The organism is Streptomyces sp. NBC_00080, from assembly GCF_045041255.1.
Classification (GTDB): domain Bacteria; phylum Actinomycetota; class Actinomycetes; order Streptomycetales; family Streptomycetaceae; genus Streptomyces; species Streptomyces coriariae.
In genome coordinates this window covers 4,173,084-4,229,558 of record NZ_CP108235.1, presented here as the reverse complement: position 1 = coordinate 4,229,558, position 56,475 = coordinate 4,173,084, and the positions used below count along the sequence as shown (strand labels likewise).

Sequence of the window (56,475 nt, the reverse complement as noted above, 5' to 3'; positions counted from 1 at the left end):
GAACGTGGCGGGCTTCCGCGAGATCCTCAAACCGCTCCTCGACAAGATGCAGGAGCGGCGCGGCAACAGCCCCGGCGGCGCGGTCCTCGGCGCCGTCGGCGGCAAGGTCACCGGCGTCGAACTGGGCATGCTCCTGTCCTTCCTGTCCTCCCGCGTCCTCGGCCAGTACGAGACCTTCGCCCCCGCCACCCGCGCGCTCCCCGCCGGGGCCAACGGCGGCGGCCGTCTGCTGCTCGTCGCGCCGAACATCGTCCACGTGGAACGCGAACTCGACGTGGAGCCGCACGACTTCCGGCTGTGGGTGTGCCTCCACGAGGAGACGCACCGCACCCAGTTCTCGGCCGTGCCCTGGCTGCGGGACCACCTCGAGGGCGAAATCCAGTCGTTCTTGGGCGAGACCGACGTCGACCCCATGACGTTCCTGGAGCGGATCAGGGAAGCGGCCCAGTCCCTCTCCGGCGGCCGGCCCGAGGGCGAGGAGGACGACGGCGGCCGTTCCCTGGTCGAGCTGGTGCAGACGCCCGCCCAGCGGGAGATCCTCGCCCGCCTCACCGCCGTGATGTCCCTCCTGGAGGGACACGCCGACTTCGTCATGGACGGAGTGGGCCCGGAAGTCGTGGCGTCCGTCGCCGAGATCCGCGAGAAATTCCAGCAGCGCCGCGCCAAGGGCGCCTCCCGACTGGACATCGCCCTGCGGAAGTTGCTGGGCCTGGACGCCAAGCTCAAGCAGTACCGGGACGGCGAGCGCTTCGTACGGGCCGTCGTCGACCAGGTCGGCATGGACGGCTTCAACCGCGTATGGACCTCCCCGAACACACTTCCGACCAAGGCCGAGATCGCCAAGCCGGCGGAATGGGTCACGCGAGTGCACCGCAAGGCCGAGTCATGAACCCGCCGGAACGGCCATGAACGAATCCGGCCGACGGCAGGCGAACGCCCCTTCAATCACCCGTCCGAGGGACCGTGAGCCCTGGGCAGGCGTGCAATGCTCGGGGAACGCCCCGGTTCTGTCACCATCTACACACTCTGCGTGACCGAACCTCGGGTTCACCCCCGACAACTTCATGAAGGGAACCGGACAGTGGGTCCCCATCCTGCGGTCGCGGCGATACGCCTGGCGGTCCGCCGCGTACTCCACGACATCCTCAACGACCACACCACCCCCGAGACGGGCTCCCACGAGCGACCGGCACCGCCGCTCGTGCTCGTGGCGTGCTCCGGCGGCGCCGACTCCATGGCGCTCGCCTCCGCCCTCGCCTTCGAGGCGCCCCGGCTCGGCATCCGGGCCGGCGGTGTCACCGTCGACCACGGGCTCCAGCCCGGTTCCGACCTGCGCGCCGAGGAAGTCGTCCTGCGGCTGCGCGAACTCGGCCTCGATCCCGTGGAGGCCACGGCCGTGACCGTCGGCCGCGAAGGCGGGCCCGAGGCCGCAGCCCGCGACGCGCGCTACGCCGCCCTCGACGCCGCCGCCGTCCGCCACGGCGCCGCCGCGATCCTGCTCGGCCACACCCGCGACGACCAGGCCGAAACCGTCCTGCTCGGCCTCGCCCGCGGCTCCGGCATCCGCTCGCTGTCCGGGATGGCGGCGGTCTCCGGGGCCGACGGCCGCTATCGCCGCCCCTTCCTGCAGCTCGACCGGCAGACCGCCCGCAAGGCCTGCATGGTCCAGTCCCTGCCCGTCTGGGACGACCCGCACAACGCCGACCCGGCCTACACCCGCTCCCGGCTGCGCCACGAGGGGCTGCCCGCCCTGGAGAAGGCCCTCGGCAAGGGTGTCGTCGAGGCGCTCGCCCGTACGGCCCAGCTCTCCCGTGACGACGCCGACGCCCTCGACGCCTGGGCGGGCCAGGCCGAGGCCTCCGTGCGGGACGCCGCCGGTCTTCTGGAGTGCGCCAAGCTCTACGCCCTGCCGCCCGCCGTACGCCGTCGGATCCTGCGCCGCGCCGCCATCGAGGCGGGTGCTCCGGCCGGTTCCCTCTTCGCCCGGCACATCGAGGAGGTCGACCGGCTGATCACCGGTTGGCGCGGCCAGGGGGTCATCAATCTCCCCGGCAAAGTCGTCGCCCAGCGCCAGGGTGGCAGACTGGTGATTCGGCAAGGCTGAATCCGGGCCCTCCGGCAGGACCGCTTACGTGGTCGTGGGCGGTCTCGGTGGCCGGTGGGACAACCGAAAGTGATGCGGGTGGACGCGAAAGACATGGGCACCGACCTCAAAGAGGTGCTCATCACCAAGGAAGAGATCGACGCGAAGCTGGTAGAGCTGGCCGCGAAGATCGACGCGGAGTACGCGGGCAAGGACCTGCTCATCGTCGGTGTCCTCAAGGGCGCCGTGATGGTCATGGCCGACCTCGCCCGAACCCTGTCCACCCCCGTCACCATGGACTGGATGGCTGTGTCGTCCTACGGCGCGGGCACCCAGTCCTCCGGTGTCGTGCGGATTCTCAAGGACCTGGACACCGACATCAAGGGCCGTCACGTCCTGATCGTCGAGGACATCATCGACTCCGGTCTGACGCTGTCCTGGCTGATCTCCAACCTCGGCTCGCGCGAGCCCGCCACCCTCAAGGTGTGCACGCTGCTGCGCAAGCCCGAGGCCGCCAAGGTCGCCATCGACGTCGAGTGGGTCGGCTTCGACATCCCCAACGAGTTCGTCGTCGGCTACGGCCTCGACTATGCCGAGAAGTACCGCAATCTCCCGTTCGTCGGTACGCTCGCGCCCCACGTCTACGGCGGCTGAAACCCGAAGGGCCCAAGCCCCGTACGAAGATCGGGAACCTCGGCGGGCCTTTCGCCGTTGGAGCATGCAGACGGGTGCGCCAGCCGTCCCGTGCGGCTCCGCGCGACAAAGCTGGGGTACCGTCAGAAGAACTGTCTTATCAAACTCACTATGGCAGGAGGGACGGGGCGACACCGCTCCGTATGGATGGACGTGAAGCGATACTTCCGTGGGCCGGTCATGTGGATCGTGCTGGCCGTCCTTGCCGTGGTCGTGTTGATGCAGGTCGTCGGCTCGTCCGGCGGCTACAAGACGGTGGACACCGGCCAGGTCATTGCAGCGATCAACGACAACAAGGTCGAGTCGGCCAAGCTCACCACCGGTGACGAGCAGACCATCAAGGTCACGCTCAAGGACGGCGAAAAGGTCAAGGACAGCTCGAAGATCCAGGCGAGCTACATCGGCGACCAAGGCGTGACCATTGCCAACACGCTGCAGACCAAGTACCAGGACAAGCAGATCCCGGACGGATACACAGTCTCGCCGACGAAGCAGAACGCCTTCGTCGGGATCCTGCTGTCCCTGCTCCCCTTCGTCCTCATCGTGGTCGTCTTCCTGTTCCTGATGAATCAGATGCAGGGCGGCGGCTCCCGAGTCATGAACTTCGGGAAGTCCAAGGCCAAGCTCATCACCAAGGACACCCCGAAGACGACTTTCGCCGACGTCGCGGGCTCGGACGAGGCCGTCGAGGAACTCCACGAGATCAAGGAGTTCCTCCAGGAACCGGCGAAGTTCCAGGCCGTCGGCGCCAAGATCCCCAAGGGCGTACTCCTGTACGGCCCGCCCGGTACCGGCAAGACGCTCCTCGCGCGCGCCGTCGCCGGCGAAGCGGGCGTCCCCTTCTACTCGATCTCCGGTTCCGACTTCGTCGAGATGTTCGTCGGTGTCGGTGCCTCCCGGGTCCGTGACCTCTTCGAACAGGCCAAGGCGAACGCCCCGGCGATCGTCTTCGTCGACGAGATCGACGCGGTCGGCCGCCATCGCGGCGCCGGCCTCGGCGGTGGTCACGACGAGCGCGAGCAGACGCTGAACCAGCTGCTCGTCGAGATGGACGGCTTCGACGTGAAGGGCGGCGTGATCCTCATCGCCGCCACGAACCGTCCCGACATCCTCGACCCCGCGCTGCTGCGCCCCGGCCGCTTCGACCGCCAGATCGCGGTCGACCGCCCGGACATGCAGGGCCGTCTGGAGATCCTCAAGGTTCACCAGAAGGGCAAGCCGGTCGCTCCGGACGTCGACCTGTCGGCCGTCGCCCGCCGTACTCCGGGCTTCACCGGCGCGGACCTGTCGAACGTGCTGAACGAAGCGGCGCTCCTCACGGCGCGCAGCGACAAGAAGCTCATCGACAACCACTCGCTGGACGAGGCCATCGACCGCGTCGTGGCGGGCCCGCAGAAGCGGACCCGGATCATGTCGGACAAGGAAAAGAAGATCACCGCGTACCACGAGGGCGGCCACGCCCTGGTCGCGGCGGCTTCCCCGAACTCCGACCCGGTCCACAAGATCACGATCCTGTCGCGCGGGCGGGCCCTCGGTTACACGATGGTCCTGCCGGACGAGGACAAGTACTCGACCACGCGCAACGAGATGCTCGACCAGCTGGCCTACATGCTGGGCGGTCGCGCTGCCGAGGAACTGGTCTTCCACGACCCGACCACCGGCGCCGCGAACGACATCGAGAAGGCCACCGCCACGGCCCGCGCGATGGTCACCCAGTACGGCATGACCGAGCGACTGGGCGCGATCAAGTTCGGCGGCGACAACACCGAGCCGTTCCTCGGCCGTGAGATGGCTCACCAGCGCGACTACTCGGAAGAGGTCGCCGCGCTGGTGGACGAGGAAGTCAAGAAGCTCATCGAGACGGCGCACAACGAGGCCTGGGAGATCCTGGTCGAGAACCGCGACGTCCTCGACAACCTGGTGCTTCAGCTGCTCGAGAAGGAGACGCTGAACAAGGAGCAGATCGCCGAGGTCTTCTCCGCCATCGTCAAGCGCCCGGCCCGGCCCGCCTGGACCGGTTCCTCGCGGCGCACGCCGTCCACCCGTCCGCCGGTGCTCTCCCCCCGGGAGCTCGCACTGACGAACGGCGCCAACGGCGCGACGCCGGCGATCTCCACGGCGAAGTCCACCGCGGTGGAGCCCACCCCGGTGACCGAGCCGGCCCCGGAGGACCGCCCCGAGAGCTGATCCGGCTCCCGGGCGCCCCACCAGGCCCGGAATGGATGCCGCGCCCCCCAGGTTCTAGCCTGGGGGGCGCGGCATTTTTCGTCCGATGTCTTCCATGCCGCGATGAGGCGCGTGACCCACACGCGTGACCCGCACAGGAACGAGGCACCACATGACCGACCCCGTGACGCTGGACGGCGAGGGCGCCATCGGCGAGTTCGACGAGAAGCGCGCCGAGAACGCCGTACGCGAGCTGCTGATCGCGGTCGGCGAGGACCCGGACCGCGAGGGCCTCCGGGAGACCCCGGCACGGGTGGCGCGGGCGTACAGGGAGATATTCGCGGGGCTGTGGCAGCAACCCGAGGACGTGCTGACGACCACCTTCGACCTCGGGCACGACGAGATGGTGCTCGTGAAGGACATCGAGGTGTTCAGCACCTGTGAACACCATCTGGTGCCGTTCAGGGGCGTCGCCCATGTCGGCTACATCCCGTCCACCAGCGGGAAGATCACCGGGCTGTCCAAGCTGGCCCGTCTCGTGGACGTCTACGCACGCCGTCCCCAGGTACAGGAACGTCTCACCACGCAGATCGCCGACTCTCTGATGGAGATCCTGGAGCCGCGTGGCGTGATCGTCGTCATCGAGTGCGAGCACATGTGCATGTCCATGCGGGGCATCCGCAAGCCCGGCGCCAAGACCATCACCTCGGCGGTGCGGGGACAGCTGCGGGACGCGGCGACGCGCAACGAGGCGATGAGCCTGATCATGGCGCGCTGACGGGGCCTGCGCTCACCGGGAAGGCGTCACGCCGGTGACGCCACCCCTTTGTCGTGATCGTCGTCCTCGGGGAGCTTGCAGACGCGCTCCAGGAAGATGGCCGCCGCTATGACAGCGATGCCCGCCAGGACCGAGAAACCGGCGTAGATGGCCTGGTCGCGGCGGGCGGGGATGTCCAGGGACTCCAGCAGGAAGACGCCCGTCCCGCCGTACATGCCGGAGACGAGGGCGGCCACCAGGGCGCTGGACTGGGCGAACACGACCGCGCGGGCCGCCATCAGCGGGTCGACGCCCTTCGCCTCGGGGCGGCGCTCACGCTGGGCCTTGAGCCGGGCGCGCAGCGACAGCGCGGTGGCCGTGAGCACCACGGCGATCAGGGCGAGGACGATGGGCGCGGCCAGCGGGACGCTGGGGAGGGTCCCGATCGAGTTCCACAGGCGGGCTCCGGCCCAGGACAGGATCGCGGCCACGCCGAACACGCCGGCCAGCACCCTGATGCGCAGTTCTCTCACGGTGTCCCTTCAACTCCCCCGAGCCCGCGGGCATGGACATCCCGCGGGCAGTGGTCCTGTCGACCTTAACGACTACTCGGGCAGGTGGAGTTCCAGGTCCTTGCGTGCCGCGACGCCCTCGCGGGTCACGGTGTCGAGCAGACCGGCGACCGTGCCGCGGCCGGGCAGCTGGGCCTCGGGTTCCACGTCGTGCCAGGGGGCGAGGACGAAGGCGCGTTCGTGGGCGCGGGGGTGGGGGAGGGTGAGGTGCGGATCGTCGTCCACGACGTCGGCGTACGCGACGATGTCGACGTCGAGCGTGCGCGCGCCCCAGCGCTCGTCGCGCACCCGGTGGAAGGCCTCCTCGACCGCGTGCGCCCGCTCCAGCAGCGAGGACGGCGGGAGGGTCGTCTTCAGCACCACCACCGCGTTGAAGTACGAGGGCTGGCTGCCGGGCTCGACGCCCCAGGGCTCCGTCTCGTACACCGGGGAGACGGCCTTGATGCGGACCCCGGGGGTGTCCTCGAGGGCGTCGATGGCGCCCTGGAGGGTCTCCAGGCGGTTGCCCAGGTTGGAGCCGAGGGCGATCACGGCCCGCTGGGGATTGTGCAGGGTGGTGTCGGCGGCGTCGACCTTCTCCACGACGGAGGCGGGTACCGGCTGTACGGTCGGGTCGCTGTGACCCTCGGTGAAGAACGCGGTCATGCTCGGCTCCGGATGATGGTGACGGTCACGTCGTCGAAGGGGACCGTGATCGGCGCGTCCGGTTTGTGGACGCAGACCTCGACCTTCTGGACCCCTTCGTGCTTCAGACAGGCCTGGGCGATGCGCTCGGCGAGCGTCTCGATGAGGTCGACGGGATCGCCCTGGACGACGGCGACGACCTCCTCCGCCACGATGCCGTAGTGGACGGTCTTCGCCAGGTCGTCGTCGGCCGCGGCCGGTCGGGTGTCCAGGCCCAGGACGAGGTCCACGATGAAGGTCTGGCCCTCCTCGCGTTCCTTGGGGAACACGCCGTGGTACCCGCGGGCCTTCAGGCCGCGCAGCGCGACACGATCCACGCGAATCACTCCTGCAGTCGTCGGTTTCGGCCGGTGCGTCCGGGTGCGGGCGGCACCCCGGCCTCGAACGAATCTACCCGCGAGCACTGACGGACCCGGGCTCCGGCCACGGTGGCCCGGGCCGGAGTCAGGACTTTTCACCGGGTGTTTCCCTGCGGGAACCCGGCTGCTCACGGGCTGGTAGCCGCCCCTACCCACGGTTCGTGATTCCAACCACTTCTTGGTCCCTGTGGGGCATCTCGGGGCCTCCTGCCCCCTTCCTGTGGTCCGCCTACCCGCTCAGGAGGGGGTCTCGTCACTCTCGGGCTCTTCGGGACCGTCGGCTTCGTCGTTCTCCGTCAGCACCGGGGAGGCGTGGTGCGACCACAGCTTCCATCCGTCGGAGGTGCGACGGAACACGTTCGTGGCGACCACCAGCTGGCCGACGAGCGGCCCGAGCTCCTCGCCGTCCTCCGGCGCCGGGCCGCCGCTGAGGATGTTCTCGGTGCAGTTCACCAGTGCCGTGTCGCCGGTGACGGAGACATGCACGTCGGTGAGGAAGAACTGGATGTAGTCGGTGTTCGCCATGATCAGCGCGTACGACCGCAGCACGTCGCCCCGGCCGGTGAGCACGGGCCAGCCCGGGTGCACGCAGGAGATCACGCCGACGTCCGCCGGGTCGTGGTAGGTCTCGTCCACGCCCAGGTCGGCCGGGGTGAGCCAGAGCGCGGACACCCCGTCGAAGTCGCCTTGCTCCAAGGCCTCGTAGAAGGCGGTGTTGGCGGCCTCGACCTGCTCGACGTCGGTGTGGGGGGCGCTCACCGGACTCCTTCTGCGCCGCTCGGGCCGTGTCCGCCGCGGCGTGCGTCCGGGGGCGCGGGTTCGCCCGTGGCGGTGTCCGCCGGGCGTGGTGCGCCCGCGCCGGGCGCGCTGCCTTCCTCGCGCGCCCCCTCCACGGCACGGGCGACCCGTACCGCGTCCGCCGTCGCGCGCACCTCGTGCACGCGGACCGCCCAGGCGCCTGCCTCCGCCGCGAGGGCCGAGACGGCGGCGGTGGCGGCGTCGCGCTCGCGTGCGGGCGGCGGCGCGCCCTCCGGGCCGGCCAGGACACGCCCGAGGAACCGCTTTCGGGAGGCCGCGACGAGCAGCGGGTGACCGAGGGCGTGCAGCCGGTCGAGGTGGGCCAGCAGGGCGAGGTCCTGATCGGCCTCCTTGGAGAAGCCGAGACCCGGGTCGACGACGATGCGGTCGGGGGAGACGCCGCCCGCCAGGACGGCCTCCACGCGCGCGTGGAGCTCGTCCACGACCTCGGCGACGACATCGGTGTAGACGCCTCTGACGTTGCCGCCCTCGAGGAAGCCGCGCCAGTGCATGACGACGAAGGGGGCGCCCGTGTCCGCGACGGCCGGGATCATCGCCGGGTCGGCGAGGCCGCCGCTGACGTCGTTGACGAGGGCGGCACCGGCCGCGAGGGCCCGGGCGGCGACGGAGGCGCGCATCGTGTCGACGGAGACGACCACACCCTCGGAGGCGAGACCGCGGACCACGGGGATGACCCGGCGAAGCTCCTCGGTCTCGTCGACCCGGCTGGCGCCGGGGCGGGTGGACTCGCCGCCGACGTCCACGAGGTCCGCGCCCTCGGCGACGAGGTGGAGGCCGTGCTTGACGGCGGCCGTCGTGTCGAACCAGCGGCCGCCGTCGGAGAAGGAGTCGGGGGTCACGTTGACGACTCCCATGACCGCGCAGCGGTCCCATTCCGGAAGACCGACGACGCGCCCGCGTCCGCTCTGCTTGCTCATGCGTTCAGCGTAGGCCCAGCAGGGGGCCGTGCCGCGGTGCGGCCCGGGTGGAAGCCCCGGAGCCGGGCAGGGGCGCCACCGGGGCCTGTCTCGTGGCGCGGGCCCGATGCCCGCCGGGCCGGCATCGCCGCGCCTACGCCGCGCGTACGTCTCTCTCCGCCACCGCGTGCGTGCACACGCGTGCCGCTGTGGAGCGGCGGCGCAGGAAGCGCGGCAGCGGGAGGGCGAGGCTGACGAAGCCTTCGGCCTGCATGGCGGCGAAGCCGATGCGGGGAAGGTCGCCGGAGGCCCGGTAGACGACGAAGCGGGGCTCCCAGCGCGGCTGGAACTTGGCGTTGAACTTGTACAGCGACTCGATCTGGAACCAGCGGGACAGGAACACCAGCAGCCCGCGCCAGGCCCGCAGGACCGGGCCCGCGCCGATCTTCTCGCCGCGCGCCAGTGCCGAGCGGAACATGGCGAAGTTCAGCGACACGCGCGCGATGCCGAACTTCGGGGCGGCCTGGAGAGCGGCGACGATCAGGAGTTCGTTCATGCCCGGGTCGGCCGAGCGGTCGCGGCGCATCAGGTCCAGGGAGGCGCCGTCCGGGCCCCAGGGCACGAAGTGCAGGATCGCCTTCAGGTCGCCGTACTCGCCGGGGATCTCGTCGGCCTTGTGCGCGGTGGCGATGAGGCAGTCCCCGTCGGCGGCGTCACCGACGCGGCCCAGGGCCATCGAGAAGCCGCGCTCGGTGTCGGTGCCGCGCCAGTCCTCGGAGGCCCGCCGGATGCGCTCCAGTTCGGCCTCTCCGAGGTCACGGACGCGCCGTACCCGGGTCTCGTAACCGGCGCGTTCGATGCGTTTGACCATTTGGCGCACGTTGCGCATCGCGCGTCCGGCCAGGGAGAAATCCGCGACGTCCACCACCGCCTCGTCACCCAGCTCGAGCGCGTCGAGACCGGTCTCACGGGTCCAGACCTCGCCGCCCGTCTCCGAGCAGCCCATGACGGCGGGCGTCCAGGAGTGGGCCTTGGCCTCGTCCATGAAGCGTTCGATGGCGCCCGGCCAGGCCTCGACGTCGCCGATGGGGTCGCCGCTGGCGAGCATCACGCCGGAGACGACGCGGTAGGTCACCGCCGCCTTGCCGCTGGGCGAGAAGACCACGGCCTTGTCGCGGCGCAGTGCGAAGTGGCCCAGGGAGTCGCGGCGGCCGTGTTTGTCCAGCAGGGCACGCAGGCGTACCTCGTCCTCCTCCGTGAGGCGGGCGGCCGGGTGCTCGGGGCGGAAGGCGAGGTAGATCGTGGTGACCGCGGTGATCCAGCCGAGGGCGCCCAGGGAGAAGGCGACGGTCCAGGAGGTGTTGCCCTGGTAGTCGACCGGACCCTCGAAGCCGAAGAGGCCGTAGAGGACGTGCGTAATGCGATCGGCCAGGCTCGGGTCGCCGATCAGGCGCCGCGGGTGGACGCTGACGATGATCAGACCCAGACCGAGGGAACCGGCGCCCATGAGGACGAAGTTGGCGAGCGCGCGCCAGCGGCTGCGCGGGTCGGGCAGTGCCGCGAACTGGTCGCGGTGCAGCAGCAGCGGGACCAGGAGCGCGACCGAGATGAGCGCGCCCACGATCGAGTGCCGGTACACGAACTGGGCCACCGCGCCCGCCGGGAGCAGCACCACCGCCGCGCGCCACGCGCGCCGCTTGCCGCGCCTGAGGCCATGGGCGAGCAGCAGCAGCAGGACGCCGGCGCTGAGCGACAGCGCCGCGGCGAACGGCCCGAACGAGCCGGGCAGCACCTCGGCGAAGGTGTGCATACGACTGTGCCGGAACCGCGGGAAGACGCCTCCGGCGACATCCAGCAGGCCCACGAGGGCACAGGCGCGGGCGACCAGGGCAGGGACGGACTCGGGGCGCGGACCTCGCACTATCTGCCGCACCCGGCTTGATCGGTGCGGAACCCCGCCCGACATTTCCCCATCTTGAGTGACAGACATCGCATCCCGTAGTTCCGCGAGAGACCTTGGACCCGGGCCCGATTCGGGCATCCGGCGACATTGCGCCCTCTAGGACGGTGTCTTGAGGAGAGAGGTTCACTCGTCTTCTCAAAGCCACTGAAAAGGCGAAGGAAAGTCCGGGACAAGCCCTCGCGAAGGAGTCGGGGGAGCGGGCGTGATCCCGGACGGAGAGCAGGCAGGAAACCACCGCATGGGGCTCACGAGCGACAAAACGCTGCTGCTGTCAGTGCTGTTCGCCTTACTGCTGTTCGTCGGCACGGTCTGGCAGTGGCCGCGCCTTGCCCGAACCGGCTGGCGGGCCGTCAGCGGGCGGGTCGGGCTGCTGCTCGCCACCCAGTTGGCGCTGTTCGTCTCCGTGGGGCTGACCGCCAACCAGGCGTTCGGCTTCTACGCCAGCTGGGCGGATCTGTTCGGCCGGGAGACGGACCAGGGCGTGGTCGTCGACCACGCGGCGGGCGGCGCCCCGGCGGGGCCGCTGCGGGTGGTCGACACCCGGCGCGTGGACGGTGGCGGCAGCCCGCGTCCGCAGTACGGCGGACAGATCCAGAAGGTCGCCGTCGACGGACGTACGACACACATAGCCACGCCGGCGTACGTGTACCTGCCGCCGGAGTACTTCGACCCGCAGTACCGCACGCGTACGTTCCCCGCGGCCGTCGTCCTCACGGGCTACCCCGGAACGGCGGAGGCGCTGGTGGACAAGCTGCACTACCCGCGTACCGCGCGGCAGCTCGCCAAGGACGGGCGCATGCAGCCGATGATCCTGGTGATGATGCGGCCGACGGTGGCGCCGCCGCGCGACACCGAGTGCGTGGACATCCCGGGCGGCCCGCAGACCGAGTCGTTCTTCGCCAAGGACTTGCCGGACGCCGTGACGGCCCACTACCGGGTGACCAGGAAGCCCGGCAGCTGGGGCATCATCGGCGACTCCACGGGCGGCTACTGCGCGCTGAAGCTGGCGATGCACCACCCGGAGGTCTACGGGGCGGGCGCGGGCCTGTCGGCGTACTACAAGGCGCCGACCGATCCGACCACGGGCGACCTCTTCCACGGGAACGCGACCCTGCGCAACGAGGCGGATCTGCACTGGTTTCTGAAGAATCGTTCCGCTCCCGACACCTCGTTGCTCGTCACCAGCAGCAAGGTCGGAGAATCCAACTTCAAGGCCACGCAGAAGTTCATAGGGCTGGCGAAGGCCACGGGCAAGACCAGGATCTCGTCGATCATCCTGGAAAGCGGCGGGCACAACTTCAACACCTGGCGGCGGGAGATCCCGCCGACGCTCGAGTGGATCAGCGGGCGGTTGAGCGACGGGTGAGGGGCGCCCGACGGCGGGGGCCGGGCGGCGGGCGCCGAATGCCGAATGCCTGAGGCGGGGCGGCGGGCGTCGAATGCCGGGGCGGGGCGGCGGGCGTCGAAGAGGAGGCTGACGGGCGCCGCGGAGGGGTCTGACGGGCGTCGAAGAGGGGTCTGACGGGCATCGAAGGCCGGGTGTGCCGGGTGGCTCGGCCGGGGTTCATGAGGGCTGTTCGGGGCACCCCGGCAGGAAATGATCTTGCTTCTCGTCGAATTCCGTGACCGCGTTGTTTCCTGATGCCCTGTGAAGACTTGGGTATGGCCGTGTTTTTGCGGGGCGGGGCGCCAACATTCGCCTACGCGCGGTAAGTTTCTGGCCATGCCACGTGGACGTCACCGCCATTCCCCGCCTTTGCACAGGCTGCTGCCTCCCTCGGCAATCGCAGGCGTCTCCCTTGTCTGCGCCCTCGGCCCCTGGGTGTTCACGGAGCCGATGGCGCTCCGTGGTCTGGCCGCGGCCGCCGCGGCGACGGCGATCCTCGGCGCGTACGTGATGCGCCGCTGGGACGTGCAGGCCGGCAAGCAGGTCGCCGACCTGGCACGCGCGCGTGCCGGCGACGAGTGGCGCTACGAGGAACGGGTCGCCGAACTGGAGAGCGACCTCGACGAATCACGTGAGCTGCGCGTCAAGCTGGAGCAGCGCCTGCGGTCCAAGCGCACCGAACTGGCGGGCCTGCGCAACGAGCACGCCGCGCTGCTGCGCCGCTATGCCACGGCGGAGACCGAGCGGGCCAGCGCCCTGGAGGGCCGCCGGCTGCTCGAGATAGAAGCGGCGCCCACGCCCGCGCTGCCCGCCGCGCGCGCGGCGCAGGACGCGGAGCCGGCCGGCGCGGTCGTCGCGCGGGAGGCCGAGGACGTCGACGACACCAAGGACTCCGGGGGCACCGAAGGCACGGATGCCGTCGAGGCGTCGGCCGGAGCCGAGGAGTCGGCCGGGGAGGCCGTGTTCGACGACTCTGCCGACTCTGCCGACTCTGCCGATTCTGGCGACTCCGCCGGGTCCGGCGATGCCACCGCCGAGCCGGTCGCGGAGACCGGGGCGGCCGGGGAGAGCGCGGAGGCCGGGGAGACCGAGGAGGAGCCGACGGATTCGGCGGTCTTCTCGCCCGCGGGGTCCAAACTGTTCCTGCGGGCCCAGGCGGCGCTGGCCCGGTTCGACACCGACGGCGTCAAGGCCGCGAAGATCGAGGACCACGCCGAGGACGAGCCCGCGCGGGCGACTTCCGCGGACGTCGGCGCCACAGCCGTCGGCGGCGACGCGGAGGCCGCGCAGGAGGACGAAGCACAGGGGAAGCCCGAGGCGGTCGACGAGCACGCGCGCGCGGCCGCCCCCCACACGGTTGCCGAGGCCGAAACGGTGTCGGACGACCGGAGCGCGGACGACGAGAGTGCGGAGGACCAGGCCCCGGGTGACCGGGCCGCCGCCGCTGACGCGGACGACGCGGAGGAGAACGCCGCGGAGCCGGTGACTTCGGAAGCGGCCGTGGTCGGTTCGGAAGCAGCCGTGGTCGGTGAGCGTCTGGACCACGCGGAGACCGTGCGGCCCGCGCCGCCGGTGTACTCCGCCCCCGTCAGCGCCCCCACCGGCGCCTCCGCCCCGTCCGCCACCGCGGCCGGTGCGCTCGTCCCCCGTCCCGCCGGCGCCGTGCAGCGCCGCCCCTCCGGCCACTTCGCCGTGCCGACCGCCGTGGCCGTCGTACCGGCCGCGCAGCCCGTACGGCGTCCGACGGCCGAGGGAGGCTTCGACTTCTTCGGTACGAAGAGCGCGTCGGCGCCCTACGCCCTGGAGGCGGTGCAGAACGAGGACCTGGCCGATGTCGTCGGTCAGGAGGCCCTCGCCCTGCACAAGGCCGAGTCCGAGGCGGAGTTCAAGCCGCTGGACGAGGCGGCGCGCGGTGTGGGCCAGGTGATCGACCTGACAGCCCACGACGAGACGGAGCACATCGACCTTCAGGGACTGCGCAGCGCCGTCTCCTGAGGTGTCCTACGCCATCCACCGGTCGGACCGGGCGTCCAGGCGCCCGGTCCGTGACCGTTCGGCCTGGCTCCGGAGCAGCTCCGCGGCCTCCTGTGCGTCCCGCAGCCGGGCTGTGACGGTCTTGTCGGCCCCCGTGTCCACATGGACGTCCGCGAGCCGCCAGAGGCGCTGCCAGGGCCCCTGTGTCAGTCGCACGCTCTGGACCTTGGCGTGCGGGACGAGCGCCAGGCTGCGGCGCAGCAGTCCGTGCCGGGTGGCGAACACCGCGTCCGTGACGGCGATCCCGTAGCCCCGCCACCACAGCGGAACGCACCGCCCGGCCCGCCGCGGCGGCCGCGACAGCGAGGTCCCGGCCGGGACGCTCACCCCGGGCAGTACGCGCGTCACGACGGCCTCCGCGGCCTCGCGCGGGGCGACCGGCACGAGTACGGAGTTGGCCGAGCCGGCCACGTCGAGCTCGACCCGGACCCACCCGCGCCGCCGCCACAGCAGCGGCTGCACGATCCGTACGGTCTGCACCCGCCCGGGCGGCACCGTCTCGTGCGTACGGTCCAGCAGCCCATGGTCGATCCGCAGCCCGTCCGGCGACTCGCCGACCGTCCAGTCGTACTCGCCGACGAACCGCCCCACGCTGCTCGCGCCCGCCGCGCCGAGCAGCGGCACGCCGGTCGCGAGGACCGTCCACACGCTGTGGGTGGCCAGCCACAGCAGCGGTGGCACGACGAGCGCGGCGACCAGCGCGCCCCAGGTCGCGCCGGTCAGTACCAGCGCGATCGCGAGTTCGCGCGGCGGTACGCGCAGCAGCTCGCGCGCGGGCGCCTCGCCCACCTCGTGCGCCGTCTCCGGCGCGAAACCCGCCGCCCGCGCGAGCAGCTCAGCCCGCAGCACCCGGGCCTCCTCCTCGCCCAGGAAGGCGAGTTCGTCCTTCTTCTCGGCGCCGACCACGTCGAGCCGGAGCTTCGCGACGCCCGCGATCCGCGCGAGCAGCGGCTGACTGACGTCGATCGCCTGGATGCGCTCCAGCCGGATGTGCGCGGCGCGCCGGAACAGCAGGCCGGTCCGGATGCGCAGTTCGCTGTCGGTCACCGAGAAATGGGTGAACCACCAGGTCAGAAAGCCGTAGAGGGAAGCCGCGGGGACGAGGACGGCGAGCGAGATCAGCAGGGTCGTGGTGGTCAGCCGGGTCAGCTGCTCCTGCGCCTGGTTGGGGTCGTGCACGGCCCACCCGACGAGGACCGCGATCGGCGCCCACGCCCGCCGGAACGGTGTGACGGGGTGCAGTCGTCGTTCGGTGACGGGCCGTTCGGGGTGGGTGCCGGGAGGGTCCGGTGTACCCGCTGTCTCCGCCGGCTCCGGGGTGTCCGCAATGTTCGCTTTCTCTGCGGTGTCCGCAGTGTTCGCGGCCTCCGCTGTGGCGGGTACGTCGGGTACGCCGTCCTCGACGCCCGGGGTCGTCACAGCCCCGCCGATCGGGCCTCGCCGAGTTGGGTGAGCCGGTCGCGCAGCCGTTCCGCCTCGGCCGGGTCCAGGCCCGGGATGGTCGCGTCGGTCGCGGCGGCCGCGGTGTGCAGCTGGACGCTGGCCAGGCCGAAGTGCCGTTCGACGGGCCCGGAGGTGACCTCGACGAGCTGCATACGCCCGTACGGCACCACGGTCTCCTCCCGCCACAGCACGCCCCGGCTGATCAGCAGGTCGTCGGCCCGCTCGGCGTACCGCCAGGAGTGCCAGTTGCGGCCGAGCAGCACCCAGCCCCATCCGATGCCGGCCAGGGGCAGCAGCGCGAACGCGGCCCACGCGGGGCCGACGAGCAGCCCGAGCAGCAGCCCGGCGCCGACGGCCGCCAGCCCCAGCCACACCACCAGCAACAGCCGCCGCATCCGCAACAGTCCCGGCGGCAGTCCGATCCACTCCGGTCCGGCCGCCGTCGTCCCCACGCCACCCGGGCTCCCCGTTTCCATACCGTCAGCGTACGGAGCGGAGCACGTAGGGGAGACTGTGCCCATGACTCCTACGACGGAGACCACGGTCGGGATCGGCGGTGCCGCGGAGAGCACCGACATGGTGCTCAACATCGGCCCCCAGCACCCCTCCACGCACGGTGTGCTGCGGCTGCGGCTCGTCCTGGACGGCGAGCGCATCCGGCAGGCGGAACCGGTGATCGGCTACATGCACCGCGGCGCGGAGAAGCTGTTCGAGGCGCGTGACTACCGCCAGATCATCATGCTGGCCAACCGCCACGACTGGCTGTCGGCCTTCTCGAACGAGCTGGGCGTGGTCCTCGCGGTGGAGCGGATGCTCGGCATGGAGGTCCCCCCGCGCGCGGTGTGGACCCGTACCCTGCTCGCCGAGCTGAACCGGGTGCTGAACCACCTGATGTTCCTGGGGTCGTACCCCCTGGAGCTGGGCGGCATCACGCCGGTCTTCTACGCCTTCCGTGAGCGCGAAGTGCTCCAGAACGTGATGGAGGAGGTCTCCGGCGGGCGCATGCACTACATGTTCAACCGCGTCGGCGGCCTCAAGGAGGACCTGCCGGCCGGATGGGCCGCACGCGCGCGTGGCGCCGTCGCCGCCGTGCGCTCGCGCATGGACGTCTTCGACGATCTGGTGGTCGGCAACGAGATCTTCCGGGGGCGCACGCGGGACGTGGGAACGCTCGCGCCGGAGTACGTGCACGCGTACGGCGTGAGCGGGCCGATCGCGCGCGCCTCGGGTGTCGACTTCGACCTGCGCCGGGACGAGCCCTATCTCGCGTACGGGGAGCTGCGGGACACCCTCAAGGTGGTGACCCGGACCGAGGGCGACTGTCTCGCGCGCTTCGAGTGCCTCCTGGAGCAGACGTACAACGCGCTCGACCTCGCGGACGCCTGTCTGGACCGTCTCGCGGAGCTGCCGCCCGGTCCGATCAACCAGCGGCTCCCGAAGGTCCTCAAGGCGCCCGAGGGGCACACGTACGCGTGGACCGAGAACCCCCTCGGCATCAACGGCTACTACCTCGTCAGCAAGGGCGAGAAGACCCCGTACCGGCTGAAGCTCCGCTCGGCCTCGTACAACAACATCCAGGCGCTGACCGAACTGCTGCCGGGCACCCTCGTCTCGGACATGGTGGCGATCCTCGGGTCGATGTTCTTCGTGGTGGGGGACATCGACAAGTAGGCCGGGCGGCGGCCGGGGCATGCCGCGGGCGGTCAGCCGGTTTGGGCTTCCGGGTCGAGCGGGTGGGGAATTCCGACCGGCTGGAGCAGCCATCCGAAGTCGCCCAGTCCGCCCGGCGCGAGGAGCTCCGCGGCCTCTCCGGCGCTCGAGAGGGCGCGCACGTACGCGGAGGGGTCCGTGGACGCCAGCGCCAGCGGGGGGCGCGCGCCGGCGATGCCCAGGGCGCGCAGCGCGGCGCGTTGGGTGAGCAGGCGCGCGCCGACGGCAGCCCGCGCCGTGCCCTTCGCCGCCGTCGCTCCCGCCTCCGCGCACGCGTCCAGCGCGACGTGGGCCGTGATGTCGCAGGAACCGTCCGGCACGGGTGCCGTCTCGCGCCCCTCCCGGAAGCCGGTGAGCGTTCCGAACGGGGGGCGCGCGTCCGCCGTGTGCGCGTAGTCCACCGCCACCGCGAGCCCGCCCTCGAGGCACGAGACGGCGGACGCCCAGGCCGTGTCCCGGGGCAGCCCGATCTCCGCGCGCAGCCCCTCCTCGCCCGCCGTCGGCCACCACCGCGCGAGCCACTCCGCCTCCGCGCCGGACACCCCCTCGCCGAGCCGCTCGGCCCCGGTGTCCCGGACGAGCACCAGCCGCGCCACGCCCGCGGAGTCGACCTCCGCGACCTCGACGGGCACGTTGTCCAGCCACTCGTTGGCGAACAGCAGCCCGGTGAGCTGCCGTGGAGGCTCGGGGAGCCACGCGATCCGATGAGCGAGGCCCGCGGGGCGGTCGGCGAGTTCGACGGCGTACGCGCGTGTGCGTGCCGCCACCTCGGCGGGGAGCGCGGCCAGCACTCCGGTGACCAGTTCGCCCCGCCCGGCCGCCATGTCGACGAAGTCGAGCGAGGAGGGCCGGCCCAGCGCCTCGTCGACCCGGCACAGCAGCCGGGCCACGGCAGCGGCGAACAGCGGCGACGCGTGCACGGACGTACGGAAGTGTCCGGCCGGGCCCTCGGAGCGCCGGTAGAAGCCGCCCGTTCCGTCCACGCCGTACAGCGCCGCCTGCGTCGCCGCCCGCCAGCCGCGCCACCCGCCCGAGCCCGTCACCTTGTCCACCACCCGGTCAGACTAGGCGTACAGGTGATCACGGCATCCACCTTGCGGAGTACGCGCGCCCGGACCGGATCGGTCCTCCGGTTGACCCTGCACGCATCGGGCTTCCCTACGCTGGGTTACGTGCAGCGCCTCTATGACTTCCTCCGCAGACACCCGACCGGGGTTGACGGCTTCTGGGCCCTCGTCCTGTTCGGGATCTCCGCGGCTGCCGGAACCGCGGGCCAGGACCGCGGCGGCACCGACTCCATGGCGCTGCTGGTGCCGGTCGTGTTCCTGTTGTGCCTGGTCATCGCCATGCGTCGGCGTATGCCCGAGCAGATGCTCGTGCTTGCCGCGGCGCTCGGACTGGCCCAGCTGGTGCTGAACGTCGGGGTCACGGCGGCCGACTTCTCCCTGCTGGTGATCGTCTACACGGTCGCCGCGACCGGCGCCCGCTGGGCCTCCCGCCTCGCACTGGTCATGGCGCTGAGCGCGGCCACCCTGGCGCAGGTGCGCTGGCCGCACGAGAACGCGAGCGTGCCGGGCCAGGTCGCGGTCATCGTCTTCCAGACGGTGCCGTTCGCCCTCGCCTGGGTGCTGGGCGACTCCATTCGCACCCGTCGCGCGTACTTCGCGCAGCTGGAGGAGCGCGCGGCCCGCCTGGAGAAGGAGCGCGAGGCGCAGGCGAAGGTCGCGGTCGCCGCCGAGCGCGCCCGTATCGCGCGGGAGCTGCACGACGTCGTCGCGCACAACGTGTCGGTGATGGTGGTGCAGGCCGACGGTGCCGCCTATGTCCTCGACGCCGCACCCGACCAGGCGAAGAAGGCCCTGGAGACGATCTCCTCCACGGGTCGCCAGGCCCTCGCCGAGATGCGCCGCCTGCTGGGCGTACTGCGCACCGGCGAGCACCAGGAGGGCGGCGAGTACGTGCCGCAGCCCGACGTCGAGCAGATCGAGGACCTCGTCGAGCAGTGCCGCGGCTCGGGCCTGCCGGTGGACTTCAAGGTCGAGGGCACGCCGCGGCCGCTGCCCAGCGGCGTCGAGCTGACGGCGTACCGGATCGTGCAGGAGGCGCTGACCAACACGCGCAAGCACGGGGGGCCCAACACCGGCGCGAGCGTGCGCCTGGTCTACTTCGACGACGGTCTCGGCCTGCTCGTCGAGGACGACGGCAAGGGCGCCCCGCACGAGCTGTACGAGGAGGGTGGCGCCGACGGCGCGGGTCACGGCCTGATCGGCATGCGCGAGCGCGTCGGCATGGTGGGCGGAACCCTGGACGCGGGCCCGCGGCCCGGCGGAGGATTCCGCATCAGCGCTCTGCTCCCGCTCAAACCCGCGCACTGAAGCCGACGCACGCCCTGGTGACACCTGTCACGCCCCCCGACGCACTCGCACCGGCCGACGAAAACCGAAGAAACAAAAGAGACAGAAGAAACGGAAGAGGACTCGATGACGATCCGCGTGATGCTCGTCGACGACCAGGTGCTGCTGCGCACCGGGTTCCGGATGGTGCTCGCCGCCCAGCCGGACATGGAGGTCGTGGCGGAGGCGGGCGACGGAGTCGAGGCCCTCCAGGTGGTGCGTTCCACGGCGGTCGACGTCGTGCTCATGGACGTCCGTATGCCGAAGCTGGACGGCGTGGAGGCCACCCGGCGCATCTGTGCCGAGGCCGAACCGCCCAAGGTGCTGATCCTGACCACCTTCGACCTGGACGAGTACGCGTTCTCCGGGCTGAAGGCGGGTGCCTCCGGGTTCATGCTCAAGGACGTGCCGCCGGGCGAGCTCCTCGCCGCCATCCGCTCCGTGCACAGCGGCGACGCGGTGGTCGCCCCGTCCACCACCCGCCGCCTTCTGGACCGGTTCGCGCCGATGCTGCCCACCACCGGCAGGGAGCCCCGCCACAAGGAGCTGGAGCGCCTCACGGAGCGGGAGCGCGAGGTCATGGTGCTGGTCGCCCAGGGGCTGTCCAACGGGGAGATCGCGGCCCGGCTGGTGCTGTCCGAGGCGACCGTGAAGACCCACGTGGGCCGCATCCTGACCAAGCTGGGGCTGCGCGACCGGGTCCAGGTGGTGGTCCTCGCGTACGAGACGGGCATCGTCCGGGCCGGCGGCCACGGCTGACCCGCACCGGCCCGTGCGGCCTCCACGGGGCGCCGACGGCTAGCGGAGCATTCCCTCCAGGAAGTCGCTGCCCAGCCGGGCCACCACCGTCACGTCGAGCTGGTGCAGTACATAGCGACCGCGCCGACGGGTGGTGAGCAGGCCCGCCTTCTTCAGGACGGCGAGGTGCCGGGATATCTCGGGGGCCGTCATGCCGTGCACCTGGGCCAGCTCGGTCGTGGTGTACGCACTGCGGGCCAGCAGACGGCAGATCCGCATCCGCACGGGATGGGACAGCGCCTTCATCCGCAGCGTCAGCTGCTCCACCGAGGACGGCGAGGCCAGCTCCGGCGAGCCGACCGGGTAATGCAGCACCGGCTGCCAGCCGTACCGGTGCAGCACCATCAGGTGCGGCCAGCCGAGGCTCGTCGGCACCAGCAGCAGGCCGCCGTCCCCGGTGGCGCTGCGGCCCTGGACCAGCTTGTCCACGGTGATCCGCGCGGCGTCCACGTCGAGCGTCACCGCCGAGGACACCGAGGCGAGTGCCTCCGCCAGGCCCTTGCGGCGCAGAAGATCCGTCTTGTAGCGGGCGTCCGTGGCGAGAGGGAGGCGCACCCGGGCCCAGACGTCGGCGAAGAACGCCTCGTCGCAGTCCTCCAGGAACTGCCTCAGCCACGCACGCACGCGGGGTGGGTCGTCCAGCAGCCGCTGAGTGAACCGCACCTGCCGCGGCCCGCGCGTGGCGGCCAGCTCGAAGGCGCGCCTGCGCAGCTTCGCGTCGGCGAGCACGCTGGCGCTCGGCACGTCGTACCCGGGCGCGCAGGTGAACTCCAGGGCGGAGTCCACGAACTGCTCGTCCGTCAGCTTGTCCAGGAGATCGAGTTCCTCGGCGAGCGTGGCCCCGGGGAGCGTGCTTCTGCCCGGGATGCCCGCGTACGGCAGGAAGATGTCCGAGAACGTCGTCCGCCACAGGAAGTCGGCCTCGCACATCCGGTCCGCCAGATGCGAGTCGAGCCCGGCGGTCACGCCGGTGACCCAGCCCTGAAGGCCGGGATGGTGCCCCGGCTCGGACAGCGCGTGCAGCGCCATGCCGAGCTCGGCCAGGGGCGAGGGCACGACCGCGACCCTCTCCGGCCGCAGCCCCGCGATGTCGATGCTCAGGCTCATGCCCTCATGGTGCACCGCGCCACCGACAACGCGGTCCTCGATTGACGGCCGCCGTCAATCGACGCGACGCCGGGCGTCGGCCGGGCGCAGCCTGAAGAGGCCGGGGCAGCCGCGGAACAGGCCTCAGAACTCCTTTCCGCCTGTCCTGCCCTGCCCGGACCACGACCGGGCGCGGCCATGTCCGGGCACCGTCCGGACGACGTTCGTTCCGAGAGGGATCAGCCATGAGCATCACGCAGCAGTACGCCCTCGACGCCTACCGGGCCAGGCAGCACGGCGAGCCCGTCGTGCCCGCGCCCGGCGCCCACGACTGGCAGGTGATGCGCGAGCTGCGGGACTACCAGCAGTTCCGCGCGGTTCTCGCGGGCCGACCCGCCCGCGGGCGGCTGCGGAAGGCCCTGGCCCGCCTGCTGCGCCCGCGTCCTACCTGCTGACCACCTCGGCCACCCGGCCCACGAAGTCCACGACCGCCGCCCTCACGTCGTCCGCCGTCCACGTCAGTCCGGCGGAGCTGACGGTGACCTCGGTGTACGACAGCCCCGGCCCGCCGCGGCTCCAGCCGCCGACGAAGAGCATCGCCTTCGTCTGCTCGGCCTGGAGCGCCGCCGCCTCGGCGAGCACGTCGGCCTCGTACGGCAGCCAGACCTGGAACTCGTGCGTGTGCGGCACCTCGGGATGCACGCGTGCCCACGGCACGCCCGCTTCGGCGAACCCCTCGCGCAGCGCGGCGGCCACCACGCGCGCGTGGATCACGTACTCCGGCAGCCGGGGCAGTTCCCGCTCCAGGCCGACGAGTGCCGCCAGGGCGGTGGGGAACTGCTGGAAGACCATCCCGCCGTAGCGGTGCCGCCACGTCTTCGCCTCGTCCACCAGCGTCTTCGGTCCGGCGAGCGCGGCGCCGCCGAAGCCGTCGAGGGACTTGTAGAACGACACGTAGACGCTGTCGGCCAGGTCCGCTATCTCCCGCAGGGGGCGGCCGAAGTGGTGGGTCGTCTCCCACAGGCGCGCGCCGTCGAAGTGCACCACCGCGTCGCGCTCGCGTGCCGCCTCCACGACCTCGGTCAGCTCCTCCCAGGAGGGCAGCACATAACCGGCGTCCCTGAGCGGCAGTTCCAGCATCAGCGCCCCGAAGGGCTCCTCGAAGGAGCGCACCTCCTCGGCCGTGGGCAGCCGGGGTTCGCGCGTCAGCCGGACCGTGCGCAGTTCGCTGACGGCGCCGAACGCGCCGCGCTCCCACACCTCGGGATGGCTCAGCGCGTGCAGCGCGACCGTGGGGTTGCCGGTGCGTCCCGCCCAGCAGCGCAGGGCGACCTGCTGGGCCATCGTGCCGGTCGGGAAGAACGCGGCGGCCTCCGTGCCCAGCAGCCCGGCGACCCGCTCCTCCAGCGCCGCCACCACCCCGTCGCCGTAGAGATCCGCGGGCTCGTCCAGGTCGTGGACCCGCGGCGCGGCCTCGTGCAGCAGCGCGAGCCGGTCCCGCAGCGTGCCCCGCGCGCCGTCGCGCGACAGGACGCGTTCCGCCTTCCGGTAGGCGGCCGCCCGCCGCTCCCGCAGGCGCTGCTGCGCCGACTTCTCCTCGCCGTGTTCCGCCGTGTTCGTCATGCACCGGATGATGCCGTGCGACGGCCCGCGGAACCACGGGCGTTTCCGGCCCCGCCCGCGCTCCGGGCCGCAGGTCGGGAACGGGTGGGATAACCCACAGCCTGTGGACAACCGGACGCTCCTCGGACGGATAGCGTTAACATGACGAGAAATCGTCCGGTACCCGGAGCGGACTGGAACGGAAGGCCTCCGTCGCGTGAGTACAGCCCAACAGCCAGACCCCAGGGACCGCCCCGCGCGGCTCGCCGTCGGCGTGGTCGGCGCCGGCCGGGTGGGCCCCGCCCTGGCCGCGTCCCTCCAGCTCGCCGGGCACCGCCCGGTCGCCGTCTCCGGTGTCTCCGACGCCTCCAGGCGGCGAGCCGCGCTGCTGCTGCCCGACGTGCCCCTCCTCCCGCCCGCCGAGGTCCTCCAGCGCGCCGACCTGGTGCTGCTGACCGTCCCCGACGACGCCCTGCCCGGGCTCGTGGAAGGCCTCGCCGAGACCGGCGCCGTACGACCCGGCCAGCTGATCGTGCACACCTCGGGGCGCTACGGCGCGAAGGTCCTCGACCCGGCCCTGCGCGCGGGCGGGCTGCCGCTGGCCCTGCACCCGGCGATGACCTTCACGGGCAGCCCCGTCGACGTCCAGCGCCTGGCGGGCTGCTCCTTCGGCGTCACCGCACCCGACGAGTTGCGGCTGGCCGCCGAGGCCCTGGTGATCGAGATGGGCGGCGAGCCGGAGTGGATCGCCGAGGAGAACCGGCCGCTCTACCACGCGGCCCTCGCCCTGGGCGCGAACCATCTGGTCACGCTGGTCGCCCAGTCCATGGAGCTGCTGCGGACGGCGGGCGTCGAGGCCCCCGACCGGATGCTCGGCCCGCTGCTCGGCGCGGCCCTGGACAACGCACTGCGTTCCGGCGACGGCGCGCTCACCGGCCCCGTGGCGCGCGGAGACGCGGGCACGGTCGCCGCGCACGTCGCCGAGCTGCGCGAGCACGCCCCGCAGACCGTGGCCGGCTACCTGGCGATGGCCCGCGCGACCGCCGACCGCGCGCTCGCCCACGGGCTCCTCAAGCCCGAGCTCGCCGAGGACCTCCTCGGGGTACTCGCCGACGAGGCCCACGGCACTCCCGGAAACCCCGGTGCCCCGGGCACCCACGGCACCGAAGGAGATGCCGGATGACCACCACCCTGCTGCGCACCGCCGCCGAACTGCACGCACGCGCGCGTGGCGGCCGTCGGGCCGTCGTGATGACCATGGGCGCCCTGCACGAGGGCCACGCCACCCTCGTCCGCACCGCCCGGGACCTCGCCGGGCCGGACGGCGAGGTCGTCGTCACGGTCTTCGTCAACCCGCTCCAGTTCGGCCGGGGCGAGGACCTCGACCGCTACCCGCGCACCCTGGACGCCGATCTCAAGCTCGCCGAGCAGGCCGGCGCGGACGTCGTGTTCGCCCCGTCCGTGGACGAGGTCTACCCGGGCGGCGAGCCCCAGGTCCGCATCACCGCGGGACCCATGGGGGAGCGGCTCGAGGGCAGCTCCCGCCCCGGACACTTCGACGGCATGCTCACCGTGGTCGCCAAGCTGCTGCACCTCACGCGGCCCGACATCGCCCTCTTCGGGCAGAAGGACGCCCAGCAGCTCGCCCTGATCCGTCGCATGACGCGGGACCTGAACTTCGGCGTGGAGATCGTCGCCGTGCCCACCGTGCGCGAGGAGGACGGGCTGGCCCTGTCCAGCCGCAACCGCTATCTGTCCGCCGCCGGGCGGCGCACCGCGCTGGCGCTCTCCCAGGCCCTGTTCGCGGGCCGCGACCGGCATGCCGCGCAGGAGGCGCTGCGGGCACGCGCGCGTCAGGTGCCCGCCACGCGCGCGCGTGCCGAGGCGCTCAGCGCCATAGGGGAGTCCCGCGCGGCGGCCGACGCGCACGCCGTCGCCAAGGCCGCCCCCGGCAGCCCGGCGGCCATCCGCGCGGCGGCCCGCCTGGTCCTCGACGAGGCCGCCCGGCTGGACCCGCCGCTGGAACTGGACTACCTCGCGCTGGTCGACCCCTCGGACTTCACGGAGATCACCGAGTTCGAGGGCGACTTCACCGGCGAGGCCGTCCTCGCCGTCGCCGCCAGGGTCGGGACGACCCGGCTGATCGACAACCTCCCCCTCACCTTCGGAGCCGCCTCGTGACCAGCACAGGCATACGACTGCACGCACCCGCGCCCGGGTGGAGCATCGACGCGGACGTGGTGGTCGTGGGCTCCGGCGTCGCCGGCCTGACCGCGGCCCTTCGCTGCGAGGCCGCCGGCCTGACGACGGTCGTCGTCACCAAGGCCAGGCTCGACGACGGCTCCACCCGCTGGGCGCAGGGCGGCATAGCCGCGGCCCTGGGCGAGGGGGACACGCCCGAACAGCACCTGGACGACACGCTGGTGGCGGGCGCGGGCCTGTGCGACGAGGGCGCCGTACGGATCCTCGTCACCGAGGGCCCCGACGCGGTGCGCCGGCTGATCGAGACCGGCGCCCACTTCGACGAGTCCGAGGGGGGCGGCCTGGAGCTCACCCGCGAGGGCGGCCACCACCGCCGCCGTATCGCCCACGCGGGCGGCGACGCCACCGGTGCGGAGATCTCCCGGGCGCTCGTCGAGGCGGTACGCGCGCGGGGCCTGCGCACGATCGAGAACGCGCTCGTGCTGGACCTGCTCACGGACGCCGACGGCCGTACCGCCGGCGTCACCCTGCACGTCATGGGCGAGGGCCAGCACGACGGTGTGGGCGCCGTGCACGCCCCCGCGGTCGTCCTCGCGACCGGCGGCATGGGCCAGGTGTTCTCCGCCACCACCAACCCGTCGGTGTCCACCGGCGACGGCGTGGCGCTCGCCCTGCGCGCGGGCGCGGAGGTCTCCGACCTGGAGTTCGTCCAGTTCCACCCGACCGTGCTGTTCCTCGGGGCGGACGCCGAGGGCCAGCAGCCCCTCGTCTCGGAGGCCGTACGCGGCGAGGGCGCCCACCTGGTCGACGCGGACGGCGTGCGCTTCATGGTCGGGCAGCACGAGCTGGCCGAGCTGGCGCCCCGCGACATCGTCGCCAAGGGCATCATGCGCCGCATGCAGGAGCAGGACGCCGAGCACATGTTCCTCGACGCCCGCCACTTCGGCGCAGACATGTGGGAGCACCGCTTCCCGACGATCCTGGCCGCCTGCCGCGTCCACGGCATCGACCCGGTCACCGAGCCCGTCCCGGTCGCCCCGGCGGCCCACTACGCCTCCGGCGGCGTGCGCACCGACTCCCACGGCCGGACGACCGTCCCGGGCCTGTACGCGTGCGGCGAGGTCGCCTGCACCGGCGTGCACGGCGCGAACCGGCTCGCGTCGAACTCGCTCCTGGAGGGCCTCGTCTACGCCGAGCGCATCGTCACCGACATCGTGGAGAGCCGGACGGGCGACGGCCTGCACGCGCGGGTGCCCGAGCCGGTCGAGCGCCCGGAGAAGCCGGCGCACCCGCTGCTCGCCCCGGAGGCCCGGTTCGCCATCCAGCGGATCATGACCGACGGCGCGGGCGTCCTGCGCTCCGCCGCGTCCCTGGAGAAGGCGGCCGGCCAGCTGGTGCGGCTGCACGCCGAGGCCCGCGACGCCCTCGCCGAGAACGGCAAGACGGCCGAGCCCGGCGTCGACACCTGGGAGGCCACCAACCTCCTGTGCGTGGCACGGGTCCTGGTCACCGCCGCCCGGCAGCGCGAGGAGACCCGAGGCTGCCACTGGCGCGAGGACCACGCCGACCGCGACGACGCGAACTGGCACCGCCACATCGTCGTCCGGCTGAATCCGGACCGCACGCTCGCCGTACACACCACCGATACCGCAGACTTCCCCCCGACCCGGCAGCACCTCCAGGAGCAGTGACAGACGTGAGCACCCCCGACCTTCCCCTCGCCCAGAGCGGCGGCTGCGGCGACGGCTGTGCCTGTGGCGCCGACGCAGACACCGATTTCGCCGGCGAGGGATACGCCGAATACGCGGAGTGCGGGCTTGACCCCGCGCTCGCCCAGCTGCTGTCCGACGCCGGACTCGACCCCGTGGAGGTCGAGGACATCGCCAACGTCGCCATCCAGGAGGACCTGGCCCACGGTGTGGACGTGACCACCGTCGCGACCATCCCCGAGGAGGCGGTCGCCACCGCCGACTTCACCGCGCGCGAGGCGGGCGTGGTGGCGGGCCTCAGGATCGCCGAGGCGGTCGTCTCGGTCGTCTGCACGGACGAGTTCGAGGTCGAGCGGCACGTGGAGGACGGCGACCGCGTGGAGGCCGGCCAGAAGCTGCTGTCCGTCACCACGCGCACGCGTGACCTTCTCACCGCCGAGCGCAGCGCGCTCAACCTGCTGTGCCGGCTGTCCGGCATCGCCACCGCCACGCGCGCGTGGGCGGACGTCCTGGAGGGCACCAAGGCACGCGTGCGGGACACCCGCAAGACGACGCCGGGTCTGCGCTCCCTGGAGAAGTTCGCCGTCCGCTGCGGCGGAGGCGTCAACCACCGCATGTCGCTGTCCGACGCGGCGCTGGTCAAGGACAACCACGTGGTCGCCGCGGGCGGCGTCGCCCAGGCCTTCGAGGCCGTGCGGGAGACGTTCCCGGACGTCGCGATCGAGGTGGAGGTCGACACCTTGCACCAGCTGCGGGAGGTGGTCGACGCCGGCGCGGACCTGATCCTGCTGGACAACTTCACGCCCGGTGAGTGTGCGGAGGCCGTCGGCGTCGTCGGCGGGCGCGCCCTGCTGGAGGCGTCGGGCCGGCTGACCCTGGACAACGCCAAGGCGTACGCCGACACCGGCGTCGACTTCCTCGCCGTCGGCGCCCTGACGCACTCCTCGCCGATCCTGGACATCGGTCTGGATCTGCGAGCGGCTGAGTAGGGAACGGGGACCGGCCATGCTGCTGACGATCGACGTGGGCAACACGCACACCGTGCTCGGCCTCTTCGACGGTGAGGACATCGTCGAGCACTGGCGGATCTCCACCGACGCCCGCCGGACCGCGGACGAACTGGCCGTGCTCCTGCAAGGCCTGATGGGAACGCACCCGCTGCTCGGAGAGGAACTGGGCGACGGCATCGACGGGATCGCGATCTGCGCGACCGTCCCCTCCGTGCTGCACGAACTGCGCGAGGTGACCCGGCGCTACTACGGCGACGTGCCCGCCGTGCTGGTCGAACCCGGCGTGAAGACGGGGGTGCCGATCCTCTTCGACAACCCCAAGGAGGTCGGCGCCGACCGCATCATCAACGCGGTCGCGGCGAACGAGCTCTACGGCGGCCCGGCGATCGTCGTCGACTTCGGCACGGCGACGACGTTCGACGCGGTCAGCGCGCGCGGGGAGTACGTCGGCGGGGTGATCGCCCCCGGCATCGAGATCTCCGTCGAGGCGCTGGGCGTCAAGGCCGCACAGCTGCGCAAGATCGAAGTGGCCCGGCCCCGGAGCGTGATCGGCAAGAACACGGTCGAGGCGATGCAGTCCGGGATCGTCTACGGCTTCGCCGGCCAGGTCGACGGCGTGGTGACCCGGATGGCCCGCGAGCTGGCGGACGACCCGGACGAGGTCACCGTGATCGCGACGGGCGGGCTGGCACCGACGGTGCTCGGCGAGTCCTCCGTGATCGACGAGCACGAGCCGTGGCTGACGCTGATCGGGCTGCGCCTGGTGTACGAGCGGAACGTGTCCCGCATGTGAGCGGGAACGCCACCGCGGACGCGCGGGGGCGGGCGACCCACGGCGACGGGCGGGCGGAGGCGGACGGGCGGAGGCGGACGGGCGGAGGCGGTTGATCCGGCAGGCGGGGGCACCGGTTCGGATCATGGACGCGCCACGCCCGTCCCCTATGTCGAATTTGTCTGATTAGCGCGTATCGTCGCGGCATGCCCACGCCCTACGGATCTCGCGGCGGCATGGCGTTCGGCACGGAGGAGTTGCGTGTGCTCCGCCGCGCCCTTGCCCTCGCCCTTCACCTCGGCCCCGTCTCCGCCGAGGACATCCAGGACTGCCATCGCCTCGCCGAGTCCCTCGACGAGGCGACGCGCGAGGCCGCCCGACTGCGGGCCTTCCTGGTGGCCGACCTCGCCCGGTACCGAGCCGCCCTCCCCGGCACCGCCGCCGGCTACCTCACGCTCCTCGAGGAGGTACTGCCCACCGGCTACCGGCCCGAGCCCGACGACCTCGCCGCCCTGCGCGCCCTGTGCGGCAACCCCACCGCCGCCGCCCTCCTGGGCCGCTGTCAGATGCTCGCCGAACGGGACGTGCGGGCCCGTCTGGCCCGCCGGGCGGCCCACAGGGCCCCGGAGGCCGCCCCCACCGTCCCGGCGTCCCGTACCCGGCTTCTGGCCCTTCCCGGGGGCCTCTCCGAGGACGGCCGCGCCTGTCCGGCGGTCGCCGCCGGTGATCCGGGCGGGCGTCCGGGCGAGGAGCCGCGCAGGAAACCCGCCGGGAAGCCCGCCACGCCCGCTCCCGGTCCGGTGCCCGCCGAGCCCGCCCCGGAGCCCGCCCGACGGCCCGTCCCGACGCCGGGCGAGGTCTTCCCGCGCCGCAGACCGACCCCGCCACCCGCCCACCCGGAACAGCAGCGGCTGGCCGCCGGCTGACACGGGCGACCCCGCCCCGATGTCCCGTTCCGCCCTGGCTACCCTGGATCCATGGACTATGTCTCCGCGCTCGTGCCTCCCGTCGTCATGGCCGTGTTCTTCATCGGTGTGATCAGGGTGATCGTGAAGACCCAGGGCGGAGCCAACAAGGCCAAGGAAGACGCGGCCGTCGACGCCGTCCTCGCGCGCGCGGACGGCGCCCGTCAGGCCTCCGCGAGCCCTGACGCCTGACCGACCCGCGACGCTTCCGCACCGCCCGGGGCGTGCGGCTCTTTTCGGAGCCGCACGCCCTTTTTGTTCCCGTTTGCCGATGAAAGCGCACGTCCGGCACGCGATTGGCGAGATCTCCCACTATTGTTCTGAGCTGTGCCTCGCCCATTGGGAGAACTCGAAGACGCGGTCATGACGCGGGTGTGGAAGTGGAACCGCCCGGTGACCGTTCGAGAAGTCCTGGAAGACCTTCAGCAGGAACGGTCCATCGCCTACACCACGGTGATGACCGTTTTGGACAATCTCCATCAGAAGGGCTGGGTGCGCCGGGAAGCAGAAGGCCGGGCCTATCGATATGAGGCGGTCTCGACCCGGGCCGCCTACGCAGCCGCCCTGATGAACGAGGCCTGGGCGCAGAGCGACAACCCCGCCGCCGCTCTCGTCGCCTTCTTCGGGATGATGAGCGCGGAACAGCGGCTCGCGCTGCGCGACGCCGTACGCATGGTCCAGGGTCCGGAAACTGCCGAACCCGCAACTGCGGGGAGTCCGGGGAGTACGGGGAGTACCGGTGAGAACCCCGGCTCGGCGACGGAGTCCGACGGGCGATAGCGTCCGCACATGTCAGCAGAGAGTCCCTCGGCCGAGAACCCCGAAGTCACCGCTAAAGCCATCACCGTCCGCCGGGCCCGGACCGGCGATGTCTCCGCCGTGCGCCGTCTCCTTGACGCCCACGTCCGCGGTGGCATCCTGCTCGACAAAGCGACGGTGACGCTTTACGAGGACATCCAGGAGTTCTGGGTCGCCGAACGCGACGACAACGCCGAGGTGGTCGGCTGCGGCGCCCTGCACGTGATGTGGGAAGACCTGGCGGAAGTCCGCACTCTCGCGGTGAAGCCGGGGCTGAAGGGCGCGGGCATCGGTCACCAGTTGTTGGAGAAGTTGCTCCACACCGCACGCTGGCTCGGGGTTCGACGCGTTTTCTGCCTGACCTTCGAAGTCGACTTCTTCGGCAAGCACGGCTTCGTGGAGATCGGTGAGACGCCGGTCGACACCGATGTGTACGCGGAGCTGCTGCGTTCCTATGACGAGGGCGTCGCGGAGTTCCTCGGACTCGAACGAGTGAAACCGAACACCTTGGGCAACAGTCGGATGCTTCTGCATCTGTGATCGTCGACGTCCATTCACAGCGACCCGCCTTGCCCGGGTTCCCTATGTCCGAAACGCGCACGTTTCCGGGCTGGGGGCGGGCTGTGGGTCCTCGCCGGGGGTTTGTGTTTTCCCAGCAAAAGCGGTTTGCTTTCCGACGTACTGCTGTACTGCATATAACAGGGCGCGGCTAAACGGCGGACGCCGCGGACCCCCGGCCCTCACGTTTTCGATGAAAGGAAATCCGGTGGCACAGAAGGTTCAGGTCCTTCTTGTCGACGACCTCGACGGCGGCGAGGCGGACGAGACCGTCACGTTCGCGCTGGACGGCAAGACCTACGAGATCGACCTCACGACTACCAATGCGGACAAGCTCCGTGGACTTCTCGAGCCCTACGTGAAGGGTGGTCGTCGTACCGGTGGCCGTGCTTCGGGCGGACGCGGAAAGGCGCGCGCCGCTACCGGTGGCAGCCAGGACACCGCCCAGATCCGCGCGTGGGCCAAGGAGAACGGTCACGAGGTCAATGACCGCGGCCGCGTTCCCGCGTCCATTCGCGAGGCTTACGAGAAGGCCAACGGCTGAGCGCTCGCGCGCCGCAGCCGGACACGGTGACAGTGCGTCGCCAGCGTGTCCACCAGCCGTACGAGATCGGGGGCGCCCCCAACGCCCCCCAGCGCCGACATCGTCGGCAGCGAGGCCTCGGCCTCGCACCCTGCCACGGGGGGCCGCAGCCAGACAGCGGCCCCCTGCACCGGCCCGGGACGGTTCGGGCCCGGATCGCGGCCCCGGCTCCCGCCGGGGGGTGGCAGGGGCGCCTCGATGAGTTCGCCCGCGCCGATCGCCGTCAGATCCAGTGGCAGCGCGCCCCACTCCAGCCACTGGAGGATCCCCGGTACCTCCTCCGCGCCGCCCGCCGCCACCAGCAGCCGCATCCGGTCGCCCCGCACGGCCACCGGCGAGCCCGGCGCGAGTCGCCGCAGCGCCGCCAGGCCCGCCTCGGTCGGCACGTCCAGCACGTCGAAGCGCTCGCCGACCAAAAGTCGTACCGGCTCCCCGGGCACCGTCGGCCACCCCAGTTCGTTCTCGTACCAGCCGCGGATCCGGTCGGCCGGATCGTCCGGGTCGAGCGGCCGTCGGGGGAGAGGGACCGTGAGGATCGCAGCGGCGGCCGAGCAGACAGCCGACGGGACGGAGCCAACCATGCCAAGTGCAACCGTCGAAAAGGCCCGCGAGTTACGCTGGGTGTTTGAACGGATGCGTCGTGTGTCGACAAACAGGGCGTGTGGGGGTGTCGGGACAAGCAAGGTTGTTCGCCCATAGCGGAGGGGACCGGTGCGCACGGCATGGACTGTCGGTTGCAGCGGGTAAGACATCCCTAGTGGGAGGGGGCGACACGCAGGAAAGGCCGTCTCACGTTCGCCATCGGCGTACTGGCGACTGGGGTAACAGCCTGGCCTGCGGGAACATCGTCTCGCACCATCGGGTTGGAGCAGATGTCGGCGTTCGGGGTCAGGAGGCCATCGACGGTGTCGGCAGTTGGAATGAGCGGTCCCCGCTTGCGGGACTAAGCTGCGGAAGGACAGGGAGGGGAAGTTCCCCCCACTGCCTGACCGCTCTGAGGAGCGATTAACGATGTTCGAGAGGTTCACCGACCGCGCGCGGCGGGTTGTCGTCCTGGCTCAGGAAGAAGCCCGGATGCTCAACCACAACTACATCGGCACCGAGCACATCCTCCTGGGCCTGATCCACGAGGGTGAGGGTGTCGCCGCCAAGGCCCTTGAGAGCCTCGGGATTTCGCTCGAGGCGGTCCGCCAGCAGGTGGAGGAGATCATCGGCCAGGGCCAGCAGGCCCCGTCCGGGCACATCCCCTTCACCCCCCGTGCCAAGAAGGTCCTGGAGCTGTCGCTCCGCGAGGCCCTTCAGCTGGGACACAACTACATCGGCACGGAGCACATCCTGCTCGGCCTGATCCGCGAGGGCGAGGGCGTCGCCGCCCAGGTCCTCGTCAAGCTGGGCGCAGATCTCAACCGGGTGCGGCAGCAGGTCATCCAGCTGCTCTCCGGTTACCAGGGCAAGGAGACCGCGGGCGCAAGCGGCGGTCCTGCCGAGGGCACTCCCTCCACGTCCCTGGTCCTCGACCAGTTCGGCCGGAACCTCACCCAGGCCGCTCGTGAGTCCAAGCTCGACCCGGTCATCGGGCGCGAGAAGGAGATCGAGCGGGTCATGCAGGTGCTGTCCCGCCGCACCAAGAACAACCCGGTCCTGATCGGTGAGCCCGGCGTCGGCAAGACCGCCGTCGTCGAAGGTCTCGCCCAGGCCATCGTCAAGGGCGAGGTGCCCGAGACCCTCAAGGACAAGCACCTCTACACCCTGGACCTCGGCGCCCTGGTCGCCGGTTCCCGCTACCGCGGTGACTTCGAGGAGCGTCTGAAGAAGGTCCTCAAGGAGATCCGCACCCGCGGCGACATCATCCTGTTCATCGACGAGCTGCACACGCTGGTCGGTGCGGGTGCCGCCGAGGGCGCCATCGACGCCGCTTCGATCCTGAAGCCGATGCTGGCCCGCGGTGAGCTCCAGACCATCGGTGCGACCACGCTGGACGAGTACCGCAAGCACCTGGAGAAGGACGCGGCCCTCGAGCGCCGCTTCCAGCCCATCCAGGTCGCGGAGCCGTCCCTGCCGCACACGATCGAGATCCTCAAGGGTCTGCGTGACCGGTACGAGGCGCACCACCGTGTCTCGATCACCGACGAGGCGCTGGTCCAGGCCGCCACCCTGGCCGACCGGTACATCTCGGACCGCTTCCTGCCGGACAAGGCGATCGACCTGATCGACGAGGCCGGTTCCCGGATGCGCATCCGCCGGATGACCGCGCCGCCGGACCTGCGCGAGTTCGACGAGAAGATCGCCGGCGTCCGCCGCGACAAGGAGTCCGCGATCGACTCGCAGGACTTCGAGAAGGCCGCCTCCCTCCGCGACAAGGAGAAGCAGCTCCTGGCCGCCAAGGCCAAGCGGGAGAAGGAGTGGAAGGCCGGCGACATGGACGTCGTCGCCGAGGTCGACGGCGAGCTGATCGCCGAGGTCCTCGCGACCGCCACCGGCATCCCGGTCTTCAAGCTGACCGAGGAGGAGTCGAGCCGCCTGCTGCGCATGGAGGACGAGCTCCACAAGCGGGTCATCGGTCAGGTCGACGCCGTCAAGGCGCTGTCGAAGGCGATCCGTCGTACGCGTGCGGGCCTCAAGGACCCGAAGCGTCCCGGTGGTTCGTTCATCTTCGCCGGTCCGTCCGGTGTCGGTAAGACCGAGCTGTCCAAGGCGCTCGCCGAGTTCCTCTTCGGCGACGAGGACGCGCTGATCTCCCTCGACATGTCGGAGTTCAGCGAGAAGCACACGGTGTCGCGGCTCTTCGGTTCGCCCCCCGGATACGTGGGCTACGAAGAGGGCGGCCAGCTGACCGAGAAGGTCCGCCGCAAGCCGTTCTCCGTCGTCCTCTTCGACGAGGTCGAGAAGGCCCACCCGGACATCTTCAACTCGCTGCTCCAGATCCTGGAGGACGGTCGTCTGACCGACTCCCAGGGCCGGGTCGTGGACTTCAAGAACACGGTCATCATCATGACGACCAACCTCGGCACCCGGGACATCTCCAAGGGCTTCAACCTGGGCTTCGCGGCCTCGGGCGACAAGAAGTCGAACTACGAGCGCATGAAGAACAAGGTCTCGGACGAGCTCAAGCAGCACTTCCGCCCCGAGTTCCTCAACCGCGTCGACGACGTCGTCGTTTTCCCGCAGCTGACGCAGGAGGACATCCTGCGGATCGTCGACCTGATGATCGGCAAGGTCGACGAGCGCCTGAAGGACCGGGACATGGGCATCGAGCTCTCCCAGTCCGCCAAGGAACTGCTGTCCAAGAAGGGCTACGACCCGGTGCTGGGCGCGCGTCCGCTGCGTCGGACGATCCAGCGCGAGATCGAGGACACGCTGTCGGAGAAGATCCTCTTCGGCGAGCTGCGCCCCGGTCACATCGTGGTCGTGGACACCGAGGGCGAGGGTGAGACCAAGACCTTCACCTTCCGCGGCGAGGAGAAGTCGGCTCTGCCCGACGTCCCGCCGATCGAGCAGGCGGCCGGCGGCGCCGGACCGAACCTGAGCAAGGACGCCTGACCCTTCGGGGCTGAGCGCAGAGAGGGGCCGGTGCTTCACAGCACCGGCCCCTTTCGCATGCGCTCCGCAGGCACCGCGATCGGTCCGCGGCACCGCATGCGCTCCGCAGGCACCGCGATCGGTCCGCGGCACCGCGTGCGCTCCGCAGGCACCGCGCGCGTTCCGCGGGCACCCACGGCCGGGCAGGGACCTACGACAGCTGGCCGTCGTAGTCCGGCAGCTTGTACGTCGTCTCGGCGTGGCCGCCCGAGAGATCGGTGGCGCTGTTGCCGATGTTCGCGATGATCGTGTAGCCCTTGGACTCGATGGCGACGCGCTGGGCGGTCTTGTAGGCGGCGACGTCCTTGAAGAGGTCGAGGAAGCCGCGCACGTAGAGGCCGGAGACCTGGTAGCCGACGTACTTGAGGTTGTAGTCGGTCACCCCGGAGATGATGCCCGGGCGGGCGGTGACGAAGAACAGGGAGACGCCTTGCTCCTGGGCGTACTTGGCCACGTCGAGAACCGGCTTGTTGGCCGGCTGGGGGTAGTTGAAGCCGAAGTCGGTCTCCAGGGTGGTGTTGTCGATGTCGAAGACGATCGCCTGCTTCTCACCCGGCTTGGTGGCGGCGATGCGCTGCTTCAGCGCCGGCAGGGCCTGGTCGACCACGGCCTGGCAGTCCTGCTGCCAGGTGGCGTAGTCGACGTCCTCGGCGGCGGCCGCGGCGGCCGTCGTGGAGACGGTGGAGGTGCCGGCGGCCGTTGCGGCCTGGGCGCCGACCGGTACAGCCATCGCCGTGACGGCTGCCGTCGCCACGGCGGTCATGGCGATGCGGCGCGTCCAGCTGCCTCTGGTCATGTGTGGGGTCCTCTCGCGTCCTTGCGCTGCCGGTGTCGTGAGCATGCTGATCGCTGGGGGTGGCCTGAGGGGAACCAGCGGGTTACTGGACGGTAGAGGTCGATGAGAGCCCGATCACAGACCCGTGCACGCGACGTGAGCGGGGTCACAAGTGCCCTGCGGGGTACGGGAGTAGTCGCCGTCACATTCCGAAGTCCCTTGCAGGGGGCGGCCGGTGACATGGCGCACAGGCGATCCGGACCCTACTAGGGCGGGTAGTCGTAACCCAAATCGGACTAAAAGGGACGAACGCTGCGGAGGGTCCGATCCTCGCTCAGGCCTCCGGCATGGGCGATCGTCGCATGTGTCCGGAAAGGGGGTTCTGTCAAGAAGTGGGAAGTTTTGGGGTGAAGTACTAGGTTCCGTCGTAGATCACACGTTTGGGGGTCTGTGGGCCTCGGGGTTACCAAGGGATGGCCACTTCGGCGGAGGTCACGCCGGGTGGTTTCTTCTGTCCCCGTCCCCATGAGGTCTTCGATGTTCCAGCGCGTCACGTTCCGTTCTTCCCGTACGTCCCAGCTCCGCACTCGCGTGGTCGTCGGCGCCGCCGCCCTGGGCGCCTCGGTCGTGCTGGGGAGCGGAGTGGCGTCCGCCGCCGCGCCCGCGGCCGCGCCCGCCGCGGCCAAGACGGCCGCCTCGGCCGCTTCCTGGATCGACCCGGTGAAGAAGTACACGCTGTCCGCCGGCTACGCCCAGGCCGGCGCGATGTGGCAGTCCACCCACAGCGGTCAGGACTTCGCCGTGCCGACCGGCACCAAGGTCATGGCCGCGCACGGCGGCACCGTGGTCAAGGCCGGGGGCAATGGCGCCGGTGACGGCCCCGCCTACGGCAACGCCGTCGTGATCAAGCACGCCAACGGCGTCTACTCGCAGTACGCCCACCTCTCGAGCATCCACGTGAAGGTCGGCCAGATCGTCAAGACGGGCCAGAAGATCGCCCTGTCCGGCAGCACCGGCAACTCCAGCGGTCCCCACCTGCACTTCGAGATCCGTACGACCGCCAACTACGGTTCGGCGATCAACCCGGTCACCTTCCTGCACAGCAAGGGCGTGAAGGTCTGACGCCGAGGTGATCAGGCGCCTTGATGCGCCTGCGTCACCAGATCGATGGCGACCTCGAGGACGGCTGCGCGCTTGTCCTCGGGGTCGCCTTCGAGGTCCTGCAGGAAGAACATGCCGGCGTGCAGCGTGAAGATGGCGCTCACGCAGCGGACCTGGTCGGCGAGGGGGGCGTCCGGGTCGATGATGATGTCGCGCAGACCCCGCATGCGGTCCTTGAACGAGTCACCGATCTGGAGTTCCCGCACCGTGGCCTGGTTCTCCTGCATGAAGCGGAAGAGCGGGGTCGCCTCGGAGAGCGCCCGGCTGTAGCGCCGCACGAGTTCCTGCTTGGTGTCCAGGGTGTGCGGCTGGCTCCTGCCCCACTCGATCAGGTCCTCGATCGGCTTCGTCAGATCCGTGAAGATGCCGACGATGATCTCTTCCTTGGTCTTGAAGTGGTAGTACAGGGCCGCCTTGGTGACCTCCAGGCGCTCCGCGATCTCGCGGAGGGAGGTCTTCTCGTAGCCCTGCTCGGCGAAGAGTTCGAGCGCGACGTCCTGGATGCGCTGGCGGGTGTTGCCGCGCCGCTGCTGCTTCGTGCCGTCCATGGTGACGTCCATTCTCGTGGTCTTCGTGTCTCCGCGAAACTTACTTGCCGTCCGGCTAGTTGGATGCGGAAACTTACTTGACGCCCGGCTAGTTGCAGGTCTACCTTCCCAGTGTAGTGAACTAGCCGGGCGGCAAGTATGTGGCCGACCGGGGGGAAGCCCAGGGGAGTGGCAATCATGGCGGACACGAAGACAGTCGAGACCGAGGCGGAGAAGCCACCGAGGAGCGTGCGGGTCGTCCTGCTCGCGCTGATGATCACGATGATGCTCGCGATGCTCGACAACATGATCGTGGGCACGGCGATGCCGACGATCGTCGGCGAACTCGGCGGGCTCGAGCACCTGTCGTGGGTCGTGACCGCGTACACCCTCGCGACCGCGGCCTCCACCCCGATCTGGGGCAAGATCGGCGACATGCACGGGCGCAAGGGCGCCTTCATGACGTCGATCGTGATCTTCCTGATCGGCTCCGCACTGAGCGGCATGGCCCAGAACATGGGCGAACTGATCGGCTTCCGCGCGATCCAGGGCCTCGGTGCCGGTGGTCTGATGGTCGGCGTCATGGCGATCATCGGTGACCTCATCCCGCCGCGGGAGCGCGGCAAGTACCAGGGCATGATGGCCGGCGTCATGGCGCTCGCGATGATCGGTGGCCCGCTGATCGGCGGCACCATCACCGACAACTGGGGCTGGCGCTGGTCCTTCTACATCAACCTGCCGCTCGGTGTGGTGTCGCTGGCCCTCATCAGCGCCGTTCTGCACCTGCCGAGGAAGCGCTCGCAGTCGCGGATCGACTACCTGGGCGCCACCTTGCTGACCGTCGGCATCACCTCCATCGTCCTCGTCACCACCTGGGGCGGCTCGGAGTACGCCTGGTCGTCCGCGCGGATCATGGAGCTCATCGGGATCGGCGTCGCCTCGCTGATCGGGTTCGTGTTCTGGCAGACCAGGGCCGCCGAGCCGATCGTGCCGCTGCACATCTTCCGCAGCCGCAACTTCACCCTGATGTCGATCATCGGCTTCGTCGCCGGCTTCGTGATGTTCGGCGCCACCCTCTTCCTGCCGCTGTACCAGCAGTCGGTGCAGGGCGCCTCCGCGACCAACTCCGGGCTGCTGCTCCTGCCGATGCTCGGCGCCATGCTGGTCACCTCGATGGTGGCGGGCCGGGTGACCACGAACAGCGGCAAGTACAAGATCTTCCCGCTGGTCGGCAGCGTCGCGATGGTCATCGGCCTGTACCTGCTGTCCACCATGGACACCGGGACCAGCCGCCTCACCTCCGGTGTGTTCATGGCCGTCGTCGGTCTCGGCATGGGCTGCCTCATGCAGATCACGATGCTGGTCGCGCAGAACAGCGTCGAGATGAAGGACATGGGCGTCGCGTCCTCGTCCACCACCCTCTTCCGTACGCTCGGCTCCTCCTTCGGCGTCGCGATCATGGGCGCGCTGTTCAACAACCGCGTCCAGGACGTCATGTCCGAGCGGGCCGGCGCGCTGGGCTCGAAGATCACCGAGCAGTCCGCGCAACTGGACGCGGCCAGCCTGGCCAAGCTGCCCGTCGCGGCCCGCGAGGCCTACCAGCACGCGGTGTCGGCCGGCATCCACTCCGCGTTCCTGCTGGGGGCCGTGGTGGCGGTGACCGCACTGGTGGCGGCGGTCTTCGTCAAGGAGGTCCCGCTCAAGGGAGCGGGTCCGCAGAAGGACGACGAGTCGGCCGGCGATGCGGCAGCGACGCAACCGCCCCTGGTCGACGCGGTCTGACCGCGCTGTTGTGAGCGCAGGCCCCCGGCGGTGTCCGCCCCGGGGGCCTGCGCTTTCGTACGCCCGGACCGATGCCGCTCTCCCGGTGCCGAGGGAAGGGACCGAACCGCCCGGGTCGGCCGAGGTGCCTCCCTGATCCCGGGGGCTGCGCGATGCTGTGGGCCGACGGCTTCCCCGCGACGAGAACCGCAACTTCGACGACGCGACTGGACCCCGTCCTCCCACGGTGTCCGCCGTCACGGCATGACCGGGTAGCTTCCCGTGTTCGTCGGTGCGTGTTCGGGCAGCCACAGGACCGCGACGGCACCCTCGGCGGATATGTGCGCAGGTGCCCCCGCGGGCCGTACGTTGCGGAAGGTCAGCCGGGCGCCGAGCACTCGGGCCTGGCCCGCCGCGATGGTGAGGCCGAGGCCGTGTCCGTGTCCGGCCCGGTCGGCGCTGCCGGTGCGGAAGCGGCTGGGTCCCTCGGCGAGCAGGTCCTCGGGGAAACCGGGGCCGTGGTCGCGGACCCGGATGACCCGGCCCTCGACGGTGACCTGGATCGGCTGCTTGCCGTGCCGGGCGGCGTTGGCCAGCAGGTTGAACAGCACACGCTCCAGGCGCCGGGGGTCGGTCGTGACCATCGACTCGTGGACCACCCGCACCTCGACGTCTGGGTCCTTGGCCGCGACCCGTCGGGCCACGAACTCGCCCAGCACGATGTCCTGCAGTTCGGCGCGCTCCGAGGCGCCGTCGAGACGGGCCACCTCCAGCACGTCCTCGACCAGGGTGCGCATGGCTTTCGCCCGGTCCAGGACCAGTTCGGTGGGCCGGCCGGGCGGCAGCAGCTCGGCGGCCGTCAGCAGTCCCGTCACCGGGGTGCGCAGTTCGTGCGCGATGTCCGCGGTGACCCGGCGCTCGGCCTCCAGCCGCTCCTGGAGCGTGTCCGCCATGGCGTCCACCGCGCTCGCCAGATCGTCGGTCTCGTCCCGTACGACCCCGCCTATGGCATCCCGCACCCGTACGTTCGACTCGCCGCTGGCGACCTGGTTCGCCGCGGCCGCCGCCTTGCGCAGCCGGCGCGAGAGCTGCCCGCCGATGAGCACGCCGAGCGCGCTGCCACCGAGCACGACCGCGATGGAGCCGATCACCAGGGCCTGGTCGAGATCGTTGAGGATGTCCGTGCTGCGGTCGGTGAAGCCGGTGTGCAGGGACAGCACATGCCCGTCCTTGACCGGCACGGCCGCCCAGATGTCCGGTACCCCGCCGGTGCGGTCGGAGACGAAGGTGGCCCGGCGGCCCTCCTGGACCTTCTCCCGCAGCGACGGCGGCAGGCGGGAGTCGTCGATCTTGATGTTGGGGAAGTTCGGCCGCCCCGACTGCTCGTAGTTGCGCTGGGCGATCTGGACCCGCTCGTCGGCGAGGTCGCGCGCGTTGTCGAGCATGGACACGCGTGCGGCGTTGTGCACGACCAGGCTGAGCGCGATCGCCACCAGCGCGCCGACCAGTGCGATCGCCGCGCTCAGCTTCCACCGCAGCCCCGTACGGATACCCACGCGTTCTCTGCGAGCCGGAACCAGCTGCCGGATCATCCCCCGCACCCTCCTGCCCCTGCCCCGCTCAGGCCTTCAACTTGTAGCCGAAACCGCGGACCGTCTCGATACGGTCCTGGCCGATCTTCGTCCGCAGCCGCTGCACATGGACGTCGACGACCCGGGTGTCGCCGCCCCAGCCGTAGTCCCACACCCGCTCCAGCAGTTTGTCGCGCGAGAGGACCGTGCCCGGAGCGGAGGAGAACTCCAGCAGCAGGCGCATCTCGGTCGGGGTCAGCGCAACCGGCTGCCCGGCCCGGCGCACCTCCATCCCCTCCGTGTCGATCTCCAGATCGCCGAACGACAGCACACCTCCGGCCGTGGAGGCGGCGGGCTCGGTGCGGTCGCCGCCGCCCGCGTGACCGAAGCGGCGCAGCACGGCGCGGATCCGGGCGACCAGCACGGCGCCGTCGAAGGGCTTGGTCACGTAGTCGTCGGCGCCGGCCTCCAGGCCGAGGACGACGTCGATGGAGTCGGCACGCGCCGACAGCATGATCACCGGAACGGTGGACTCGTCCCGGATACGCCGGCACAGGCTCACGCCGTCCAGCCCGGGCACCATGACGTCCAGCAGTGCGATGTCGGGGCGGTCGGCACGGAACGCCTCCAGGCCCGACAGGCCGTCGGGCATCGCGGTCACCACGAAGCCGTCCCGCTCGAGAGCGAGCTGGGTGGCCTCGCGGATGACGTCGTCGTCCTCGACGAACAGGACGTGGGTCTGGTCTGCCATCCCGGTGCTCTCAGTTCTCGTATGCGGTCTCGTGTGCGTGCGGGCCGTCGGTCTGACGGGCTTGCGCCTGCGCCCTGACCCTCACCTGTCGGTGAACTGTCGGGTGCGTCCCTTGCTTGGACGCGTGGAGCACGCCGAGCGTTCACTTCGCGCGCGATCCATGTCCGTTCTCCGTGCGGTCCGTCCTTGCGCGTCCCTGCCCCTCTCGCCCGTCCCCGCCCGTCCACCCATTGATCGGAACGAGCGGGCCGATCGGTTCACGGCGGCGCACAATTTTTCCGCAAGTCGCGTCGGTGCAGGTCAGCCCAGGTCAGCCGGCTTCCGGGGCCACCGTGGGAAGGTCACCGACGACGCTGCTGTAGTCGTTGTGCCAGCTGTACTCCTTCACGAAGCGGCCCGAGGTCCAGCGATACGTGATCACGTTCTCGCCGGACGGATCCGAGACCGGGTCGCCCTTCTCGTACACCTGCTTGGTCACCACCAGGTCGCCCCGGTCCATCTCCGCGTACACGGGAGGCTCCTCGGCCTGGAAGACGTTCCGGTAGCCGCCGTCGTCCTTCCGGTACACGTACGAGCCCACGCCGACGACGTCACCGCAGGTGAGCACGTTGACGATGATGTCGTCCCCGGAGCCGCCGGTGAGGTCGCCGTACGACACGTCGACCGGGTACTCGTCGCCGACGCAGGGCTGCAACTCGCGCTTGACCTCGGCCGAGACCTCCGGGTCGTCCTTGATCAGCCGGACCGCCTCCGTCCGGTCGGGGGGGCCGGTGGAGGCGGACGACGGGGTGGCGGTGGCGCCCGCCACGGTGTCGGAGTGGGCCGGACCCTCGTCACGGGCGCCGGTGCCGCCGGTGGCGCAGGCGGAGACGAAAAGGGCGAGGGCGGCGAGCACGGACATCGCCGTGATCGCCGCCTGGACGGTGCTTCGGGCCGGTGTGGGCCCGGCCTCGGTCAGGCCGCCGCGCAACGCTCCCGCTCCTCACGCTCCAGCGCGCGTGCGTCCAGATCGCGGGCCTCCAGCTCCTCGCGGAGCCGGGCGAGCGCCCGGTGCAGCGTGCTCTTGACCGTTCCCGCCGACATGCCGAGGGCAGCGGCCGTCTCCTCCGTGGACATCTGCTCCCAGTGTCGCAGCACCACGACACTGCGCTGCTTCGGAGCGAGCACCTTCATCGCGTCCATCAGCAGGGCGCGGTCGGCGTGCTGCTCGGTGGAGTCGTCGACACGCGCGTCCGGGAGCTGCTCGGTCGGAACCTCCTCGAGCTTGCGGGCCCGCCACCACTCCGTACGTGTGTTGATCATGACCCGGCGCAGGTAGGCGTCCGCGAGTCGCTTGTCCGCGATGCCGTCCCAGCGGCCGTACGTCCGGGCCAGCGCGGTCTGGAGGAGGTCCTGCGCGTCGACCGGGTCCGGCACCAGGCGGCGTGCGCTGCGCAGCAGCGCGTCCTGCCGCGTGCGGACGTATTCCTCGAACTCGAGCACCTCGCCCTGTGCCATGGTCAACCGCCTCCGATTCCCCGTACCGGCGGACTGCCGCCGCCGGTTCACTGCCTGTGGTCTGTAGCCCTCGTGGTCCTGCCGGGTACGCAAATGAAGCTACGGAGGTGTTGTCACGGCGTTGTCCGAGGCAGCCTGCGGCCAGCGCTCAGCTGTCCGTCGGTTGTGTAACGGAAAGAGGTTTAGGGAAGAGACACAGGCCGAATGGCTCGGCTCTGAGGTGATTTGTACAGCCGTCGGGCGTGACAAAAGCCCGACGGCTGTTGTGATGAAGCGGCGTACCTGTGAAATGACCGTGCGTCAGGTCAGCGGCAGGCGGTACAGCCCGCCCGGCAGCGGCTCCACGAGTCCGTCCGCGACGAGACCGTCCAGCGCACGCGCGCGTTGCACCGGCTCGTGCCACACCCGGTCGAGGGCGGCCTGCGGAACGGGGGTGTGCGCGTCCCGCAGGACGGCCAGCAGCTTGCCCCTGACCTGCCGGTCGGTGCCCGCGTACGTCTGGCCCCGGCGCGGCGGGCCTTCGTGCTCCGGCTTGCCCGCGAGCCGCCAGGCGCACTGTGCCGCGATCGGACAGCGCACGCACGTCTCGTTCTTCGCCGTGCAGACGAGCGCGCCGAGTTCCATCGACGCGGCGGCCCACCGCGCGGCGGTCGGCTCGTCGTCGGGCAGCAGGGCGCGGGCCAGCTTGCGCTCGGCGGCCGTCGTGGCGTTCGGCGGGTACCGCACGCCCGTGACGGCGCGCGCGAAGACACGGCGGACGTTGGTGTCCAGGACGGCGTGCCGCTGCCCGTAGGCGAAGGAGGCGACGGCCGCGGCCGTGTACTCGCCGATGCCGGGCAGCGCCAGGAGCTGCGCGTGCCCCGACGGTACGTCGCCGCCGTGCCGTTCCGTTATCGCCACCGCCGCTCCGTGCAGCCGCAGGGCGCGGCGCGGGTAGCCGAGCCGCCCCCACGCGCGTACGGCCTCGCCCGGCGACTCCGCGGCCAGGTCGGCGGGGCGCGGCCAGCGGGCGATCCACTGCTCGTAGACCGGCAGCACGCGGCTGACCGGTGTCTGCTGGAGCATGAACTCGCTGACCATCACGCCCCACGCGCCGGCCTCGGGGCGCCGCCAGGGCAGGTCGCGGGCGTTCTCGTCGAACCAGTCGATCACCGGGGCGTGCAGGTCCGTCGCGGTGGCGTCGGCGTCGGAGTGGGCGGGGGATCGGTGCGGGGGCTTCGTGGGCGCAGTCATGGCCCTTCCGATCCTGCCATGCGGACCGGGGCACGCGCGCGTACCGCCACTCGGCCGGGCGAGGTCCCGAGGGCGCGTCACGCGCGCGTGCCCGGGGCCGTGGCCAGAGGTGCAACGGGTGCGATCGGCAAGGAGGGACGGCCGCGCGGACCGAAGAGGGGCAGGGGAAACGGTTTCCGGGATGATGATCCGGAAAAGTTGCGATCCTGGCGGCGGGTGGGGCCAGCGAAGCCGTCGATCTCTCGTACAGTTTGCGCCGTGGGATCTCTGCGCAATCCGGTCGGGCCGCTTCCCTCCTCCATCTACTGGCGTCGGAGGGTCGTACTGCTGTCCGTGTTCGCCTTGTTGGCGCTGCTGACTCTGTGGGTGGTGACCTCGGGCGGGGGCGGCAAGAAGAACGGTGCCGACGGCGGCGGGGGCAAGAATCCCGCCTCCTCCATCACGCCGGGGCCGTCCGGATCAGGGCCCGCGATCAGCCAAAACCCGGGTGGCCGCGACGAGTCGGGCGACGGCACCTCCAGCGGGTCGGGCTCGGGATCGGGCGCGGACGGCGGCACCGGGTCGGGCGGCTCGGCCGGTGATTCGGCGGGAGCCGGGAGCACCGACGACGGCGCCAACGGCAGCGGGAGCGGAAGCGGAAGCGGCGGCAGCGGCGGCGGCAGTGGTACGGGGACGACGCTGCCGGCCGGGACGACCCTGCCCAACTGCACCGCCGGGGCGGTCACGTTGACCCTGCGCAGTGTCCAGAACTCCTACTCGCCCGACCAGACGCCCACGTTCCAGATGATCGCGAAGAACGCCTCGGGGAGCGACTGCAAGGTCGACCTCGGGCCGAAGGCCGCGGTGTTGACGATCACTCAGACCGGCGGCGACGACGCGTACTGGTCGTCCGCCGACTGCCCCAGGACCGCCGGAAGCCTGCTGTACCGGGTGCCGGCCGGGAACAGCTTCACCTACACCGTGAAGTGGGACCGCAAGCCGAGCGCCCCCGAGTGCGCGACGCCTCCGGCGGGGCTGGCCGGAGCGGGTACGTATCTGGTCGAGGCGAAGGCGCCGGGGTTCGCCAAGGCACAGACGTCGTTCGTGCTGAAGGACGACTAGAGAGCCCCGGACAGTCGACCGGCTAGACGTACCGCTCCAGGATCGACGACTCCGCCAGCCGTGACAGGCCCTCGCGGACGCTCCGGGCCCGTGCCTCGCCCACGCCGTCCACCGTCTGAAGGTCGTCGACGCTCGCGGCGAGGAGCTTCTGGAGGCCGCCGAAGTGTTCGACGAGACGGTCGATGATCGCGCCGGGCAGCCGCGGCACCTTCGCCAGCAGGCGGAAGCCGCGGGGCGAGACCGCCGAATCGAGGGCCTCGGGAGATCCGGTGTAGCCCAACGCGCGGGCCACCGTGGACAGTTCGAGGAGCTCGGCGTGGCTGAGCGCGTTCAGCTCGTACAGCGCCTCGTCGACCGTGCGGGACCGCTTGGCCGTGGGCTCGGGCACGTAGTCCCGGACCACCAGCTCGCGCTCCGGCTCCACGCCCGCGATCAACTCGTCGAGCTGGAGGGCGAGCAGCCGCCCGTCCGTGCCCAGTTCGACCACGTATTCGGCGATTTCGGTGGCGATGCGGCGCACCATCTCCAGGCGCTGGGCCACCGCGGAGACGTCCCGGACCGTCACCAGGTCCTCGATCTCCAGCGCTGACAACGTTCCCGCGACCTCGTCCAGGCGGAGCTTGTAGCGCTCCAGGGTCGCGAGCGCCTGGTTCGCGCGGGACAGGATCGCCGCGGAGTCCTCCAGGACGCGGCGCTGGCCGTCGACGTACAGGGCGATCAGCCGCATGGACTGGGAGACGGAGACGATCGGGAAGCCCACCTGCTTGCTGACCCGGTCCGCCGTGCGGTGCCGGGTGCCCGTCTCCTCCGTGGGGATCGTGGGGTCCGGCACCAGCTGGACGCCGGCCCGGAGGATCTTCGACAGGTCGGAGGAGACCACGATGCCGCCGTCGAGCTTGCACAGCTCACGCAGGCGCGTGGCCGCGAACTCCACGTCGAGGACGAACCCGCCCGTGCACATCGCCTCGACCGTCTTGTCGGAGCCCAGCACGATGAGTCCGCCGGTGTTGCCGCGAAGGATCCGCTCCAGGCCGTCGCGCAGGGCCGTGCCGGGAGCCACCGCGCTCAGCGCGGCGCGCATCAGGCCGTCGGCACCGGAACTCCCACCGGACTTTCCGGGAGCTGCCGCCCGGTCGTTGGCTGCCACTGCACTCCTCCGGTCACAGGTCTGGGATGCTCCCGTTTCGCGCACTCGTTTCGTACGGACGGGCGAGACCAGGGCAAAGTCTACCGGCGCTCCTCCGCATCCCGTGGGGCGTCTCGTCGACGGGAGCGCGGCAGGACCCGCAGGGCGTCCCCTATGTCCGCGACTTCCAGGACCTTCATGCCCGCGGGGATCTTGCCTGGATCGCTCGGCACGAGCGCGTGGGTGAAGCCCAGACGGTGTGCCTCCGAGAGCCTGCGCTGGACGCCCGTGACCCGTCTGACCTCGCCCGCGAGGCCGACTTCGCCGATCGCGACCAGGTTCTTGGGCAGCGGGGTGTCGCTCGCGGCGGAGGCCAGGGCGAGGGCGATCGCCAGGTCCGCGGCGGGCTCCGAGAGCTTCACTCCGCCGACCGTCGCCGAGTAGATGTCCCGCTTGCCCAGTGCGCTGATCTTGCCGCGTTGCTCCAGGACGGCCAGCATCATCGAGACCCGGGAGGTCTCCAGGCCGGACGTCGTGCGCCGGGGTGAGGGGATCTGCGAGTCGACGGTGAGGGCCTGCACTTCGGCGACCAGGGGGCGGCGGCCCTCCAGGGTGACCGTCAGGCAGGTACCCGGGACCGGTTCGTCACGTCGGGTCAGGAAAAGTCCGCTTGGGTCGGCAAGGCCCGTAATGCCCTCGTCGTGCAGTTCGAAGCAGCCGACCTCGTCGGTGGCGCCGTAGCGGTTCTTGACGCCCCGCACCAGGCGCAGGCGAGCGTGGCGGTCTCCCTCGAAGCTCAGCACGACGTCCACGAGGTGTTCGAGGAGGCGGGGGCCGGCGATCGCGCCGTCCTTCGTGACATGGCCCACCAGAAGCGTGGACATGCCGCGTTCCTTGGAGGCGCGGATCAGGGCGCCGGCGACCTCCCGGACCTGGGCCATGCCGCCGGGCGCTCCGTCGATCTCCGGGGAGGCCACGGTCTGCACCGAGTCCATGATCAGCAGTGACGGCTTCACCGCGTCCAAGTGGCCCAGGACGGCCGCCAGGTCGGTCTCGGCGGCCAGATACAGGTGGTCGTCGATGGCGCCGATGCGGTCGGCGCGCATGCGGACCTGGGAGGCCGATTCCTCGCCGGTCACATACAGCGTGCGGTGTTCGTCGCTCGCCGACTTGGCCGCCACGTCCAGCAGGAGGGTCGACTTGCCGACGCCCGGCTCGCCGGCGAGCAGGACGACCGCGCCCGGTACGAGTCCGCCGCCCAGCACGCGGTCCAGCTCGGGCACGCCGGTGGGGCGGGCGGTGGCCGTCCGCCCGTCGACCTGGCCGATGGGCAGGGCGGACGTCGTGACGCGCCCCGGCGTCGTCGTACGGACCGCGGGCGTGCCGTACTCCTCGACCGTCCCCCAGGCCTGGCACTCGGGGCAGCGGCCGAGCCACTTGGCCGTCTGCCAGCCGCACTCCGTGCAGCGGTAGGACGGACGGTCCTTGGTGGTCTTCGTGCGGGCAGCCATGGGGAAACCGTAACCGCCGCCACCGACAGCCGGACGCGCCTGTGGACAACAGGCCTCGCCGGGGCCCGTCCCGAGTGCCTCCTCGTCGCCCCGCGCGGACCCGCGCACCCCGGGAGGAGCCAGGCACCCCTTGCGATTTCGCCACGCCCCGTCACGAACGAGCCATGGGACCCCCCTTCCCTGTCCCCTTATGAGGGATCGTTTCACCCGTACGGATTAAAAGGACTCAAGGGACAAGAAGACCTAGTTCCGCGCCGCCTACGGTCGCACGGGTGATGAGCAGCAGCCCGGAAATCTCGACCCGCATGACCGGCGCACACCGGGCGCACCGGGAGGCGCGCGACGGCGCTGCGGCGCGCACGCTCGCGCAGCGACCTCCCGCGCGCTACGAGCCCTACCTGGACGGCCTGTTCACCTACTGCCTGTCCGTCCTGTGCGACCACGAAGCCGCCACCGCCGCCCTGGGTGACGTCCTCGCGTTCGCCGAACGGCGTGGTCAGCGTGGCCCCGAAGCGGAGGGCGACCGCCGGGCCTGGCTCTACGCGCTGGCCCGCTGGGCGTGCCTGCGCAAGCTCACCGAGGCCAAGCAGAAACGTCAGGGCGCGCAGAAACGTCAGGGCACGCACGCGGCGGCCCGCAACGGCGCCCGCCGGCAGCCGGGTGCGAAGCCCGCCACGGCCACGGGCGCCCCGACCGACACCGCCCCGGCAGGCCCGCCCGCCTCCGACGAGGCCAGGGAACAGCGACGGCGTGAGCTGACCCAGCTCGCCTGGCCGGAGGCCGCCGGCACCACCCCGGAACAGCGCGAGGCGCTCGAACTCGCCGTACGCCACCACCTCGCCCCCCACGAGGTCGCCGCCGTCCTCGGCAAGGACCTGGCCGCCGCCCGCGAACTGCTCGCCTCCGCCGCCTGCGAGGTCGAGCGCACGCGCGCGGCGCTCGCCGTCGTCGAGACCGGCGGCTGTCCCGGTGTGGCCCGTCTCGCCGGCGAGAACCGGCTCGTGCTCAGCGCCGCCCTGCGCCGCGAGCTCGTCCGGCACGTCGACGACTGCCCGCGCTGCCGCCGGGCCGCCGAACGCGCCGTCCCCGGCCGCTGGCCCGGTGCCGGTGTCACCCCCGCCGAGCTGCCCGTCCTGTCGGCGCCCCGCGCGGAGCTGCACGTGGTCATGGGTCACCTCCCCCGCGCGCGGGGAGCCACCGCACCGCGCTACGACCGGCGGGGCTTCCCCATGGACCCCAAGGATCGGGCCGCCCGCCGGGAGCGACTTCGCGCGCGTGCCGTCACCACGACCGTCGTCGCCACCGTCGTCGCCGCTCCCGTGCTCGCCCTGTGGGCGGCCTACCGGGGCACACCGACGGGGGAGGGGGTCGAGGGCCGCTCGGCCAGCGCCAGCGAGGCGCACGACCCCGACAGCCTCGACGGCGAGACGGTCGGCGGCTACGAGAACGCGGGGAACGCCAGCACCCGCCCGGGGACCGGCCTCCCCAAGGGCGACGGACCGGATGTCTCCGTGGAGGTCGTCAGCGTCTCGGGACTCGGCAGGAGCGCGGCCGGCAAGCTCTCCGTGACGGCCGCCAACAGCGGCGACACCACCCTCATCACCCTCACCGCGGCGGCCGACGCCGACGGGCCGGTCCGCTGGTCGGCCACCACGGCGGCCTCCTGGCTCTATCTGAGCCGCTCCACGGGCACGCTGAAGCCCGGCGAGTCGGTGACGATCAAGGTGTACGTCGATCATCTGCGCGAGCCCTCCGGGCACTGGCACGCGCGCGTGGCCGTCGCCCCGGCGGGCGCCGTCGTCTCCATCGAGGGCCACGGCACCGCGCCCGGCCCCTCGGACCCGGGCAACGGCCCGGGACCGGGCGGACCCGGCGGCCCGCCCTCGCCGTCCGACCCGGAACCGACGCCCACGGCGCCGTCCTCCCCGGATCCCACGCCGACCGATCCGCCGTCCTCGTCCGACCCGGAGCCCACACCGGGCGACCCGTCCCCGACCGACTCGGAGGATCCGCCCCCGCCGTCCGACGACAACGACCCGCCGAGCCCGGCGACGTCGTAGGCGTCGGCCCCAGGCGGTGCAGGCGGCACGGCCCGTGCGGGCCCGCGCGGCCGGGATCCCGGCCGTCCCACAGGGGTCGAGGGGCCGGGCGCGTCAGCCCGCCGGCCCTCGGCCCGCCGACCCTCAGCCCTGCGCGTGCGTCGGGTCCGCCGGATGCGGTGCCAGCAGCGGGAGCTGCGAGGCGAGGCGCTGTTCGCACAGCTCGACCAGGCGGTCGTAGCCGGCCTTGCCCATCAGCTCGGTCAGCTCCGGGCGGTAGGAGACGTACACCGGGTCGCCCGCGCCGTGTGCCGAGGTCGCGGACGTGCACCACCAGTGCAGGTCATGGCCGCCTGGCCCCCAGCCGCGGCGGTCGTACTCGCCGATCGACACCTGGAGCACCCGTGTGTCGTCGGGCCGGTCGATCCAGTCGTACGTCCGGCGCACCGGCAGCTGCCAGCAGACGTCCGGCTTGGTCTCCAGCGGCTCGCGGCCCTCCTTGAGAGCCAGGATGTGCAGCGAGCAGCCCGCGCCGCCCGCGAAACCGGGACGGTTCTGGAAGATGCACGAGCCGTTGAACGGGCGGGTCTGGCGGGAGCCCTCGTCGTCCTCCGAGACCCAGCCGTCCCGGACGCCCTCGTCGTGGTGCTGCCAGATGTCCGGCGTGAGCCGCGCCACATGCCCGGCGACGCGCTTCTCGTCGTCCTCGTCGGAGAAGTGGGCGCCCAGGGTGCAGCAGCCGTCGGCCGCGCGGCCCGGCTGGATGCCCTGGCAGCCGCTGCCGAAGATGCAGTTCCAGCGAGAGGTCAGCCAGGTCAGATCACACCGGAAGACCTGTTCGTCGTCCGCCGGGTCGGGGAACTCCACCCACGCGCGCGCGAAATCGAGACCCTTCTCGTCCGCGGCCGGCGCCTGCGCTGCCGCTGCCTGGGCCTTGTTCGACTTCTTCGGTGGCTTCACCGGCTTCGCCCGCGAAGAACCGCCGGTCGATTTGTCGGTCTTCGCCTTGTTCGTCTTTGGCACTCGTCCAGGGTAAGTCGCCAGGGGCCGCTTCGGGGACGGCCGAGGTCCTTGTGGGCAGTAGCGTTCCCTACATGAGACTCGGTGTCCTCGACGTGGGATCGAACACGGTGCATCTGCTGGTGGTGGACGCACACCCGGGCGCGTGCCCCCTGCCGGCGCACTCGCACAAGGTGGAACTGCGCCTTGCCCAACTCCTCGACGAGGACGGCGCGATCGGTCCGGAGGGCGTCGACAAACTGATCGCCGTGATCCAGGAGGCGCTCCAGGCCGCCGAGGACAAGGGCGTGGAGGACCTGCTGCCGTTCGCGACCTCCGCCGTGCGCGAGGCCAGCAACGCCGACGACGTCCTCGCGCGCGTGCAGGCCGAGACCGGCGTCGAGCTCCAGGTCCTCACCGGCGCCGAGGAGGCCCGGCTCACCTTCCTCGCCGCCCGCCGCTGGTTCGGCTGGTCCGCCGGGAAGCTGCTGGTCCTGGACATCGGCGGCGGCTCCCTGGAGATCGCCTACGGCATCGACGAGGAGCCCGACGCGGCCGTCTCGCTGCCGCTCGGGGCCGGCCGGCTCACCGCGGGCTGGCTGCCCGGCGACCCGCCCGACCCCGAGGACATACGGGCCGTGCGCCGCCACGCCCGTGCGCAGATCGCCCGCACGGTGGGGGAGTTCAAACGCTTCGGTGCCCCCGACCACGTCGTCGCCACCTCGAAGACGTTCAAGCAGCTCGCCCGCATCGCCGGCGCCGCCCGCTCCATGGACGGCCCGTACGCCCAGCGGCAGCTCAAGCGCGAGTCGCTCGAGGCCTGGGTGCCCCGTCTGGCGGCCATGACGACCGCCCAGCGAGCGGAACTCCCGGGCGTCTCCGAGGGCCGCGCCAACCAGATCCTGGCGGGCGCGCTGGTCGCGGAGGGGGCGATGGACCTCTTCGGTGTGGAGAACCTGGAGATCTGCCCCTGGGCGCTCAGGGAGGGCGTCATCCTGCGCAAACTCGATCACATGGCGTCGGAGTGACGGACCCGCGCGGCGCCCGGCCGTGACCGGGCCCACTCCGCCGCGCGGGCACGGGTCCCAGGGCGTACCCGCACCCTCCCGTGGCGAACACCACAACGGCGGCCCGGGGCCCGGCACCCGGGTGACCGCACCCCGTAACCTGTCCCCCATGGCAGAGCCAGTCGTGCGGATCCCGGATGCGAAGGTCGCCCTGTCGACGGCCTCGGTCTACCCGGAGTCGACGGCGACGGCGTTCGAGATCGCCGCGCGCCTCGGATACGACGGCGTCGAGGTCATGGTCTGGAACGACCCCGTCAGCCAGGACATCGACGCGCTGCGCAGACTCAGCGACTACCACCGGATCCCGATCCTCGCCGTCCACGCTCCCTGCCTGCTCATCACCCAGCGGGTGTGGTCGACCGACCCGTGGACCAAGCTCCAGCGGGCCCGCGCGGCGGCGGAGAAGCTCGGCGCGAGCACGGTCGTCGTCCACCCGCCGTTCCGCTGGCAGCGCCAGTACGCGCGGGACTTCGTCACGGGCATCTGGCGGATGGCGGACGAGACGGACGTACGGTTCGCCGTCGAGAACATGTACCCGTGGCGCTACCGCGACCGCGAGATGCTCGCGTACGCGCCCGACTGGGACGTCACGAAGGACGACTACCGGCACTTCACGATCGATCTCAGCCACGCCTCCACGGCCCGCGCGGACGCGATGCAGATGATCGACCGCATGGGTGACCGCCTCGGCCACGTCCACCTCGCCGACGGAAACGGTTCGGCCAAGGACGAGCACCTGGTCCCCGGCCGCGGCGCCCAGCCCTGCGCCGAGCTGCTGGAACGGCTCGCGCTGACCGGCTTCGACGGGCACGTCGTCATCGAGGTCAACACACGGCGCGCGATGTCGAGCGCCGAACGTGAGGCCGACCTGGCGGAAGCCCTGGCCTTCACGCGCCTGCACCTGGCCTCCGCCTCGTCGACGGGCCCGTCGGCCCCGTCCCCCACGACGTCCCCCACGGCGAAGGCGCCCCGCCGATGACCGGCGTCACCGCCCGCAAGCGCGGCCGCCCCCCTCGTTCGGAGTCGGCGGACACCAGGGACCTGATCCTGACGGCCGCCCGCGAGGAGTTCTCCGAGCGGGGCTACGACAAGACGTCCGTACGCGGCATCGCGAAGGCCGCGGGCGTGGACCCGGCCCTGGTGCACCACTACTTCGGCACCAAGGAGCAGATCTTCGAGGCGGCCGTCGAGGTCGCCTTCGGGCCCGCGCTGGGCGCCCCGGAAGCGGTCGCCGACGGCCCGCTGGACCAGGTCGGCGAGCGGCTCGCCCGCTTCGTCCTCGGCATCTGGGAGAACCCGACGACCCGGAAGCCCCTCCTGGCGATCGTGCGCTCGGCCGTGAACAACGACATCGCGGCCGCCGTCTTCCGCCGTCTGGTCGCCACCCAGGTGCTGCGCCGGATCGCCGGCCGGCTCGATCTGCCGGACGCCGAGCTGCGCGCCGAACTGGCGGCGGCGCAGCTGGTGGGCTGCGCGATGCTGCGGTACGTGATCAAGGTGGAGCCGCTGGCCTCGGCGGACCTGGAGCTGATCATCGCGCGCGTGGCACCGGTCGTGCAGGGGCACCTGACCGGGCCGTGAGACGCGGCCCGGACGCCGCTCGGACGCCGCTCGGACGCGGCCCGGACGCGGGCTTGGACGCGGGTTCGGAGGTGAGACATGCGTCCCGCTATACGGACACCGTGTCCGCCCCCTGGATGACCGGCGTACGCTCGTTAGCAGTCAGAAGTCTCTGATCGCAGTCTCTGAAGGAGCGAGCGACGATGCCCGAGCTGAGGTCCCGCACAGTCACCCACGGCCGCAACATGGCGGGCGCCCGCGCCCTTATGCGCGCCTCCGGTGTACCCGGTGCGGACATCGGCCGGAAGCCGATCATCGCGGTGGCGAACAGCTTCACCGAGTTCGTGCCCGGCCACACGCACCTCCAGCCGGTCGGCCGGATCGTCAGCGAGGCGATCACCGCGGCCGGCGGCATCCCGCGCGAGTTCAACACGATCGCCGTCGACGACGGCATCGCGATGGGCCACGGCGGCATGCTCTACAGCCTGCCCTCCCGCGACCTGATCGCGGACAGCGTGGAGTACATGGTCGAGGCGCACTGCGCCGACGCCCTGATCTGCATCTCCAACTGCGACAAGATCACCCCGGGCATGCTGAACGCGGCCCTGCGCCTGAACATCCCCACGGTCTTCGTCTCCGGCGGCCCGATGGAGTCCGGCCGCGCCACCCTGGTCGACGGCACGGTCCGCACGCTCGACCTCGTCGACGCGATCTCCGACGCCGTGAACGACAAGATCTCGGACGAGGACATCCTCCGTATCGAGGAGAACGCCTGCCCGACCTGCGGCAGCTGTTCCGGCATGTTCACCGCCAACTCGATGAACTGCCTGACCGAGGCCATCGGCCTCTCCCTCCCCGGCAACGGCTCGGTGCTGGCCACCCACACGGCCCGCCGGGCGCTGTACGAGGACGCGGGGCGCACGGTGATGGACATCACCCGCCGCTACTACGAGCAGGACGACGAGACGGTCCTGCCCCGCAGCATCGCCACCATCGCGGCCTTCGAGAACGCGATGGCCCTCGACATCGCGATGGGCGGCTCGACCAACACGATCCTCCACCTGCTGGCCGCCGCCCAGGAGGCGGGCGTCCCGTTCGGCCTGGAGGAGATCAACGAGGTCTCGCGCCGCGTTCCCTGCCTGGCCAAGGTCGCGCCGAACGTGGCGAAGGACCGCACGTACTACATGGAGGACGTGCACCGCGCCGGCGGCATCCCCGCCCTGCTCGGCGAACTGCACCGCGCGGGACTGCTCAACGAGGACGTGTTCTCGGTCCACAGCCCGTCGCTGGCGGACTGGCTGAAGACGTGGGACGTCCGTGGCGGCTCCCCCTCGCCCGAGGCGCTCGAACTGTGGCACGCGGCCCCCGGCTGCGTCCGCTCCGCCGAGGCCTTCTCCCAGTCCGAGCGCTGGGAGGCGCTGGACGTGGACGCCGAGGGCGGCTGCATCCGCTCCGCCGAGCACTCCTACAGCAAGGACGGCGGTCTCGCGGTCCTGCGCGGCAACATCGCCGTCGACGGCTGCGTGGTCAAGACGGCCGGCGTCGACGAGTCGATCTGGACCTTCGAAGGCCCGGCCGTCGTCTGCGAGTCGCAGGAGGAGGCCGTCGAGAAGATCCTCAACAAGCAGGTGACGCACGGCGACGTCGTCGTCATCCGCTACGAGGGTCCCAAGGGCGGCCCGGGTATGCAGGAGATGCTCTACCCGACGTCCTTCCTCAAGGGCCGTGGCCTCGGCAAGACCTGTGCCCTGATCACCGACGGCCGCTTCTCCGGCGGCACCTCGGGTCTGTCGATCGGCCACGCCTCGCCCGAGGCGGCCTCCGGCGGCACCATCGCCCTCGTCGAGGACGGCGACCGCATCCGCATCGACATCCCGAACCGCACGATCGAGCTCCTCGTCGACGACGCCGAGCTGGCGCGGCGCGAGGCGGCCCTCGGCGGCGTCTACGCCCCGAAGAACCGCGAGCGCAAGGTGTCCGCCGCCCTGCGGGCCTACGCCGCGATGGCGACGAGCGCCGACAAGGGCGCGGTGCGGGACGTGTCGAAGCTGGGCTGACGTCAGCCAGAAACCGGCGTCGCTGTGAGGGCCGTCTCCGCCGTACGGAGGCGGCCCTCGGCGCGTCTTGTCGGCCGGCTGTCACTGGCCGGCTGTCACCGGTCCGCCGTCACCGGCC

52 protein-coding genes (1 of these 52 cut by a window edge) are annotated in these 56,475 nt (G+C 71.3%); 30 read left to right on the top strand and 22 right to left on the bottom strand.

From position 1 onward, the window contains the following. The 5 genes from OHU34_RS18760 to folE form a co-directional block, all read left to right on the top strand. A protein-coding gene (locus OHU34_RS18760) for a zinc-dependent metalloprotease (RefSeq protein ID WP_142265543.1) crosses the window boundary here: on the top strand, positions 1-889 show its 3' portion. Its footprint begins 245 nt before the window's first position; the window shows 889 of its 1,134 coding nt (coding positions 246-1,134); its start codon lies beyond the left edge, outside the window; it ends in the stop codon at positions 887-889. 192 nt (positions 890-1,081) lie between these two features. Then, positions 1,082-2,104 (top strand): tRNA lysidine(34) synthetase TilS, encoded by a 1,023-nt coding sequence (gene tilS / locus OHU34_RS18755; RefSeq protein WP_142265544.1) that lies wholly within the window; start codon positions 1,082-1,084, stop codon positions 2,102-2,104. Between the two features lie 72 nt (positions 2,105-2,176). After that, positions 2,177-2,737, top strand: a complete 561-nt coding sequence (gene hpt, locus OHU34_RS18750; RefSeq protein ID WP_020132505.1) for a hypoxanthine phosphoribosyltransferase — start codon at positions 2,177-2,179, stop codon at positions 2,735-2,737. A gap of 186 nt (positions 2,738-2,923) precedes the next feature. Next, entirely contained in the window at positions 2,924-4,963 is a 2,040-nt protein-coding gene (gene ftsH / locus OHU34_RS18745; RefSeq protein ID WP_020132504.1) for an ATP-dependent zinc metalloprotease FtsH, read from the top strand. Between the two features lie 151 nt (positions 4,964-5,114). Next, positions 5,115-5,720 carry a GTP cyclohydrolase I FolE gene (gene folE / locus OHU34_RS18740; RefSeq protein WP_142265545.1) on the top strand — a complete coding sequence of 202 codons (606 nt, stop codon included), beginning with the start codon at positions 5,115-5,117 and terminating at the stop codon, positions 5,718-5,720. A gap of 26 nt (positions 5,721-5,746) precedes the next feature. Here the strand turns inward: folE and OHU34_RS18735 are convergent, their stop codons facing one another. From OHU34_RS18735 to OHU34_RS18710, 6 genes are all read right to left on the bottom strand, one after another. After that, entirely contained in the window at positions 5,747-6,232 is a 486-nt protein-coding gene (locus tag OHU34_RS18735) for a DUF3180 domain-containing protein (RefSeq protein WP_054241752.1), read from the bottom strand. A gap of 72 nt (positions 6,233-6,304) precedes the next feature. Then, a complete protein-coding gene (gene folK / locus OHU34_RS18730) occupies positions 6,305-6,916 on the bottom strand; it encodes a 2-amino-4-hydroxy-6-hydroxymethyldihydropteridine diphosphokinase (RefSeq protein WP_405767332.1) in 612 nt (203 codons plus the stop codon). Further along, positions 6,913-7,272 (bottom strand): dihydroneopterin aldolase, encoded by a 360-nt coding sequence (gene folB, locus OHU34_RS18725; protein WP_405767329.1) that lies wholly within the window; start codon positions 7,270-7,272, stop codon positions 6,913-6,915. The genes folK and folB overlap by 4 nt, the downstream gene beginning before the upstream one ends. A gap of 279 nt (positions 7,273-7,551) precedes the next feature. Beyond that, a complete protein-coding gene (locus OHU34_RS18720) occupies positions 7,552-8,073 on the bottom strand; it encodes a nuclear transport factor 2 family protein (RefSeq protein WP_142265547.1) in 522 nt (173 codons plus the stop codon). Further along, positions 8,070-9,050, bottom strand: coding sequence for a dihydropteroate synthase (folP, locus tag OHU34_RS18715; RefSeq protein WP_142265548.1), 981 nt, complete (start codon positions 9,048-9,050; stop codon positions 8,070-8,072). The genes OHU34_RS18720 and folP overlap by 4 nt, the downstream gene beginning before the upstream one ends. A 133-nt stretch (positions 9,051-9,183) precedes the next feature. Beyond that, positions 9,184-10,995 (bottom strand): phosphatidylglycerol lysyltransferase domain-containing protein, encoded by a 1,812-nt coding sequence (locus OHU34_RS18710; RefSeq protein ID WP_142265549.1) that lies wholly within the window; start codon positions 10,993-10,995, stop codon positions 9,184-9,186. Between the two features lie 235 nt (positions 10,996-11,230). On the opposite strand from OHU34_RS18710, the gene OHU34_RS18705 reads away from it, so the two are divergent. Further along, positions 11,231-12,358 carry an esterase family protein gene (locus OHU34_RS18705; RefSeq protein WP_142265550.1) on the top strand — a complete coding sequence of 376 codons (1,128 nt, stop codon included), beginning with the start codon at positions 11,231-11,233 and terminating at the stop codon, positions 12,356-12,358. 357 nt (positions 12,359-12,715) lie between these two features. Further along, positions 12,716-14,374, top strand: a complete 1,659-nt coding sequence (locus tag OHU34_RS18700; protein ID WP_405767325.1) for a hypothetical protein — start codon at positions 12,716-12,718, stop codon at positions 14,372-14,374. Positions 14,375-14,380: 6 nt separating this feature from the next. On the opposite strand, the gene OHU34_RS18695 is transcribed toward OHU34_RS18700, so the two are convergent. After that, complete coding sequence (locus tag OHU34_RS18695) at positions 14,381-15,655, bottom strand: PH domain-containing protein (RefSeq protein ID WP_405772299.1); 1,275 nt, start codon at positions 15,653-15,655, stop codon at positions 14,381-14,383. A 173-nt stretch (positions 15,656-15,828) separates the two neighbouring features. Beyond that, entirely contained in the window at positions 15,829-16,332 is a 504-nt protein-coding gene (locus OHU34_RS18690) for a PH domain-containing protein (protein ID WP_142265552.1), read from the bottom strand. Positions 16,333-16,375: 43 nt separating this feature from the next. Between OHU34_RS18690 and OHU34_RS18685 the strand changes: the two genes are divergently transcribed. Continuing rightward, complete coding sequence (locus OHU34_RS18685; protein ID WP_142265553.1) at positions 16,376-17,527, top strand: NADH-quinone oxidoreductase subunit D; 1,152 nt, start codon at positions 16,376-16,378, stop codon at positions 17,525-17,527. Between the two features lie 32 nt (positions 17,528-17,559). On the opposite strand, the gene OHU34_RS18680 is transcribed toward OHU34_RS18685, so the two are convergent. After that, positions 17,560-18,621 carry an SAM-dependent methyltransferase gene (locus tag OHU34_RS18680; protein WP_405767322.1) on the bottom strand — a complete coding sequence of 354 codons (1,062 nt, stop codon included), beginning with the start codon at positions 18,619-18,621 and terminating at the stop codon, positions 17,560-17,562. A 117-nt stretch (positions 18,622-18,738) separates the two neighbouring features. Between OHU34_RS18680 and OHU34_RS18675 the strand changes: the two genes are divergently transcribed. Together OHU34_RS18675 and OHU34_RS18670 are read left to right on the top strand one after the other, a co-directional pair. Next, positions 18,739-19,941 (top strand): sensor histidine kinase, encoded by a 1,203-nt coding sequence (locus OHU34_RS18675; RefSeq protein ID WP_142265555.1) that lies wholly within the window; start codon positions 18,739-18,741, stop codon positions 19,939-19,941. Between the two features lie 105 nt (positions 19,942-20,046). Beyond that, entirely contained in the window at positions 20,047-20,718 is a 672-nt protein-coding gene (locus OHU34_RS18670) for a response regulator transcription factor (RefSeq protein ID WP_362275869.1), read from the top strand. Positions 20,719-20,757: 39 nt separating this feature from the next. Here OHU34_RS18670 and OHU34_RS18665 read toward each other — a convergent pair whose 3' ends face one another. Continuing rightward, positions 20,758-21,864: a DUF5937 family protein gene (locus OHU34_RS18665; protein WP_142265556.1), complete on the bottom strand. Its 1,107-nt coding sequence runs from the start codon at positions 21,862-21,864 to the stop codon at positions 20,758-20,760. Positions 21,865-22,088: 224 nt separating this feature from the next. Between OHU34_RS18665 and OHU34_RS18660 the strand changes: the two genes are divergently transcribed. Continuing rightward, positions 22,089-22,298: a hypothetical protein gene (locus OHU34_RS18660; protein WP_142265557.1), complete on the top strand. Its 210-nt coding sequence runs from the start codon at positions 22,089-22,091 to the stop codon at positions 22,296-22,298. On the opposite strand, the gene OHU34_RS18655 is transcribed toward OHU34_RS18660, so the two are convergent. Next, a complete protein-coding gene (locus OHU34_RS18655) occupies positions 22,288-23,466 on the bottom strand; it encodes a low specificity L-threonine aldolase (protein ID WP_142265558.1) in 1,179 nt (392 codons plus the stop codon). The genes OHU34_RS18660 and OHU34_RS18655 overlap by 11 nt on opposite strands. Before the next feature lie 196 nt (positions 23,467-23,662). On the opposite strand from OHU34_RS18655, the gene OHU34_RS18650 reads away from it, so the two are divergent. From OHU34_RS18650 to OHU34_RS18605, 10 genes are all read left to right on the top strand, one after another. Continuing rightward, positions 23,663-24,628, top strand: coding sequence for a Rossmann-like and DUF2520 domain-containing protein (locus OHU34_RS18650; RefSeq protein ID WP_054241740.1), 966 nt, complete (start codon positions 23,663-23,665; stop codon positions 24,626-24,628). Then, positions 24,625-25,626, top strand: a complete 1,002-nt coding sequence (panC, locus tag OHU34_RS18645; protein WP_142265559.1) for a pantoate--beta-alanine ligase — start codon at positions 24,625-24,627, stop codon at positions 25,624-25,626. The genes OHU34_RS18650 and panC overlap by 4 nt, the downstream gene beginning before the upstream one ends. Beyond that, complete coding sequence (locus tag OHU34_RS18640) at positions 25,623-27,338, top strand: L-aspartate oxidase (RefSeq protein WP_142265560.1); 1,716 nt, start codon at positions 25,623-25,625, stop codon at positions 27,336-27,338. Before panC ends, OHU34_RS18640 begins: the two co-directional genes overlap by 4 nt. Before the next feature lie 5 nt (positions 27,339-27,343). After that, the gene (nadC, locus tag OHU34_RS18635; RefSeq protein ID WP_054241737.1) at positions 27,344-28,345 is read left to right on the top strand and encodes a carboxylating nicotinate-nucleotide diphosphorylase; all 1,002 of its coding nucleotides are present in this window, start codon (positions 27,344-27,346) and stop codon (positions 28,343-28,345) included. A gap of 16 nt (positions 28,346-28,361) precedes the next feature. Next, entirely contained in the window at positions 28,362-29,159 is a 798-nt protein-coding gene (locus tag OHU34_RS18630) for a type III pantothenate kinase (protein ID WP_020132481.1), read from the top strand. A gap of 215 nt (positions 29,160-29,374) precedes the next feature. Next, positions 29,375-30,064, top strand: a complete 690-nt coding sequence (locus tag OHU34_RS18625; RefSeq protein ID WP_405772296.1) for a hypothetical protein — start codon at positions 29,375-29,377, stop codon at positions 30,062-30,064. Positions 30,065-30,115: 51 nt separating this feature from the next. Continuing rightward, positions 30,116-30,295 (top strand): hypothetical protein, encoded by a 180-nt coding sequence (locus tag OHU34_RS18620; RefSeq protein WP_020132479.1) that lies wholly within the window; start codon positions 30,116-30,118, stop codon positions 30,293-30,295. A 171-nt stretch (positions 30,296-30,466) separates the two neighbouring features. Then, positions 30,467-30,883, top strand: coding sequence for a BlaI/MecI/CopY family transcriptional regulator (locus tag OHU34_RS18615; protein WP_405772293.1), 417 nt, complete (start codon positions 30,467-30,469; stop codon positions 30,881-30,883). 9 nt (positions 30,884-30,892) lie between these two features. After that, on the top strand, positions 30,893-31,441 hold the full coding sequence (locus OHU34_RS18610; RefSeq protein WP_020132477.1) for an amino-acid N-acetyltransferase: 549 nt from the start codon (positions 30,893-30,895) through the stop codon (positions 31,439-31,441). A gap of 226 nt (positions 31,442-31,667) precedes the next feature. After that, complete coding sequence (locus OHU34_RS18605) at positions 31,668-32,003, top strand: Lsr2 family protein (protein WP_020132476.1); 336 nt, start codon at positions 31,668-31,670, stop codon at positions 32,001-32,003. Here the strand turns inward: OHU34_RS18605 and OHU34_RS18600 are convergent. Continuing rightward, on the bottom strand, positions 31,982-32,623 hold the full coding sequence (locus OHU34_RS18600; RefSeq protein ID WP_405767314.1) for an SCO3374 family protein: 642 nt from the start codon (positions 32,621-32,623) through the stop codon (positions 31,982-31,984). The two genes, OHU34_RS18605 and OHU34_RS18600, sit on opposite strands and share 22 nt — an antisense overlap. Before the next feature lie 430 nt (positions 32,624-33,053). Here OHU34_RS18600 and OHU34_RS18595 point away from each other — a divergent pair, with 430 nt between their 5' ends. Then, a complete protein-coding gene (locus tag OHU34_RS18595; RefSeq protein ID WP_020132474.1) occupies positions 33,054-35,582 on the top strand; it encodes an ATP-dependent Clp protease ATP-binding subunit in 2,529 nt (842 codons plus the stop codon). A gap of 190 nt (positions 35,583-35,772) precedes the next feature. Here OHU34_RS18595 and OHU34_RS18590 read toward each other — a convergent pair whose 3' ends face one another. Further along, positions 35,773-36,417, bottom strand: a complete 645-nt coding sequence (locus OHU34_RS18590) for an HAD family acid phosphatase (RefSeq protein WP_405767311.1) — start codon at positions 36,415-36,417, stop codon at positions 35,773-35,775. Positions 36,418-36,933: 516 nt separating this feature from the next. Here OHU34_RS18590 and OHU34_RS18585 point away from each other — a divergent pair. Beyond that, complete coding sequence (locus OHU34_RS18585) at positions 36,934-37,518, top strand: M23 family metallopeptidase (protein ID WP_020132472.1); 585 nt, start codon at positions 36,934-36,936, stop codon at positions 37,516-37,518. Between the two features lie 11 nt (positions 37,519-37,529). Here OHU34_RS18585 and OHU34_RS18580 read toward each other — a convergent pair whose 3' ends face one another. Further along, positions 37,530-38,117 (bottom strand): TetR/AcrR family transcriptional regulator, encoded by a 588-nt coding sequence (locus OHU34_RS18580; RefSeq protein ID WP_020132471.1) that lies wholly within the window; start codon positions 38,115-38,117, stop codon positions 37,530-37,532. 165 nt (positions 38,118-38,282) lie between these two features. Here OHU34_RS18580 and OHU34_RS18575 point away from each other — a divergent pair, with 165 nt between their 5' ends. Beyond that, positions 38,283-39,866, top strand: a complete 1,584-nt coding sequence (locus OHU34_RS18575) for an MDR family MFS transporter (RefSeq protein WP_142265565.1) — start codon at positions 38,283-38,285, stop codon at positions 39,864-39,866. A gap of 236 nt (positions 39,867-40,102) precedes the next feature. On the opposite strand, the gene cseC is transcribed toward OHU34_RS18575, so the two are convergent. The 5 genes from cseC to OHU34_RS18550 all read right to left on the bottom strand — a co-directional run bounded on the left by cseC (position 40,103) and on the right by OHU34_RS18550 (position 44,897). Then, complete coding sequence (cseC, locus tag OHU34_RS18570; RefSeq protein ID WP_200839758.1) at positions 40,103-41,437, bottom strand: two-component system sensor histidine kinase CseC; 1,335 nt, start codon at positions 41,435-41,437, stop codon at positions 40,103-40,105. Positions 41,438-41,465: 28 nt separating this feature from the next. Further along, positions 41,466-42,167 carry a two-component system response regulator CseB gene (gene cseB, locus OHU34_RS18565; RefSeq protein WP_020132468.1) on the bottom strand — a complete coding sequence of 234 codons (702 nt, stop codon included), beginning with the start codon at positions 42,165-42,167 and terminating at the stop codon, positions 41,466-41,468. Between the two features lie 310 nt (positions 42,168-42,477). After that, positions 42,478-43,137, bottom strand: a complete 660-nt coding sequence (locus OHU34_RS18560) for a hypothetical protein (RefSeq protein ID WP_142265567.1) — start codon at positions 43,135-43,137, stop codon at positions 42,478-42,480. Further along, the gene (locus OHU34_RS18555; protein ID WP_020132466.1) at positions 43,122-43,664 is read right to left on the bottom strand and encodes a SigE family RNA polymerase sigma factor; all 543 of its coding nucleotides are present in this window, start codon (positions 43,662-43,664) and stop codon (positions 43,122-43,124) included. The genes OHU34_RS18560 and OHU34_RS18555 overlap by 16 nt, the downstream gene beginning before the upstream one ends. A gap of 300 nt (positions 43,665-43,964) precedes the next feature. Continuing rightward, positions 43,965-44,897: an A/G-specific adenine glycosylase gene (locus OHU34_RS18550; RefSeq protein ID WP_142265568.1), complete on the bottom strand. Its 933-nt coding sequence runs from the start codon at positions 44,895-44,897 to the stop codon at positions 43,965-43,967. Between the two features lie 258 nt (positions 44,898-45,155). Here OHU34_RS18550 and OHU34_RS18545 point away from each other — a divergent pair, with 258 nt between their 5' ends. Next, positions 45,156-45,998 carry a hypothetical protein gene (locus tag OHU34_RS18545; RefSeq protein WP_405767306.1) on the top strand — a complete coding sequence of 281 codons (843 nt, stop codon included), beginning with the start codon at positions 45,156-45,158 and terminating at the stop codon, positions 45,996-45,998. Between the two features lie 22 nt (positions 45,999-46,020). Here OHU34_RS18545 and disA read toward each other — a convergent pair whose 3' ends face one another. Both disA and radA read right to left on the bottom strand, forming a co-directional pair. Further along, positions 46,021-47,145, bottom strand: a complete 1,125-nt coding sequence (gene disA, locus OHU34_RS18540; RefSeq protein ID WP_020132463.1) for a DNA integrity scanning diadenylate cyclase DisA — start codon at positions 47,143-47,145, stop codon at positions 46,021-46,023. Positions 47,146-47,225: 80 nt separating this feature from the next. Then, positions 47,226-48,635, bottom strand: coding sequence for a DNA repair protein RadA (gene radA / locus OHU34_RS18535; RefSeq protein WP_020132462.1), 1,410 nt, complete (start codon positions 48,633-48,635; stop codon positions 47,226-47,228). A 275-nt stretch (positions 48,636-48,910) separates the two neighbouring features. On the opposite strand from radA, the gene OHU34_RS18530 reads away from it, so the two are divergent. After that, positions 48,911-50,695: a BACON domain-containing protein gene (locus OHU34_RS18530; RefSeq protein WP_142265569.1), complete on the top strand. Its 1,785-nt coding sequence runs from the start codon at positions 48,911-48,913 to the stop codon at positions 50,693-50,695. A gap of 123 nt (positions 50,696-50,818) precedes the next feature. Here the strand turns inward: OHU34_RS18530 and OHU34_RS18525 are convergent, their stop codons facing one another. Continuing rightward, positions 50,819-51,697: a hypothetical protein gene (locus tag OHU34_RS18525; RefSeq protein ID WP_230194975.1), complete on the bottom strand. Its 879-nt coding sequence runs from the start codon at positions 51,695-51,697 to the stop codon at positions 50,819-50,821. Between the two features lie 71 nt (positions 51,698-51,768). Between OHU34_RS18525 and OHU34_RS18520 the strand changes: the two genes are divergently transcribed. From OHU34_RS18520 to ilvD, 4 genes are all read left to right on the top strand, one after another. Beyond that, positions 51,769-52,701, top strand: a complete 933-nt coding sequence (locus tag OHU34_RS18520; protein ID WP_142265571.1) for a Ppx/GppA phosphatase family protein — start codon at positions 51,769-51,771, stop codon at positions 52,699-52,701. Positions 52,702-52,849: 148 nt separating this feature from the next. After that, positions 52,850-53,719 carry a sugar phosphate isomerase/epimerase gene (locus OHU34_RS18515; protein ID WP_230194974.1) on the top strand — a complete coding sequence of 290 codons (870 nt, stop codon included), beginning with the start codon at positions 52,850-52,852 and terminating at the stop codon, positions 53,717-53,719. Next, positions 53,716-54,321 (top strand): TetR/AcrR family transcriptional regulator, encoded by a 606-nt coding sequence (locus OHU34_RS18510; RefSeq protein WP_142265573.1) that lies wholly within the window; start codon positions 53,716-53,718, stop codon positions 54,319-54,321. Before OHU34_RS18515 ends, OHU34_RS18510 begins: the two co-directional genes overlap by 4 nt. 182 nt (positions 54,322-54,503) lie before the next feature. Continuing rightward, positions 54,504-56,357 (top strand): dihydroxy-acid dehydratase, encoded by a 1,854-nt coding sequence (gene ilvD / locus OHU34_RS18505; protein ID WP_142265574.1) that lies wholly within the window; start codon positions 54,504-54,506, stop codon positions 56,355-56,357. The last annotated feature ends 118 nt before the right edge of the window (positions 56,358-56,475 follow it).

Excerpts from the sequence above, each read along its gene's own strand:
- hpt (WP_020132505.1), top strand. The coding sequence starts at position 2,177 with ATGCGGGTGGACGCGAAAGACATGGGCACCGACCTCAAAGAGGTGCTC.
- ftsH (WP_020132504.1), top strand. The coding sequence starts at position 2,924 with ATGGACGTGAAGCGATACTTCCGTGGGCCGGTCATGTGGATCGTGCTG.
- folE (WP_142265545.1), top strand. The coding sequence starts at position 5,115 with ATGACCGACCCCGTGACGCTGGACGGCGAGGGCGCCATCGGCGAGTTC.
- folK (WP_405767332.1), bottom strand. The coding sequence starts at position 6,916 with ATGACCGCGTTCTTCACCGAGGGTCACAGCGACCCGACCGTACAGCCG.
- folP (WP_142265548.1), bottom strand. The coding sequence starts at position 9,050 with ATGAGCAAGCAGAGCGGACGCGGGCGCGTCGTCGGTCTTCCGGAATGG.
- OHU34_RS18710 (WP_142265549.1), bottom strand. The coding sequence starts at position 10,995 with ATGTCGGGCGGGGTTCCGCACCGATCAAGCCGGGTGCGGCAGATAGTG.
- OHU34_RS18705 (WP_142265550.1), top strand. The coding sequence starts at position 11,231 with ATGGGGCTCACGAGCGACAAAACGCTGCTGCTGTCAGTGCTGTTCGCC.
- OHU34_RS18700 (WP_405767325.1), top strand. The coding sequence starts at position 12,716 with ATGCCACGTGGACGTCACCGCCATTCCCCGCCTTTGCACAGGCTGCTG.
- OHU34_RS18690 (WP_142265552.1), bottom strand. The coding sequence starts at position 16,332 with ATGGAAACGGGGAGCCCGGGTGGCGTGGGGACGACGGCGGCCGGACCG.
- OHU34_RS18685 (WP_142265553.1), top strand. The coding sequence starts at position 16,376 with ATGACTCCTACGACGGAGACCACGGTCGGGATCGGCGGTGCCGCGGAG.
- OHU34_RS18670 (WP_362275869.1), top strand. The coding sequence starts at position 20,047 with ATGACGATCCGCGTGATGCTCGTCGACGACCAGGTGCTGCTGCGCACC.
- OHU34_RS18665 (WP_142265556.1), bottom strand. The coding sequence starts at position 21,864 with ATGAGCCTGAGCATCGACATCGCGGGGCTGCGGCCGGAGAGGGTCGCG.
- OHU34_RS18660 (WP_142265557.1), top strand. The coding sequence starts at position 22,089 with ATGAGCATCACGCAGCAGTACGCCCTCGACGCCTACCGGGCCAGGCAG.
- OHU34_RS18655 (WP_142265558.1), bottom strand. The coding sequence starts at position 23,466 with ATGACGAACACGGCGGAACACGGCGAGGAGAAGTCGGCGCAGCAGCGC.
- panC (WP_142265559.1), top strand. The coding sequence starts at position 24,625 with ATGACCACCACCCTGCTGCGCACCGCCGCCGAACTGCACGCACGCGCG.
- OHU34_RS18630 (WP_020132481.1), top strand. The coding sequence starts at position 28,362 with ATGCTGCTGACGATCGACGTGGGCAACACGCACACCGTGCTCGGCCTC.
- OHU34_RS18625 (WP_405772296.1), top strand. The coding sequence starts at position 29,375 with ATGGCGTTCGGCACGGAGGAGTTGCGTGTGCTCCGCCGCGCCCTTGCC.
- OHU34_RS18620 (WP_020132479.1), top strand. The coding sequence starts at position 30,116 with ATGGACTATGTCTCCGCGCTCGTGCCTCCCGTCGTCATGGCCGTGTTC.
- OHU34_RS18615 (WP_405772293.1), top strand. The coding sequence starts at position 30,467 with ATGACGCGGGTGTGGAAGTGGAACCGCCCGGTGACCGTTCGAGAAGTC.
- OHU34_RS18610 (WP_020132477.1), top strand. The coding sequence starts at position 30,893 with ATGTCAGCAGAGAGTCCCTCGGCCGAGAACCCCGAAGTCACCGCTAAA.
- OHU34_RS18600 (WP_405767314.1), bottom strand. The coding sequence starts at position 32,623 with ATGGTTGGCTCCGTCCCGTCGGCTGTCTGCTCGGCCGCCGCTGCGATC.
- OHU34_RS18595 (WP_020132474.1), top strand. The coding sequence starts at position 33,054 with ATGTTCGAGAGGTTCACCGACCGCGCGCGGCGGGTTGTCGTCCTGGCT.
- OHU34_RS18590 (WP_405767311.1), bottom strand. The coding sequence starts at position 36,417 with ATGACCAGAGGCAGCTGGACGCGCCGCATCGCCATGACCGCCGTGGCG.
- OHU34_RS18585 (WP_020132472.1), top strand. The coding sequence starts at position 36,934 with ATGTTCCAGCGCGTCACGTTCCGTTCTTCCCGTACGTCCCAGCTCCGC.
- OHU34_RS18580 (WP_020132471.1), bottom strand. The coding sequence starts at position 38,117 with ATGGACGTCACCATGGACGGCACGAAGCAGCAGCGGCGCGGCAACACC.
- OHU34_RS18575 (WP_142265565.1), top strand. The coding sequence starts at position 38,283 with ATGGCGGACACGAAGACAGTCGAGACCGAGGCGGAGAAGCCACCGAGG.
- cseC (WP_200839758.1), bottom strand. The coding sequence starts at position 41,437 with ATGATCCGGCAGCTGGTTCCGGCTCGCAGAGAACGCGTGGGTATCCGT.
- cseB (WP_020132468.1), bottom strand. The coding sequence starts at position 42,167 with ATGGCAGACCAGACCCACGTCCTGTTCGTCGAGGACGACGACGTCATC.
- OHU34_RS18555 (WP_020132466.1), bottom strand. The coding sequence starts at position 43,664 with ATGGCACAGGGCGAGGTGCTCGAGTTCGAGGAATACGTCCGCACGCGG.
- OHU34_RS18550 (WP_142265568.1), bottom strand. The coding sequence starts at position 44,897 with ATGACTGCGCCCACGAAGCCCCCGCACCGATCCCCCGCCCACTCCGAC.
- radA (WP_020132462.1), bottom strand. The coding sequence starts at position 48,635 with ATGGCTGCCCGCACGAAGACCACCAAGGACCGTCCGTCCTACCGCTGC.
- OHU34_RS18530 (WP_142265569.1), top strand. The coding sequence starts at position 48,911 with ATGAGCAGCAGCCCGGAAATCTCGACCCGCATGACCGGCGCACACCGG.
- OHU34_RS18520 (WP_142265571.1), top strand. The coding sequence starts at position 51,769 with ATGAGACTCGGTGTCCTCGACGTGGGATCGAACACGGTGCATCTGCTG.
- OHU34_RS18515 (WP_230194974.1), top strand. The coding sequence starts at position 52,850 with ATGGCAGAGCCAGTCGTGCGGATCCCGGATGCGAAGGTCGCCCTGTCG.
- OHU34_RS18510 (WP_142265573.1), top strand. The coding sequence starts at position 53,716 with ATGACCGGCGTCACCGCCCGCAAGCGCGGCCGCCCCCCTCGTTCGGAG.
- ilvD (WP_142265574.1), top strand. The coding sequence starts at position 54,504 with ATGCCCGAGCTGAGGTCCCGCACAGTCACCCACGGCCGCAACATGGCG.